At 37.4% G+C, this 57,671-nt stretch carries 66 protein-coding genes, 2 tRNA genes and 1 riboswitch (2 of these 69 running past the window's edge); of the genes, 7 read left to right on the plus strand and 61 right to left on the minus strand.

Annotation, left to right across the window (positions count from 1 at the left end; genetic code table 11):
• The 15 genes from CIB29_RS08520 to CIB29_RS08585 form a co-directional block, all read right to left on the minus strand.
• A protein-coding gene (locus CIB29_RS08520; RefSeq protein ID WP_094548720.1) for an amino acid ABC transporter ATP-binding protein crosses the window boundary here: on the minus strand, positions 1-442 show its 5' portion. Its footprint begins 281 nt before the window's first position; only the first 442 of its 723 coding nucleotides appear in the window; it begins with the start codon at positions 440-442; its stop codon lies off the left edge, out of view.
• On the minus strand, positions 429-1,124 hold the full coding sequence (locus CIB29_RS08525; protein WP_094549179.1) for an amino acid ABC transporter permease: 696 nt from the start codon (positions 1,122-1,124) through the stop codon (positions 429-431). Before CIB29_RS08525 ends, CIB29_RS08520 begins: the two co-directional genes overlap by 14 nt.
• A gap of 116 nt (positions 1,125-1,240) precedes the next feature.
• Positions 1,241-2,011 (minus strand): basic amino acid ABC transporter substrate-binding protein, encoded by a 771-nt coding sequence (locus tag CIB29_RS08530; protein ID WP_094548722.1) that lies wholly within the window; start codon positions 2,009-2,011, stop codon positions 1,241-1,243.
• A 1,072-nt stretch (positions 2,012-3,083) separates the two neighbouring features.
• Positions 3,084-3,353: a zinc-ribbon domain containing protein gene (locus CIB29_RS08535; RefSeq protein ID WP_094548724.1), complete on the minus strand. Its 270-nt coding sequence runs from the start codon at positions 3,351-3,353 to the stop codon at positions 3,084-3,086.
• A gap of 32 nt (positions 3,354-3,385) precedes the next feature.
• Positions 3,386-3,469: transfer RNA gene (locus tag CIB29_RS18530), tRNA-OTHER, on the minus strand.
• 5 nt (positions 3,470-3,474) lie between these two features.
• Positions 3,475-3,548, minus strand: a tRNA-Gly gene (locus CIB29_RS08540).
• A gap of 23 nt (positions 3,549-3,571) precedes the next feature.
• Positions 3,572-4,222, minus strand: a complete 651-nt coding sequence (sigH, locus tag CIB29_RS08545) for an RNA polymerase sporulation sigma factor SigH (protein WP_242965122.1) — start codon at positions 4,220-4,222, stop codon at positions 3,572-3,574.
• 95 nt (positions 4,223-4,317) lie between these two features.
• Positions 4,318-4,827 carry an NYN domain-containing protein gene (locus CIB29_RS08550; protein ID WP_094548728.1) on the minus strand — a complete coding sequence of 170 codons (510 nt, stop codon included), beginning with the start codon at positions 4,825-4,827 and terminating at the stop codon, positions 4,318-4,320.
• Between the two features lie 352 nt (positions 4,828-5,179).
• Positions 5,180-6,319: a TMEM165/GDT1 family protein gene (locus CIB29_RS08555; RefSeq protein WP_094548730.1), complete on the minus strand. Its 1,140-nt coding sequence runs from the start codon at positions 6,317-6,319 to the stop codon at positions 5,180-5,182.
• 349 nt (positions 6,320-6,668) lie between these two features.
• Positions 6,669-7,526: a 23S rRNA (guanosine(2251)-2'-O)-methyltransferase RlmB gene (gene rlmB, locus CIB29_RS08560; protein ID WP_094548732.1), complete on the minus strand. Its 858-nt coding sequence runs from the start codon at positions 7,524-7,526 to the stop codon at positions 6,669-6,671.
• Positions 7,527-7,755: 229 nt separating this feature from the next.
• Positions 7,756-10,416: a calcium-translocating P-type ATPase, SERCA-type gene (locus CIB29_RS08565; RefSeq protein ID WP_094548734.1), complete on the minus strand. Its 2,661-nt coding sequence runs from the start codon at positions 10,414-10,416 to the stop codon at positions 7,756-7,758.
• Positions 10,417-10,564: 148 nt separating this feature from the next.
• Positions 10,565-11,776, minus strand: a complete 1,212-nt coding sequence (locus CIB29_RS08570; protein ID WP_094548735.1) for an aspartate kinase — start codon at positions 11,774-11,776, stop codon at positions 10,565-10,567.
• Between the two features lie 181 nt (positions 11,777-11,957).
• Complete coding sequence (gene thrB, locus CIB29_RS08575) at positions 11,958-12,860, minus strand: homoserine kinase (protein ID WP_094548737.1); 903 nt, start codon at positions 12,858-12,860, stop codon at positions 11,958-11,960.
• Positions 12,861-12,874: 14 nt separating this feature from the next.
• The gene (locus CIB29_RS08580; protein WP_094548739.1) at positions 12,875-14,125 is read right to left on the minus strand and encodes a homoserine dehydrogenase; all 1,251 of its coding nucleotides are present in this window, start codon (positions 14,123-14,125) and stop codon (positions 12,875-12,877) included.
• 14 nt (positions 14,126-14,139) lie between these two features.
• Complete coding sequence (locus CIB29_RS08585; RefSeq protein WP_198543822.1) at positions 14,140-14,589, minus strand: ACT domain-containing protein; 450 nt, start codon at positions 14,587-14,589, stop codon at positions 14,140-14,142.
• 385 nt (positions 14,590-14,974) lie between these two features.
• Between CIB29_RS08585 and CIB29_RS08590 the strand changes: the two genes are divergently transcribed.
• From CIB29_RS08590 to ytvI, 3 genes are all read left to right on the plus strand, one after another.
• The gene (locus CIB29_RS08590) at positions 14,975-16,255 is read left to right on the plus strand and encodes an aminotransferase class I/II-fold pyridoxal phosphate-dependent enzyme (protein WP_094548741.1); all 1,281 of its coding nucleotides are present in this window, start codon (positions 14,975-14,977) and stop codon (positions 16,253-16,255) included.
• Between the two features lie 248 nt (positions 16,256-16,503).
• Complete coding sequence (locus CIB29_RS08595) at positions 16,504-17,721, plus strand: cofactor-independent phosphoglycerate mutase (RefSeq protein WP_094548743.1); 1,218 nt, start codon at positions 16,504-16,506, stop codon at positions 17,719-17,721.
• 91 nt (positions 17,722-17,812) lie between these two features.
• Positions 17,813-18,892: a sporulation integral membrane protein YtvI gene (gene ytvI, locus CIB29_RS08600; protein WP_094548745.1), complete on the plus strand. Its 1,080-nt coding sequence runs from the start codon at positions 17,813-17,815 to the stop codon at positions 18,890-18,892.
• A gap of 45 nt (positions 18,893-18,937) precedes the next feature.
• Here ytvI and prmC read toward each other — a convergent pair whose 3' ends face one another.
• The 4 genes from prmC to rho all read right to left on the minus strand — a co-directional run bounded on the left by prmC (position 18,938) and on the right by rho (position 23,012).
• Positions 18,938-19,822: a peptide chain release factor N(5)-glutamine methyltransferase gene (gene prmC, locus CIB29_RS08605; RefSeq protein WP_242965123.1), complete on the minus strand. Its 885-nt coding sequence runs from the start codon at positions 19,820-19,822 to the stop codon at positions 18,938-18,940.
• The gene (locus CIB29_RS08610; RefSeq protein WP_479724520.1) at positions 19,819-20,763 is read right to left on the minus strand and encodes a DUF1385 domain-containing protein; all 945 of its coding nucleotides are present in this window, start codon (positions 20,761-20,763) and stop codon (positions 19,819-19,821) included. Before CIB29_RS08610 ends, prmC begins: the two co-directional genes overlap by 4 nt.
• A 200-nt stretch (positions 20,764-20,963) precedes the next feature.
• Positions 20,964-21,170 carry a 50S ribosomal protein L31 gene (gene rpmE, locus CIB29_RS08615; protein ID WP_094548747.1) on the minus strand — a complete coding sequence of 69 codons (207 nt, stop codon included), beginning with the start codon at positions 21,168-21,170 and terminating at the stop codon, positions 20,964-20,966.
• A gap of 123 nt (positions 21,171-21,293) precedes the next feature.
• Positions 21,294-23,012: a transcription termination factor Rho gene (gene rho / locus CIB29_RS08620; RefSeq protein ID WP_094548750.1), complete on the minus strand. Its 1,719-nt coding sequence runs from the start codon at positions 23,010-23,012 to the stop codon at positions 21,294-21,296.
• 389 nt (positions 23,013-23,401) lie between these two features.
• Between rho and CIB29_RS08625 the strand changes: the two genes are divergently transcribed.
• Complete coding sequence (locus CIB29_RS08625; protein ID WP_094546734.1) at positions 23,402-24,688, plus strand: transposase; 1,287 nt, start codon at positions 23,402-23,404, stop codon at positions 24,686-24,688.
• Between the two features lie 191 nt (positions 24,689-24,879).
• Here the strand turns inward: CIB29_RS08625 and CIB29_RS08630 are convergent, their stop codons facing one another.
• The 7 genes from CIB29_RS08630 to CIB29_RS08660 form a co-directional block, all read right to left on the minus strand.
• The gene (locus CIB29_RS08630) at positions 24,880-26,241 is read right to left on the minus strand and encodes an ISKra4 family transposase (RefSeq protein WP_094548752.1); all 1,362 of its coding nucleotides are present in this window, start codon (positions 26,239-26,241) and stop codon (positions 24,880-24,882) included.
• Between the two features lie 323 nt (positions 26,242-26,564).
• Complete coding sequence (locus tag CIB29_RS08635; RefSeq protein WP_094548754.1) at positions 26,565-27,497, minus strand: magnesium transporter CorA family protein; 933 nt, start codon at positions 27,495-27,497, stop codon at positions 26,565-26,567.
• Between the two features lie 413 nt (positions 27,498-27,910).
• Positions 27,911-28,077: riboswitch (M-box (ykoK) riboswitch) on the minus strand.
• Positions 28,078-28,296: 219 nt separating this feature from the next.
• Entirely contained in the window at positions 28,297-29,658 is a 1,362-nt protein-coding gene (locus tag CIB29_RS08640) for an ISKra4 family transposase (RefSeq protein WP_094548756.1), read from the minus strand.
• Positions 29,659-30,058: 400 nt separating this feature from the next.
• A complete protein-coding gene (gene ilvB / locus CIB29_RS08645; protein ID WP_094548758.1) occupies positions 30,059-31,723 on the minus strand; it encodes a biosynthetic-type acetolactate synthase large subunit in 1,665 nt (554 codons plus the stop codon).
• A gap of 43 nt (positions 31,724-31,766) precedes the next feature.
• Entirely contained in the window at positions 31,767-33,428 is a 1,662-nt protein-coding gene (ilvD, locus tag CIB29_RS08650) for a dihydroxy-acid dehydratase (RefSeq protein WP_094548760.1), read from the minus strand.
• A gap of 505 nt (positions 33,429-33,933) precedes the next feature.
• Positions 33,934-34,620, minus strand: a complete 687-nt coding sequence (locus tag CIB29_RS08655; protein WP_094548762.1) for a CvpA family protein — start codon at positions 34,618-34,620, stop codon at positions 33,934-33,936.
• Positions 34,621-34,630: 10 nt separating this feature from the next.
• Positions 34,631-35,824, minus strand: a complete 1,194-nt coding sequence (locus CIB29_RS08660) for a DUF5711 family protein (RefSeq protein WP_094548764.1) — start codon at positions 35,822-35,824, stop codon at positions 34,631-34,633.
• A gap of 224 nt (positions 35,825-36,048) precedes the next feature.
• Here CIB29_RS08660 and CIB29_RS08665 point away from each other — a divergent pair, with 224 nt between their 5' ends.
• A complete protein-coding gene (locus CIB29_RS08665; protein ID WP_094548766.1) occupies positions 36,049-36,510 on the plus strand; it encodes a PilZ domain-containing protein in 462 nt (153 codons plus the stop codon).
• A 73-nt stretch (positions 36,511-36,583) separates the two neighbouring features.
• Here the strand turns inward: CIB29_RS08665 and truA are convergent, their stop codons facing one another.
• The 4 genes from truA to CIB29_RS08685 all read right to left on the minus strand — a co-directional run bounded on the left by truA (position 36,584) and on the right by CIB29_RS08685 (position 40,221).
• Positions 36,584-37,318, minus strand: a complete 735-nt coding sequence (truA, locus tag CIB29_RS08670; protein ID WP_094548768.1) for a tRNA pseudouridine(38-40) synthase TruA — start codon at positions 37,316-37,318, stop codon at positions 36,584-36,586.
• A gap of 218 nt (positions 37,319-37,536) precedes the next feature.
• Positions 37,537-38,340 (minus strand): energy-coupling factor transporter transmembrane component T family protein, encoded by an 804-nt coding sequence (locus CIB29_RS08675; RefSeq protein WP_094548770.1) that lies wholly within the window; start codon positions 38,338-38,340, stop codon positions 37,537-37,539.
• Positions 38,337-39,212, minus strand: coding sequence for an energy-coupling factor transporter ATPase (locus CIB29_RS08680; RefSeq protein WP_094548772.1), 876 nt, complete (start codon positions 39,210-39,212; stop codon positions 38,337-38,339). Before CIB29_RS08680 ends, CIB29_RS08675 begins: the two co-directional genes overlap by 4 nt.
• 160 nt (positions 39,213-39,372) lie before the next feature.
• Positions 39,373-40,221, minus strand: a complete 849-nt coding sequence (locus tag CIB29_RS08685) for an energy-coupling factor transporter ATPase (RefSeq protein ID WP_094548774.1) — start codon at positions 40,219-40,221, stop codon at positions 39,373-39,375.
• A 338-nt stretch (positions 40,222-40,559) separates the two neighbouring features.
• Between CIB29_RS08685 and CIB29_RS08690 the strand changes: the two genes are divergently transcribed.
• Entirely contained in the window at positions 40,560-41,504 is a 945-nt protein-coding gene (locus CIB29_RS08690) for an RluA family pseudouridine synthase (RefSeq protein ID WP_094548776.1), read from the plus strand.
• Between the two features lie 337 nt (positions 41,505-41,841).
• Positions 41,842-42,033, plus strand: a complete 192-nt coding sequence (locus tag CIB29_RS08695; RefSeq protein WP_094548778.1) for an alpha/beta-type small acid-soluble spore protein — start codon at positions 41,842-41,844, stop codon at positions 42,031-42,033.
• Between the two features lie 71 nt (positions 42,034-42,104).
• Here CIB29_RS08695 and CIB29_RS08700 read toward each other — a convergent pair whose 3' ends face one another.
• From CIB29_RS08700 to rplD, 31 genes are all read right to left on the minus strand, one after another.
• Positions 42,105-42,968 carry a class I SAM-dependent methyltransferase gene (locus CIB29_RS08700; protein ID WP_094548780.1) on the minus strand — a complete coding sequence of 288 codons (864 nt, stop codon included), beginning with the start codon at positions 42,966-42,968 and terminating at the stop codon, positions 42,105-42,107.
• A gap of 213 nt (positions 42,969-43,181) precedes the next feature.
• Positions 43,182-43,523, minus strand: a complete 342-nt coding sequence (rplQ, locus tag CIB29_RS08705) for a 50S ribosomal protein L17 (protein WP_094548782.1) — start codon at positions 43,521-43,523, stop codon at positions 43,182-43,184.
• 160 nt (positions 43,524-43,683) lie between these two features.
• Positions 43,684-44,631 carry a DNA-directed RNA polymerase subunit alpha gene (locus tag CIB29_RS08710; RefSeq protein WP_094548784.1) on the minus strand — a complete coding sequence of 316 codons (948 nt, stop codon included), beginning with the start codon at positions 44,629-44,631 and terminating at the stop codon, positions 43,684-43,686.
• Between the two features lie 177 nt (positions 44,632-44,808).
• The gene (gene rpsD / locus CIB29_RS08715) at positions 44,809-45,435 is read right to left on the minus strand and encodes a 30S ribosomal protein S4 (protein WP_094548786.1); all 627 of its coding nucleotides are present in this window, start codon (positions 45,433-45,435) and stop codon (positions 44,809-44,811) included.
• Between the two features lie 17 nt (positions 45,436-45,452).
• A complete protein-coding gene (gene rpsK, locus CIB29_RS08720) occupies positions 45,453-45,851 on the minus strand; it encodes a 30S ribosomal protein S11 (RefSeq protein ID WP_094548788.1) in 399 nt (132 codons plus the stop codon).
• A 19-nt stretch (positions 45,852-45,870) separates the two neighbouring features.
• Positions 45,871-46,239, minus strand: a complete 369-nt coding sequence (rpsM, locus tag CIB29_RS08725) for a 30S ribosomal protein S13 (RefSeq protein WP_094548790.1) — start codon at positions 46,237-46,239, stop codon at positions 45,871-45,873.
• A gap of 298 nt (positions 46,240-46,537) precedes the next feature.
• A complete protein-coding gene (rpmJ, locus tag CIB29_RS08730) occupies positions 46,538-46,651 on the minus strand; it encodes a 50S ribosomal protein L36 (protein WP_094548792.1) in 114 nt (37 codons plus the stop codon).
• 24 nt (positions 46,652-46,675) lie between these two features.
• On the minus strand, positions 46,676-46,894 hold the full coding sequence (gene infA / locus CIB29_RS08735) for a translation initiation factor IF-1 (protein ID WP_094548794.1): 219 nt from the start codon (positions 46,892-46,894) through the stop codon (positions 46,676-46,678).
• Between the two features lie 24 nt (positions 46,895-46,918).
• Positions 46,919-47,209: a KOW domain-containing RNA-binding protein gene (locus CIB29_RS08740; protein ID WP_198543810.1), complete on the minus strand. Its 291-nt coding sequence runs from the start codon at positions 47,207-47,209 to the stop codon at positions 46,919-46,921.
• 26 nt (positions 47,210-47,235) lie between these two features.
• The gene (gene map / locus CIB29_RS08745; protein WP_094548796.1) at positions 47,236-47,982 is read right to left on the minus strand and encodes a type I methionyl aminopeptidase; all 747 of its coding nucleotides are present in this window, start codon (positions 47,980-47,982) and stop codon (positions 47,236-47,238) included.
• Position 47,983: 1 nt separating this feature from the next.
• The gene (locus CIB29_RS08750; protein WP_094548798.1) at positions 47,984-48,619 is read right to left on the minus strand and encodes an adenylate kinase; all 636 of its coding nucleotides are present in this window, start codon (positions 48,617-48,619) and stop codon (positions 47,984-47,986) included.
• A gap of 26 nt (positions 48,620-48,645) precedes the next feature.
• Complete coding sequence (gene secY, locus CIB29_RS08755) at positions 48,646-49,917, minus strand: preprotein translocase subunit SecY (protein ID WP_094548800.1); 1,272 nt, start codon at positions 49,915-49,917, stop codon at positions 48,646-48,648.
• A gap of 1 nt (position 49,918) precedes the next feature.
• Positions 49,919-50,359 (minus strand): 50S ribosomal protein L15, encoded by a 441-nt coding sequence (rplO, locus tag CIB29_RS08760; RefSeq protein WP_094548802.1) that lies wholly within the window; start codon positions 50,357-50,359, stop codon positions 49,919-49,921.
• A gap of 20 nt (positions 50,360-50,379) precedes the next feature.
• Positions 50,380-50,559, minus strand: coding sequence for a 50S ribosomal protein L30 (gene rpmD, locus CIB29_RS08765; protein WP_094548804.1), 180 nt, complete (start codon positions 50,557-50,559; stop codon positions 50,380-50,382).
• A 12-nt stretch (positions 50,560-50,571) separates the two neighbouring features.
• A complete protein-coding gene (rpsE, locus tag CIB29_RS08770) occupies positions 50,572-51,075 on the minus strand; it encodes a 30S ribosomal protein S5 (RefSeq protein ID WP_094548806.1) in 504 nt (167 codons plus the stop codon).
• 15 nt (positions 51,076-51,090) lie between these two features.
• Positions 51,091-51,456: a 50S ribosomal protein L18 gene (rplR, locus tag CIB29_RS08775; RefSeq protein ID WP_094548808.1), complete on the minus strand. Its 366-nt coding sequence runs from the start codon at positions 51,454-51,456 to the stop codon at positions 51,091-51,093.
• Positions 51,457-51,473: 17 nt separating this feature from the next.
• Positions 51,474-52,025, minus strand: coding sequence for a 50S ribosomal protein L6 (gene rplF, locus CIB29_RS08780; protein WP_094548809.1), 552 nt, complete (start codon positions 52,023-52,025; stop codon positions 51,474-51,476).
• A 32-nt stretch (positions 52,026-52,057) separates the two neighbouring features.
• A complete protein-coding gene (rpsH, locus tag CIB29_RS08785) occupies positions 52,058-52,456 on the minus strand; it encodes a 30S ribosomal protein S8 (RefSeq protein ID WP_094548811.1) in 399 nt (132 codons plus the stop codon).
• A 29-nt stretch (positions 52,457-52,485) separates the two neighbouring features.
• Positions 52,486-52,671: a type Z 30S ribosomal protein S14 gene (locus CIB29_RS08790; protein WP_094548813.1), complete on the minus strand. Its 186-nt coding sequence runs from the start codon at positions 52,669-52,671 to the stop codon at positions 52,486-52,488.
• Positions 52,672-52,685: 14 nt separating this feature from the next.
• Positions 52,686-53,228: a 50S ribosomal protein L5 gene (gene rplE, locus CIB29_RS08795; protein ID WP_094548815.1), complete on the minus strand. Its 543-nt coding sequence runs from the start codon at positions 53,226-53,228 to the stop codon at positions 52,686-52,688.
• 27 nt (positions 53,229-53,255) lie between these two features.
• Positions 53,256-53,579 (minus strand): 50S ribosomal protein L24, encoded by a 324-nt coding sequence (gene rplX / locus CIB29_RS08800; RefSeq protein ID WP_198543823.1) that lies wholly within the window; start codon positions 53,577-53,579, stop codon positions 53,256-53,258.
• Positions 53,580-53,602: 23 nt separating this feature from the next.
• Complete coding sequence (gene rplN / locus CIB29_RS08805; RefSeq protein WP_094548819.1) at positions 53,603-53,971, minus strand: 50S ribosomal protein L14; 369 nt, start codon at positions 53,969-53,971, stop codon at positions 53,603-53,605.
• Positions 53,972-53,997: 26 nt separating this feature from the next.
• A complete protein-coding gene (gene rpsQ, locus CIB29_RS08810; protein WP_094548821.1) occupies positions 53,998-54,255 on the minus strand; it encodes a 30S ribosomal protein S17 in 258 nt (85 codons plus the stop codon).
• Between the two features lie 25 nt (positions 54,256-54,280).
• On the minus strand, positions 54,281-54,481 hold the full coding sequence (rpmC, locus tag CIB29_RS08815; protein ID WP_094548823.1) for a 50S ribosomal protein L29: 201 nt from the start codon (positions 54,479-54,481) through the stop codon (positions 54,281-54,283).
• Positions 54,471-54,911: a 50S ribosomal protein L16 gene (gene rplP, locus CIB29_RS08820; RefSeq protein ID WP_094548825.1), complete on the minus strand. Its 441-nt coding sequence runs from the start codon at positions 54,909-54,911 to the stop codon at positions 54,471-54,473. The genes rpmC and rplP overlap by 11 nt, the downstream gene beginning before the upstream one ends.
• A gap of 2 nt (positions 54,912-54,913) precedes the next feature.
• Positions 54,914-55,579: a 30S ribosomal protein S3 gene (gene rpsC, locus CIB29_RS08825; protein WP_094548827.1), complete on the minus strand. Its 666-nt coding sequence runs from the start codon at positions 55,577-55,579 to the stop codon at positions 54,914-54,916.
• Positions 55,580-55,598: 19 nt separating this feature from the next.
• Positions 55,599-55,934 (minus strand): 50S ribosomal protein L22, encoded by a 336-nt coding sequence (gene rplV, locus CIB29_RS08830; RefSeq protein ID WP_094548829.1) that lies wholly within the window; start codon positions 55,932-55,934, stop codon positions 55,599-55,601.
• Between the two features lie 41 nt (positions 55,935-55,975).
• Entirely contained in the window at positions 55,976-56,254 is a 279-nt protein-coding gene (gene rpsS, locus CIB29_RS08835; protein ID WP_094548831.1) for a 30S ribosomal protein S19, read from the minus strand.
• Positions 56,255-56,343: 89 nt separating this feature from the next.
• Entirely contained in the window at positions 56,344-57,177 is an 834-nt protein-coding gene (gene rplB, locus CIB29_RS08840; protein ID WP_094548833.1) for a 50S ribosomal protein L2, read from the minus strand.
• A gap of 119 nt (positions 57,178-57,296) precedes the next feature.
• Positions 57,297-57,590 carry a 50S ribosomal protein L23 gene (rplW, locus tag CIB29_RS08845; protein ID WP_094548835.1) on the minus strand — a complete coding sequence of 98 codons (294 nt, stop codon included), beginning with the start codon at positions 57,588-57,590 and terminating at the stop codon, positions 57,297-57,299.
• On the minus strand, positions 57,590-57,671 hold the 3' portion of the coding sequence (rplD, locus tag CIB29_RS08850) for a 50S ribosomal protein L4 (protein WP_094548837.1). It continues 542 nt past the right edge of the window; the window shows 82 of its 624 coding nt (coding positions 543-624); its start codon lies beyond the right edge, outside the window; its stop codon occupies positions 57,590-57,592. The genes rplW and rplD overlap by 1 nt, the downstream gene beginning before the upstream one ends.

Here is a 57,671-nt window from a genome sequence, read left to right on the forward strand (position 1 = left end):
CAATTGCAGCACGCTGTTTTTGTCCTCCGGACAACTGGTTGGGGTATGCATTTGCTTTTTCAGCCAAGCCCACCCGTTTAAGCAGGTTGCTTGCTATCTCTTCTGCTTGCTCTTTTGCCATCTTTTTGAGCTTGACAGGAGCAAGGGTAATATTATCCATTACAGTCAAATGAGGAAACAAATTAAACTGCTGAAATACCATCCCTACTTTTTGTCTAAGCTTATTAATATCATTGTGCTTATCAGTAATGGATACTCCTTCAATCAATATTTCACCTCTTGTAGGCTGCTCCAGAAGATTGAGACATCTTAAAAACGTACTTTTTCCTGATCCACTTGGCCCTATAACTACTACTACTTCTCCCTTGCGTATATATTCATCAATTCCTCTTAATACCTCAAGCTTACCAAAGTATTTATGCAGATCTTTAATGACTATCACCCTGTCTCATCCTCCTTTCCAATTTACCCAGCAGCTTTGAAAGTACTGTCGTAAGTATCAAATAGATAACTGCCACCGTTAAAAGCGGCATATATGGGTCAAAGGTCCTGCTTCGTATAATGTCTCCGCCTTTTGTTAAATCTTCTAATGCTATATATCCTACAATAGCCGTTTCTTTTAATAATACAATGAACTCATTGACCAATGCAGGCAATATATTTTTTATAGCTTGCGGCATAATAATATACCTCATTGTAGCGCCATAAGAAAATCCTAAAGACCTTCCTGCTTCCATTTGGCCTTTGTCAACCGCTAAAATCCCTGCCCTGACAATTTCAGCTACATAAGCACCGCTGTTAATCCCAAATGCAATAACAGCAACAGTTACCTTAGGAATATCGATGCTGCCAAAAATAATATAATATATAATTAATAATTGAACAACTGCCGGTGTACCTCTAATAACATCAATATATGTCGATGCGAGTACACTTAAAATTTTTATCTTGCCAATTTTAAAATTTGATAATTTTGCAAGTGCTAATATAAACCCAATGATAATACCTAAAATAATTGCAAAAAATGTTACTTCAATGGTTACAAAAAGGCCTTTTACTATGAACATATATCTATTTTCTTTAACAAAATTCAATATAAAAGCCTCTTTAAACCCATCCATCATTAGTAAATTATTCAAATAACTATACATCTCGCCCTCACCCTTACATAAAATAAGGCTAGCAATTGGTATGGTACATCTGCCAACTACTAGCCGTCACCTCGCAAATTATAAACAAATTATTCTTCAATATATTTCTTTACCAATTCATCGTACTTACCACTATCTTTCATATTCTTAATTACCTTATTAATCACATCAAGAAATTCTTTATCCCCTTTTCTAACAGCAATTGCATAATCTTCATCAGTAAGCTGCTCATCAAGTACTTTTAAATCATCGTTTTTACTTACAAAAACTTTTGCAGGATTTGAATCAATAACTACAGCATCAACTTTCCCATTTTTTAAATCCATAACCGCATCAATACCTTTTTTGAATCGGCTTATTTGAGCCCCTTCAATTTCTGATGCTTCAAAATCACCTGTGGTACCTTCCTGTACACCAATTTTTTTGCCCTTTAAATCATCTTTCCCTTTTATCGTATTGTTATCCTTTTTTACGATAATAAGCTGAGTTGCTTTATAATATGGAGTCGAAAAATCAGCATTTTCCAATCTATCCGGCTTTACAGTCATACCTGCAGCAACAAAATCAATTTTTCCCGATTTTAATGCATTTAATAATGAATCAAAAGCCATATCTTCAATCTTCAATTCAACTCCCAATTCCTTTGCAATTTCTTTTGCCATTGCAGCATCAAAGCCATCTACTTCGCCTTTGTCGTTTCTGAATTCAAAAGGCGGAAACTCCGCATTTGTACCCATAATAACTACCTTGTTTTTCTTTATTCTTGACATGGTATTAATTTTTCCACAACCTGCAAAGGCTACAGTAATAAAAAGCATTAGCAACACGATTGCTATTCTGCTAAAAAAGCTCTTTCTCATTTTTAACTTCCCCACTCCCCAAATATTATGTTGAATTTATTTGAACTTATCCTTGTGCTATTATATATTATATTTATTTAAATTTCAATAACCTTGTATTAAATAATTATACAAACTTGGAATATCGGGTCTTTGACAGTTGCAACTTTTCAAACAGTGCTCAAAGCCTTGAAAATAGCACATTTTTGTGTCAAATTTGATTTTCTAAAAGTGCGTATTTTCTAGTGATTTTATTATTTTAATCTTAATTTTCAAATCATATCTGCCGATTTGTTAAATGACAGCAAATGCAGCATTAGCAAGAATTTTAAAAAACTACGCAAATTTTTTATTTAATCAAAAGCCTGAAACCCTTTAATATCAAGCCTTATCAGGCTTTTTGTATTCGTCAAGTGTCAAATATGGGATTATATATTATATTTATTTAAATTTCAATAACCTTGTATTAAATAATTATACAAACTTGGAATATCTATTATGGTAAATTATATAAAAAATAAAATATTATCCACAAGTAATATTCTTAAACCCAGCTTTAAAAGTAGATTTAAAATTTTGTGCTACTATTGGCAATAATATGCTAATATGCCGTTGATTGCATAAAAATTAAACCCACATATTCACAATGTTATCCACAATCAATTAAATTAAATCCACAAAACACTTGTTTTGTGGATTTAATTTCTGTGGATAATGTGGATAAAACTGTGCATAACTTGTTTTCAGCGTTTTTTGTGGTGTGGACAACCTATAGGTAAGAGGTTACCCCCACAAAGTTATGTAATATTAATCTTAATCTCAGTCTCAATCTAAAACACCATCTATTTGTACTGACCTGTTCAGAAATGATACATGGGGACACACCGCTCGTACCTCACGGAATGTCCCCAAGTCTCATTTCTTCTACATTCTAATTATATACTTTCCTAGGCAATAAAAAATGCACCTCAGGTTAGTCTACCTAAAGTGCATTGATCTTACGAGATATATGTCGAGTGAGTATACATACTGATTTCACTACCCACAACCCACTTCCCGCGATTATTCACTTCAAATCCTCAAAGTCCGGGGATTATCTGTGGTTTGCAAAACATACACTGCAATAAATTGGTCTATCATTTCTTGGCTTGAAAGGAACCTTTGCTTCCTGTCCACACTCTGCACATATTGCAATATGCATTTCTTTTGACTGCTTAATATTATTCTTTCTTGTCAATCTGCAATCTTTACAACGAGCCGGTTCATTCTGGAACCCTTTCTCTGCATAAAATTCCTGCTCGCCTGCTGTGAACACGAATTCTTGCCCACAATCTTTACACACTAAAGTTTTGTCCGTAAACATTGAAAATCCCCTCACTTTGAATAGATATCTAATCGCCCAGGCCGGATTTGAACCGACTCCCCTGTCATACCTTTTAAAACAGCAAACAGCGCTCTTCCCTGTAAGCTACATGGGCAAATAATGGAGCGGGCAACGGGAATCGAACCCGCACAGCCAGCTTGGGAAGCTGGAACTCTGCCATTGAGCTATGCCCGCACATATTTAATTATTAATATATTTTATACCTTTTGCTTCATTTCTTCAAGATATTTTTCTAATTTTCTTTTTACTCTTTGAAGAGCATTGTCTATAGATTTTACATGTCTGTCCAGATCCTCCGCGATTTCCTGATAAGATTTCCCCTGCAAGTAGGAGGAAAGAACCTCCCATTCCAAACCACTCAGGATTTCCCCCATTTTTGACTCTATTCCAGTAAATTCTTCCCTGTTTATAATCATCTCCTCAGGATCATATATCTTTTCTTCACATAGAATATCTAACAAGGTCCTGTCCGACTCCTCATCAAAAATAGGTCTATTCAAAGATACATAAGAATTTAAGGGAATATGCTTCTGACGAGTAGCTGTTTTAATGGCAGTGATAATTTGCCGAGTTATGCATAGCTCCGCAAATGCGCGAAATGAAGAAAGCTTGTCCTCCCGAAAATCACGAATTGCTTTATAAAGTCCAATCATTCCCTCCTGAACAATGTCTTCTCTGTCTGCACCTATAAGAAAATATGTTCTTGCCTTTGCACGAACAAAGTTCTTATATTTATCAATTATGTATTCAAGGGCTTTATCATTACCTTTTCTGGCATCTTCAACTATTTCTTCGTCTAACATATTGCTAAAGCAATTCATAGAATTAAGCTTAGCATTTGACTTCACGATAACGCCCCCCAATAAAAAGTAAAGTTGTCCACCAGCCTGTCTTACACGGTGATACATATTTTATTATAGTGTAACCTTCCTATACTGTCAAGCTAAAACTTCTGCCTTCTCAGTTTTTCCAATGCTTTTAAGGTATCCCCTCCCAGCCTCGAACCAATTGTATGATCTTTTATTGTTGGCTGTAAATATTTTTCTCCTATGCTTTTATTAACCAATTGTATTTCTTCTCTCAACTCTTTGGCTGATAATCGTGTAGCTCCTTTGCTTAATACTATAGTTTGTTCTAAAAAATCGGAAGTTGCCACCCGTACCTGTTCACTCTTGCCAATCTGATGTACAAGCTTTTCAATATAGTTGTCAGCAGTTTCATTTTCTTTTGTATATATTACATCAACTCCGGCATATGCTTCTTTTTTCTCGGTATTTCCTTTTACCAGGTGTGCATCAAATACTACTACTACTTTATTCTTCTTATAGCCCTGGTAGTTTGCCATGGTCTCTAAAAGCTTCCATCTTGCATTTTCCAAGCTTTCCTTTGCAATACTTGATAGTTCCGGCCATGCGTTTATTATATTGTAGCCGTCTATAATTAAATACTCCATTTATTGCACCTCAAACAGTTCATAGTTTGTTATCACTTTTCATATTAACTGCCACGCCGGGCGCACCCGGCACAAATAATGATGAAAATATGCTTGATTGCTCAGGGCTTCGACATGGGGACCATGTCGACATGGGGACGGTTCCTCAGTCGCATGAAAAGCGCATTCGACAGACGAACCGTCCCCAAGTCGCATCCCTTCTTCCTGCTAAAATGGACTTTTTTTGTGGTTTCGATTTTACTCCCCACTCCCCACTGTTCACTCCCCATTATTTTCATATTATACAATAAATATTGCCATATAAAAAGAGGACAAATTTATGTCCCCTTCACTATTTATCTAAAACCAATAATCAGCAAAATCCCATCTCACAAAATTGGTTAAATTTATTTATAACTTTTTCCCCCAACTGTTTATCTTTTTTAGTCAATAAAGAAAAATACTCTTTAATATCGCCGTTAAAAGGAAGTTTTTGTTTAAAACATATCAATTCAAAAGTTTCTCTTGCTTTATTCGCTATAAAATTTTCATCTTCTGCTTTATTAAACTTATCAGAAATAATCACTGACATTGCAAGCCCTTCTATGACCTTATCAAGATCATATTTTTTTTCCACAGTATTGGTGATGGCATTCCAATCTTCCGGAAACACATATATCCCCTTCTCATTTACTACTTTCATTGCATTTTTTAACAAACCAATCATACAATTTTTGCCCAAACACTTTCCACATTGATGTTCTCCCAGGCATATATCCTCTACCGTCTCACTCATTTTTCGCATATGTTCATATAACTCAGATGCGGTTCTTTTGAAAGCAGATATTTCTCCACACCTCATCGCATATATGGAAGGTCTTAAAAGAATAAATATTATAGCTGCTAAAATTATAAAAAATACTGTTATGTTAAAAGAGGTAACATACTGCTTTGGAGTCGTCTCGAACAGTCCGAGAATTCCAAAGAATATAAAAATCCCGCCAGAAATCAACTTCATCGTCAGTTCAGGAATCCTTTTTCCAAGTTTGCTACCCACAAAAATACCTACACTGCTGGTAACAACCATCCCCAATACAGTACCCCCTAGTATAAATAGAGGATATTGAGCAGTAGTAGATAAGGTAATGGCAGCCAGCTGTGTTTTATCTCCCAGTTCACCAATAAAAAATGCCAATGCAACAGTGACTACAGGGCCGAACTTTTCTTGTGCTGATTCTTCCCCCTCATCATCTTCAGCTTTTAATGTCCATAACCCAAAAAGAATAAAAGCACATGCGGCAATAAAACGTACGGCATTGATAGGAATAATACTGGACATATATACTCCCAGTAGTACTGCCACCCCATGGTTTAGAAAAGACCCAATCAAAACCCCCAGCAATACTTTTTGCACTTTGTATTTGGTCGCGAAAGCCATTGCCAGAATTTGAGTCTTATCTCCCATTTCTGCCATAAAGATAAAGAAAAAAGCCTTAATCAGTTCTTGAACCATTGGTTTCCTCCTTCGTATTTCTTAAATAGTATTTGTATACAAACGACATTTGTATGTATTAATGTGATGCAAATAAAAAGCGAAACTTTTGGCTTAATGAAATTATACAAAACGCATAACTCCATTAAGCTAAAAGTCTCGCTCCTTTAATTTAAAGTGACAGGACCAGGCTTTCGCCATTATGTTGATCCTGATCATGGCAGCATCATGCACTGCCATAGCTACTCCCTCTTAGCTTTTTAATTCAGCAAGATTATACCACAGGTTTTAACATAACTCAATAGTTTATTTCTATAAAGGTATATTTTTTAGTTGGTGAATATATTGATTAAGAAAATAATACCAAAAATTAGTGTTCCCTCTGTCTAAACACCTCATACATCAAAACAGCTCCTGCCACTGAGGCGTTAAGGGATGAGATTTCTCCCTTCATGGGAATCCTCACAAGAAAATCACATTTTTCTTTTACAAGGCGCCCCATGCCTTCTCCTTCACTGCCGATCACAAGACCTATAGGTCCTTTGAGGTCTGCTTCATAAAGGGTTTGTTCCCCATCCATATCCGCACCTACAACCCAGATTCCCTGTTCCTTGAGCTTATCAATCGTTTGAGATAGATTGGATACTCTCGCTACCGGAACATATTCTATTGCTCCGGCTGAAGCCTTTGCAACTACTGCCGTCAATCCTACCGACCGTCTTTTGGGAATAATAACTCCGTGGGCCCCAACTGCATCAGCTGTTCGTAATATTGAGCCAAGATTATGAGGGTCAGTAATCTCATCAACCAATATAATAAACGGATGCTCACCTTTTTCAGCAGCCTTTGCCAATATATCCTCAACTTCTACATATTGATGCATGGCAACAAAGGCAATTATTCCCTGATGCACTCCCGTAGAAGAAAGAATATCAAGCTTTTGCCTTTCCACCTCCTGCACTACTATCCTTTTTTCTTTGGCTAAGGCGATAATTCTTACGATAGACCCTTCCCTTTCACCTTTTTGTACCAGTATTTTATCGATCTCCCGTCCTGCCTTTAAAGCTTCCATAACGGGATTTCTACCTTCAAGCCTATCTTGCCCAAATTCTTCTGTACCTTTTAAATCTCTTTCTAAATCTCTTTCAAGTGCTTTTCTTTTTTTATCCGTATCTTTTTTTATTGCATCAGTCTTTTTTGCTTCTTTTCTGTATGGTGGTCTTTTCATAAGTATCGTCCTCTCTTATTTTCCAAATGATATGTAAATTACACTTAATACGTTACATTGGGATAAATAGCATCATGTATTCCATGTTTTGCCGTCGGCTTATACCGGCATCCGTGCCAGGATAAGCCTAAAATCACCATTCATAGTGATTTTCCGGCTGCAACATTCCATACATGATGTTGCTTATCCGTCACATTGTATGTAATATATTTAGTGTTATTTAGATAGTTTATTCATTTTTCCTAATGGCTTTTCCAGCCTCGACAAATATTAACGGTGCAACAGACAACCCGATTACAACGAGCCATTGGCTGCCATTTAGCATGGTTACTTTAAAAATGCTACTTAAAACCGGAACTGTAATTACCGATAGCTGTAAAAGGAAGGATAGTACAAATGCACCTACCATAAACCTGTTGGTAAACAATCCAACTTTAAACAAGGAATTATGGGAACGCACATTAAATGCATGAACCAACTGTGAAATAGCAAGCGTGGCAAAAGCCATTGTCCTACCTATAACGAGGCTTTCTTCAGCACCTGCCCCTGCGGAGAGCACCCGCTGCCCAATTGCAAACGCTGCCAGAGTCAGACCGCCAATCATAATACCCTGCAACCCGATTATAGTTGCCAGCCCGTTAGCAAAAATCCCCTTATCAGGGTCTCTCGGAGGCCTGTTCATAATATCTTTTTCTACAGGTTCTATTCCTAAAGCCAGTGCAGGAAGACTATCCGTCACCAGGTTCACCCATAGTATATGTATGGGTAGAAGAGGCGAATCCCAGTTCAATAACATTGCAATGAATAATGTAATGATCTCCCCGATATTACAGGAAAGCAAAAACTGTATGGATTTTTGAATATTTTCAAATATTCCTCTACCTTCTCTAACAGCTTCTACGATAGTTGCAAAGTTATCGTCCGTCAATACCATGTGTGCAGCACCTTTTGCCACATCTGTCCCAGTAATACCCATGGCACATCCGATATTGGCACTTTTTAAAGCAGGAGCATCATTTACACCATCACCGGTCATGGCAACGATTTGTCCCTTGCTCTGCCATGCCTTTACAATTTTCACTTTGTGTTCCGGTGATACCCTGGCATAAACGGAATATCTATCTACGTGTTGATTAAGAAATTCCTGGTCCAGCTCATCCAATTCCGCACCTGTTATTGCTTCCGAATCATTTTGCAATATTCCAAGCTTTTTAGCAATGGCTACTGCAGTTGCTTTATGGTCCCCGGTTATCATCACCGGTTTTATACCGGCTTTTTTACACAAGTGCACTGCTTCTGTGGCTTCTTCCCTGGGTGGGTCTATCATTCCTATAAGCCCGACAAAAGTAAGATTGTTTTCAACCGTATCAGTGTTTATTTCACCAGGAAGAGTCTTGATATCTTTGAAGGCAACCCCCAAAACTCTTAGAGCTTTGTCAGCCATACTGCTATTAGCCTTTTCAATACTTCTAATCTGCTGCTCATCCTTATTGACAATATCCTCGCTAATCCATACACTGGTACAGCGGTCAAGCAGCACATCCGGTGCTCCTTTGGTAATAACCCTGTATCCTTCTTCAATTTTATGTATAGTCGTCATAAGTTTTCTGTCTGAATCAAAAGGTACTTCTTTTACACGCGGCATTGCTTCTTCCAGTTGATGTTTATTTTTACCCTGTTTGGCAGCAGCGATAACAAGAGCAGTTTCAGTTGGGTCACCTACAGCGTCCCATTCATCATCTACTCTTTCTAATTTTGAATCGTTACACAGGGCTGCCATCTCCAAAATAATAGATACAACGGCTTTATCCTCTGCATTTATCTCACTGTTTAAATCCCATGTTTTATAAGCTGCAGCCAGTTCTACCACCGTCATTTTATTCTGGGTCAGCGTTCCTGTCTTATCAGAGCATATTACCGAAGCACTCCCCAGCGTTTCAACGGCAGGAAGCTTTCTAATAATCGCATGTTTTTTAACCATCCGCTGCACACCTACGGCCAGCACAATTGTAACAATTGCCGGTAATCCCTCCGGAATCGCCGCAACAGCTAAGCTGACAGCAGTTAAAAACATATCAAAAATATCCCTACCCTGTACTACGCCCAAACCAAAGATGACTGCACATATTGCTAGGGCAATAATTCCCAGTACTTTCCCCAGACGTGCCAGCTTCTGCTGCAGAGGCGTTGCCGCTTCTTCTCCGGCAAGGATCATCCCTGCAATCTTACCAACTTCGGTATCCATCCCCGTAGCTACAACGATGGCACTTCCTCTTCCATAGGTTACAACACTGCCGGAAGCAACCATGTTCTTCCGGTCACCTAGAGGAATATTTTTCTCATTTATTTTCTCTGCATTTTTTTCTACAGGCACAGATTCTCCTGTTAATGCAGACTCTTCTATCTTTAAATTTGCCGCTTCGATGAGCCGCGCATCAGCAGGAACAAAGTCTCCGGCTTCGAGGTATATGATATCACCCGGTACCAGCTCCTTTGCCGGAACCACTGCTACCCTTGCATTTCTGCGTACCTTTGCATTAGGTGCGGAAAGCTTCTTTAATGCTTCAAGAGATTTTTCAGCTCTGCTCTCCTGAACAACTCCTAAAATGGCATTTAAAACAACAATAGCTAAAATAATGATTGCATCAGCTCTTTCATGAGATATAAAGGAAATAACTGCTGCTATTAGCAAAATGATTACCATAAAGTCCTTAAATTGCTCAAAGAACATTTCTGCCAGGGTTTTTCTCTTTTTCTCCTGTATCTCATTGTAACCGAATTTTTCCAGTCTTTCCTCTACCTTTGTATCATTAAGTCCCTGATGAATATCACTGTCCAGTTCAGCGACAATATCTTTAATATCCCTGTTATACCAGAATTTTTCGTCCATATCTCTGTTGCACTCCTTTAAATTTGTTTATACCACAGCTGAATTTATTATATGCTAATTATAGTATTTTAATATAAACAAAAAAAAGCCTTTATTACACTATCATACAAAATGCATAAAGGCTTCGTGTATTACCGAAAAAGTAATTTTATAGACTTAATTCAAACTTGTCATGTATTGCAACTACTGCTTTTTCTGCATCTTTTTCATCAATAAGTACCGAAACTTTAATCTCGGATGTAGAAATCATATGGATGTTGATGCCGGCATCATACAACGCTTCAAACATACGGGATGCTACCCCAGGATTATTTACCATTCCCGCTCCTACAATAGATACCTTTGAAACTTTATCGGAATATTTTACTTCTTTCGCTCCAATAATACCGAGATTTTCATTAATTACATCCAAAGCTGCCTGCAGATGGCTTTTGGAAACTGTAAAACTGATATCTTTTGTATTTTCTCTTCCTATAGATTGAAGAATGATATCCACGTTTATATTCTTCTTGGCTAGTAATGAAAATATTTGAAATGCCTTTCCCGGCTTATCTTCAATACCTATAACAGCTATCCTTGCAACATCGTTATCTCGAGCTACCCCTCTGACAAGCATCTTTTCCACATTACCGACCTCCTTAACAATTGTACCTGGAACTCTTTTGAAACTAGATTTTACTTCAAGGTTCACGTTGTATTTTTTGGCCAATTCTACCGATCTATTATGAAGAACATTTGCTCCAAGGCTTGCTAGTTCAAGCATTTCATCATAAGAAATATCATCGAGTTTTTTTGCGTTTTTTACAATTCTCGGATCTGCCGTGTACACCCCGTCAACATCAGTATATATTTCACACAAATCAGCTTTTAGTGCAGCCGCCAAGGCAACTGCAGTCGTATCGGATCCACCTCTGCCCAGAGTGGTTATATCATCATATTTATTGATACCCTGGAAGCCAGCAACAATGACAATATTCTTTTTATCTAATTCCCTGGTGATTCTCTCAGTATCAACGGTCTTAATTCTGGCATTTGAATGATTACTATTGGTTAACATCCCAATCTGCCATCCTGTAAGTGAAATTACGGGATAGCCCAGCTTTTCAATTGCCATTGCCAAAAGAGCTATCGATATTTGTTCTCCTGTAGATAACAATACATCCATTTCTCGTTTTGATGGATTTTCGTTTATTTCCTTTGCTTTTTCCAGCAGTTCATCGGTAGTATCACCCTGTGCTGAAACTACAACTACTACGGAATGGCCTTCTTTGTAGGTGTCAATAACTCTATTTGCAACATTAAAAATCCTTTCAGCATTAGCAACAGAGCTTCCACCAAATTTCTGAACAATTAAACTCAAGCCCAAAAACCCCCTATCCTCAGTTCTCCTTATTTCGTATTAACTGCCACGCCGGGCGCACCCGGCACAAATAATGATGAAAATATGCTTGATTGCTCAGGGCTTCGACATGGGGACGGTTCGTCTGTCGCATGTGTCTTTCATGCGACAAACGAACCGTCCCCATGTCGCATATCTTTATCTATACCTCTATCTCTATCTTTATCCCCTCATTATCAGGGCTCACAATATCCACTGTCCAATCTTGCATATGCTGCTGTAAATGCATACCCATTTTGCTTCTAAAATGTTCATAATCCTGGTCTAATATTGCAATAAGCGTAGGCCCGGCGCCGCTTAAGAATACCCCTTTTGCACCATATTGCCTGCTGAGCTGGAAGATCTCTTTCATACCCGGAATAAGGCCTTCCCTGTATGGCTGGTGTAATCTATCCTCTATAGCAAAAGTAATATTGTCATAGTTTCCGGTTATAAGCGATGCAGCCATTAGAGCCGCCCTCCCTGTATTATATACTCCATCCTTATGCGGAATATATCCGGGAAGAATATCTCTTGCTTTTTTTGTAGGCAGTGGGAAATTAGGTACAAAGACTGCAAATTTTAGATGATCAGGTAATTCAATCCTTACGTAACGAATATCACTTTTATCCAGTACCGCTACTACCATCCCTCCCAGAATTGCAGGAGTAGAATTATCGGGATGCCCCTCTATCTGTGCTGCCATAAGTATGATTTCTTCTTTGGTCAGCTTATTACCTGTTAATGCATTTGCAGCAAAAAGACCACCTGCAACACAAGCGGAACTGCTTCCCAGGCCTCGGGTAACAGGAATATTATTCTTAAGGTTGATTTTTAAACCTTTAGGATAATACCCGGTTTTATCAAAGACCGCAAGCATAGATTGATATACAAGGTTTTTTTCATTTTTAGGTAAAAAATCTCCCGTAGCATCAAGAATATTTATTTCTAAACCCGAGGGAATTTCCTCTACATCAATAGTATTGTATATTTGCAAGGCCACTCCCATGCAATCAAAGCCTGGACCTATATTTGCACTGGTAGCAGGAACTTTTACAGAAATCATCAAAATCCTCCGGCCTATTCTTTTTCTACCCGAATTACACTGCATACAGCATTTACAAAAGGAACATTATTAATATTATTCAATGCCGCCTGTAATTCTTTTTCTTTCCTTTCCGGTGTTACAAAAGCCACTTCATCTTGAGTTTTCGGATTGTCTATTGAAATAAAATTACAATTTCCAAAAGCCTTGCTTACTGTATTTATAACAGCAGGCTTATCGTCAGTTTTTACCCTGACAAAATAACTGCTAGTGGTTTCTCCAATATCTATCAGAATATCATTGGTGCTCTTAGACCATATAAACCTATTGTTTCTGTCAATATTCTTTACAATATCAATGATGTCTGCTACTACTGCACTGGCTGTAGGAAGCTTCCCTGCTCCCCTGCCGTAGAACATAACATCACCAATTGCATCCCCTTTGACAAGTATCCCATTAAACACATCTTCCACTCCCGCTAAAGGATGGGTTTTTGGAATAATTACCGGGCTTACCCGGGCAAAGATTTTTTCTCCAATTTTTTTACTAACTGCCAGTAATTTTATTACACTGCCCATTTGTTCTGCATACTTTACATCTTCTATACTTATTTTCGTGATCCCTTCAGTATAGATTCTTGTAGAATCTACATGATACCCGAAAGTAAGGGATGAAAGAATTGCTATTTTTCTACAAGCATCATGTCCTTCTACATCAGCTGCAGGATTCCGCTCTGCATAACCTTTTTCCTGGGCATCTTGCAATGCATCCTCAAAACTACGGCCTTCTTTTATCATCTGTGTTAAAATGTAATTTGTTGTTCCGTTTAAAATTCCTACAATTTCAGATATTTGATTGGCTGCAAGGCACTGGTTTAAAGGCCTTATAATAGGTATTCCCCCGCCTACACTTGCTTCAAACAAGTAATTTATGTTTTTTTCTTTGGCAATGTGAAGAAGTTCTGCTCCGTGAGTCGCAACCAGTTCTTTATTTGAAGTAACAACATGTTTTCCGGACAATAAGGCTCTTTTAGTATAGGTATACGCCGGTTCAATTCCCCCCATTACTTCTACCACAATACTCACTTCATCATCATTTAAAATGTCTTCTACATTTTTAGTCAACAAATGCTTTTCCGGACTATCAGGAAAGTCCCGAATATCCAGTATATACTTGACATCTATCTTCTTACCTGCTTTCCGGCTTATACTTTCTGAATTCTTTCGAATTACCTCAACAACCCCTGAACCCACGATTCCAAAACCCATTACAGCAATTTTAACCATATAGAAAATCCCCCTTATTCTCTCGCCAATATATCAATTTTTCTGACACCCTCAATTACTTCCATCTGTGAAACGAGTTCTTCAATGTTCCCTTCCATATTACCTGTCTGAATAGAAATAGTAATATTAGCCACTCCATTTATAGGAATGTTCTGGTTAATTGTTAGAATATTTGCCCTGGCCCTGGCTATAACATTTAAGATATTTGATAAAATGCCTGGTACATCCTCCAGTATGAAAAATAAGGTAATAATCTTACCTTGAGATATTTCATAAAAAGGAAATACACAATCCTTGTACTTGTAATAGGCGCTGCGGCTTATTCCTACTAATTGTACTGCATCATTAATTGTTTTTACCTTCCCGGTCTGCAGAAGCCTTTTAGCCTCAATTACTTTTGCAAAAACCTCTGGCAGCACTGAAGAATCTACCAAAAAATATACAGGTTGTTTATCTATTCTCATATTTGTCCTTCGCTCACGCACAATTGTTTTTAATATGTAGAACATATTAACACAATAATTATTCCCCTTCAACGTTGATTATTAGGTTTTTGAGTAAAATAAAGCACTATTTCTTATTATATCTCTGTATTTTATAAAAATACACCCTTAATCAAAATTAGGGTGTATATTTTTAAAGGAATGCGGCTTTTCTTCCGCTGCGTTAACAGGCTCTAATCCTTTCCGCAACGTTCTTTCCATAATATTCATCAACCAAATTAAATGTACCCCAAAATTATACAATTTTTATCTATCTGCTAGCTATTCAATTTATAATTATGTAATAACTTTTACATTTTTGGAAATAATATTATAATCAATAATATATATGAGGTGATTTACTAAAATGGATTCTACCAAATACAGTCTTGCAGATTTTTATGATATATCTGATATGGATATGGTAGATAGGGCCAGATATTTTTATGAATATCATCAGGATATTCATAAGAAACATCACAACCAGTACCGCAGGGTATCACTCAACGGCTCCGGACCAACCATGAAAATATTGGACCCTTACTCTGGTATTGAGAAGGAAATGATATATATGGCATCTAACGATTATCTTAACCTCACCCGCCATCCAAGAACAATAAAAGCCGGCAGAGCGGCGCTTGAAAAATACGGTACTGGTGCTGGCAGCGTACCTTTGTTAGGTGGAACACTCGATATCCATATTGAACTGGAAAAGCGGGTAGCAGCGTTTAAAGGCTGTGAAGCAGCAATTGTTTACACTAGCGGTTTTGGCTCCAACTGTGGTTCTATTGCAGCATTGTTGCGTGAAAATGACGTAGCGATACTGGACATGCTGGTACATGCCAGCATTATAGATGGATGTAAAGGTACACATGTCGAATATTTCAGGCATAACAATATGGATTCTTTAGAAAAAGTATTACGAAAATGTAAAGATAAATTTAGAACAAAACTGGTAATTGTGGATGGAGTATATTCGATGGATGGAGATATCTCCAAGCTGGACACCATTGTTGAGCTTGCCCATAGCCATGGGGCCTATGTCATGGTAGATGAAGCCCACGCTACTGGTGTAATTGGCAAAAACGGCCGGGGTACTCCTGAGCATTTTAATATTGAAGGTAAAGTAGATATTGTTGCAGGAACCTTCAGTAAAGCCCTGGGTGTAGTAGGAGGATTTATAGCCAGCAGCAAAGAGATTGTTGAATATCTCCATTATTATTCCCGTCCATATATGTTCTCTACGGCCCAAACTCCACAAACTGCTGCTTCTTTAATTGAAGCAATGAATGTAATTGAGGATGAACCTCAGCTAAAGGAAAACCTTTGGAAGAACATTAATTACTTTAAGAAAAGCCTTATTGAGTTAGGATTCAATATCGGCAATAGCGAAACCGCAATCTTTCCGGTCATTGTAGGCCATGATGTAAAAGTTCGCGAAATGTGCAGGGAAATGCATGAGGCAGGGATATATGTAAATGCTGTACAGTACCCTGCAGTATCCCGAAAACTTTCCAGGATACGTATGAGTCTTATGTGTAATCATACTAAACAACACCTGGATAGAGTGCTGGAAGTACTGGAGCATCTTGGAAGAAAGTATGAAATTATCAATAAACCAGCCGCTGAAGAGGTAGAAATAGCGTAACACATGTATTAAGTTCACGGTTCACAGTTCACGGTTCACAGTTTACGGTTCACAGATTTAGGTTTTGCCTTAGTTCCTGTGAGCTATGAACCGTTAGCTGTGAACTTCTTTATCTTTATCTAAATGTGAATTCCCTCTTCCCCAATTTAATATCTTCTGCTATAATACAAGAGAACTTATTGTGTTTGTATGTAGTACGTATGTCCTTATATCAAAAACAAATTATATCATAGTAGGGAGAATTTATTATGAAATATGTTGTAATTTTAGGAGATGGCATGGCTGACAACCCTGTCGTACAGTTGGGTGATAAAACCCCTCTTCAATTTGCTAATATTCCGACGATTGACTATCTAACCAGACATGGAGAGATAGGGCTTGTAAAAACTGTCCCGGATGGAATCCCTCCCGGAAGCGACGCGGCAAACCTTTCTGTAATGGGATACAACCCTTATGAATATTATACCGGTCGCTCACCCCTTGAAGCAGCTAGTATGGGAATAGAATTAACCAATTCTGATATTACCTTTAGATGCAACCTGGTTACTCTTTCCAATGATGAGCCTTATTCAGAAAAAACTATGATTGATTATAGTGCTGATGAAATATCCACTGCTGAAGCCAGAGAAATCATCCTGGAAGTAAACAGGCATCTAAGGACAGATAATATTGAATTTTATCCGGGTGTAAGCTACCGTCATTTGATGGTATGGCATAATGGCCCTTATGAATTTGATTTTACTCCTCCCCATGACATTTTGGAGAAAAAAATAGCTGACTACCTTCCTAAAGGGCCTAATAAAAATATCATTTTACGAATGATGGAAGCAAGCAGCGAATTCCTCAAGAATCATCCTGTTAATCTAAGACGTATAGAAAAAGGTTTACGCCCTGCTAATTCCATCTGGATTTGGGGTGAAGGCAAAAAACCCGCTTTAACCAGCTTCTATGAGAAATATGGTTTAAAAGGTTCTGTGATCTCAGCTGTTGACCTTATCAAAGGTATTGGAATATGCGCCGGATTAAGATCGGTAGAGGTTGAAGGCGCTACAGGAAATATTCATACAAATTTTATTGGAAAAGCTCAAGCTGCTGTTGAAGAGTTAAAAAAAGGGCAGGATTTTGTATATGTGCATATTGAAGCGCCTGATGAATGCGGCCATCGGTATGAAATTGATAATAAAGTCAGGTCTATTGAAATTATCGACCAGCAAGTAGTTAGGTTCATAAAAGAAGAACTGGACCGGATGGGGGAAGATTATAAAATAATGGTACTACCTGATCATCCTACTCCTTTGAATCTTAGAACACATACCTCTGAACCTGTCCCATTCGTGATTTACCAAAACAATGGGAAAGAGGAAAATCCTTTGCTTTCCTATGATGAATTAACCGCACAAAAAACAGGAGTTTATTTTGCAGAAGGTTATAAATTGATGGATTACTTTTTAAACGGAGAAAAATAAAAATGTTTGCACCCATAAAGTATATACTATATAATAAGTATATACTTTATAATTAAATCAATAAGTTATTACAATTTTAGGAGATAAGCATATGAACATACTGCCTAGAACATACATCAATTTTATCTTAATCATTATTACTATTGTCCTTGGAATTTTATTGGGGTATTTTATTTTAACCACGGCATTTAAATGGTTTCTTCCATTTATTATCGCCTATGCCATCGCACATATATCCGACCCGGTGGTTACATTTTTGGAGAAAAAAATTAAAATTCCGCGCAGAATAGCCAGTGCAATCACCATACTTTCTGTGTTATTAATGATAGGTTCCCTGATTACTTTCATTATTTACAGGATTATATATGAAATTAAGCGGCTGGCTGAGCAGCTGCCCACGTTTTTTAACCTAATAACGGAGCAGGTTAGCAATTTATTCAATAAAGGAGTAAGCATATATGTAAATTTGCCTCCTGAAATCTCTTTGTTTGTAGATCAAGTATTTGAGACTATGAAAAATAATTTAAGCAGGTTGCTGGAACCTGCAACGAAAGCTACAACAAGCTTTGCAATTAATTTTGCCACATCGCTGCCATCTATTTTGATATTTATTATCGTACTTTTTATTTCTGCTTATTTTATAAGCAGCGATAAAGAAAAAATTTCCAGGTTTGTAGTAAAACAATTACCTGCTGAGTGGATTTCAAGAATTGTCAGCATCAAAAATGATCTGCTATTTGCCTTATTGGGCTATGTAAAAGCTCAACTTATTCTTATGAGCATCACTTTTGTAGAAGTTTCAATTGGTTTTCTAATTATCGGTGTGGATTATGCAATATTGCTTGCACTGGTAATTAGCTTTATTGACGCGCTGCCTATTCTTGGTACCGGAACAGTTCTGATTCCCTGGGCTATTTTCTCATTAGCCACCGGCAAATATCCTATGGCGCTTTCTCTGGTGATATTGTACGGTATTGTATTACTGGTCAGACAGCTATTGGAACCTAAAATAGTAGGAGGCCAAATAGGCTTATATCCACTGGTAACATTAATGTCCATGTATGTAGGTCTTCAGATTTTCGGAATACTGGGAATGATTTTAGGACCTATCACTATACTGATCATTAGAAATTTGCAAAAAGCAGGATTATTTACATTATGGAAAGACTAGAAAAACAAAAGCAAAATTGCGCTTTTGTTTTTTTGATGTGCTTTTCTAAATTCTTTTCGCTGTTACCACCCTGTTAATTCCAGCCAGGTCCCTTATTATTTCAATACTATTATAACTCCCATTCTGCTCCATTATTTTTGCTACACTGCTGCTTTGATCATGACCTACTTCAAAAGCCAGCAATCCTTCAGGCTTAAGATATTTATATGCCTCAGCTATGATTTTGCGATAGAATTTTAAACCATCTTCTCCCCCATCCAGGGCAAGATGCGGCTCATAGTCTTTCACTTCTTTCTGCAAACTGTCTATTACTTTGCTAGGGATATAAGGCGGATTAGAAACAACTATATCGAGAAGTCCTTCTATCTTATCCTCTGGAAATCCTTCTAAAATATCATGCTGTATAAAAGATATCTTATTGTCCACACCATTTAACCGGGCATTATACCGGGATATTTTCAGCGCTTTTGAAGACACATCTACAGCCCAAAGACGGCTGTTTTTGATGTAGTAGGCCAGGCTCACAGTAATACACCCGGACCCTGCGCCGATATCCATGATATAAACATGCTTTTTATCTTCAATGTCTTTGCACTGATCTACGATGTACTCTACCAGAATTTCCGTATCTCCACGAGGTATCAATACATCAGGGGTAACTTTAAAAGGCAAAGACATAAATTCTTGAGTTTCTGTAATATATTGTAACGGCATTCCTTCTGCTCTTAGCTTCAAAAGCTTGTTATATTGGTTTATAGTATCTTCTTCTAACCTTTTATCTCTGTGTAGCGTTAAATACAATCTATCTACATTTAAAATATGGGATAAAATCAATTGGGCGTCAAGAACAGCATTGTTCTCGACGCCGTGATTTTTTAAATACCGTATTGATTGGTTTAATAGTTCCCTTATGGTTAATTCCATTATCATTTGTCGTCCTCTCTATTTTCTGGTAAAACATTTTTAAGTGCTTCAATTGCTACCTCTATCTGGCTGTCATCAGGTTCACGAGTGGTAAATTTTTGCAGCATCATTCCAGGTTTGCTTATTAAGCAAGTCACCGGATGTTCACTTCTACCGGCAAACTTAATAACCTCATAGGATATTCCTGCAACCAGCGGTAAAAGCAGCAATCTTGATATTAGCCTAATCCATATGTTCTGCCAGGAAATAAACGAAAACATTACGATACTTACCACCATCACGATGAGCAGGAAGCTTGTACCGCAGCGCGGGTGTAAAGTAGTATACTTCCTTACGTTTTCAATAGTAAGTTCTTCATTACGTTCATAACAGTGAATAGTTTTATGCTCTGCCCCATGATACTGGAATACTCTTTGTATATCCTTCATCCTGGAAATTAAAATAATATAGGTTAAAAATATTGATATTCTCAATACTCCTTCAGCAATATTGGCAACAATATGATTTTCCACCAATTTCCTGATAAATCCAACAACAACAGTCGGCAACAGTATGAAAAGCCCTATCCCAAACAAAAGTGCAGTAATTACTGAAAAATAAATAAGTACATCTTGAAGTTTGTCACCAAATAATTTCTCTAAAAATTTATCAAACTTGGATGGCTGCTCTTCCTCTTCCCCCTCCAGTTCATAAAATTCCGCCGAGAACATTAAGGATTTTACCCCTACAATCATTGACTCAAAAAAGGCAACAATTCCCCGCAAGATAGGAGCTTTTAATATTTTGTACTTCATACTTAGAGATTGCACAGGTTTCTTATCTATAGTGATTGAACCGTCAGGTGTTCTTACAGCAATCGCTATACCTTTTGGTCCTCGCATCATAACTCCTTCTATTACAGCTTGACCACCTATGCTTGTACGATGAATTTTTTTATTTTTATCCAATTTGAATACTTCCTCTCCTATTCGTTGTATTTTTATTTTAACAGAATAGGGATATAACTGCAATGATAATATTGCCATTTTCAATGGAAGTGTATATAAATATAAGGTTTCAAACCGAAGTGAAAGTTAAAAACCAAGGTCAGAGAAAAATTCTCTGACCTTTGACTTTTCTTTACCGCAATATTACTGTTATTACTAAATTATTCAGCTTTTAAACCAAATTTCTTTCTGAATTTTTCTACACGTCCTCCAGTATCAACAAGCTTCTGTTTTCCGGTATAGAAAGGATGACACTTTGAACATATTTCAACGTGTATATTCTTTTTTGTAGAACCTGTAGGAATGGTTTCACCACATGCACACTTAATTACAGTTTCCTCGTATTTGGGATGGATTCCTTCTTTCATTTATTTCACCTCTTTCTCAACAAAAGTTCAATAACACTTTTATGTGAAAATGCACTCTTTTTTTGACAACAAAAAGTATTTTACCACAAAACCTCTTTTTTTGCAACTAATATTTTTCCAGTATTACCTATCAAAAGCACTCATAATATTATTTACAAATTCTTCATTTGATTTAGTTGCCATCAAACGATTGATTAGTGTTTCAGTAACCTCAGCAGTTCCCTGGTTGCTCATAGCCTTTCTAATCATCCAGATAGTTTCCAGCTCTTTTTGTGAAAGCAGAAGTTCTTCTTTTCTTGTCCCCGACTTATTAATATCAATTGCCGGGAAGATCCTCTTCTCAGAAAGACGTCTGTCCAAATGTAGTTCCATGTTGCCTGTGCCTTTAAATTCCTCAAAAATAACATCATCCATTCTGCTTCCTGTTTCAATAAGAGCTGTAGCAAGTATTGTAAGACTTCCACCATGCTCAATATTTCTTGCTGCACCAAAAAATCTCTTAGGTTTGTGTAATGCACCAGGGTCCAGACCACCCGACAGCGTCCTTCCTGTTGGAGGGATGGTTAAATTGTATGCTCTTGCCAACCTCGTGATACTATCAAGCAGTATTACTACATCCTTTTTGTGCTCTACTAACCTTTGCGCCCGTTCCAGAACCATTTCAGCAACCTTTATATGATGTTCCGGCACTTCATCAAAAGTGGAGTATATTACTTCACCTTTAATTGACCGCTGCATATCGGTTACTTCTTCTGGACGTTCATCTATTAATAAGACAATCAATTCAATATCGGGATAATTGATAGAGATACTATTGGCTATCTTTTTCAAAAGAATTGTTTTTCCTGCTTTTGGTGGAGCCACAATCATTCCTCTTTGACCTTTACCGATAGGTGCAATTAGGTCAATAAGCCTCATGGCTAACTCTCTAGGACCGGTTTCCAGTGTAATCCTTTGATCAGGATATATCGGTGTCAAGTTTTCAAAGGGTACTCTCTTAGCTGCAACTTCAGGAGAATCACCATTTACTGTTTGTACATATAAGAGTGCCTGAAATTTTTCGCCTTCTTTTGGAATTCTGCCTTTACCAATAATTTTATCTCCTGTTTTCAGGTTGAATCTGCGAATTTGTGATGGAGATACGTAAATATCTTTTGTTCCAGATAGATAGTTATCACTTCTTAAAAATCCATATCCATCGGGAAGTACTTCCAACACTCCTCCCACAGGATCATCACTCTCTATTTTTTCGAAGGCTGCAGGATAATTACTAGGTCTTCTCTGTTCTCTTTGATTTACCTCTGGTTTTTCTTGAGGCCCTGTCTGTTCTACTTCCTCTGTTTCTTCCTTTTCTCCTTGTATTTCTCCTTCTATCTCTTCTTGTTTTTCTTCAGCCCCTACTACTGTGACATCAGCTGCAATTTGTGGTTGCTCAGCAGTTTCTTCATTACCAGGAGCTTCCACAATGGATACTTCATTTGTTTTATCCTGGTCTGCATCTTCTTTTGCAATCTCCACTTTCTTATCTTCTTTTACAACCTCAGTTTTTTTCTCATCCTCAACCGGTTTATCGGTTAAAATTTCTTCTTTTTTCTTACGGCCCCTTCTTGTTGTCTTTCTCATCTCTTGTTCACCAACATCAGCTTCTTTACCGGTCTCTTCTATTGTCGGATCTATAAGAGGTTTTTCATCTTTAACTTGTTCGCTATTTTCAGCATGCTGTAATATCATTTCTATAAGTTCATCTTTTTTAGCTCTGGAAGTTCCCTTTATACCCATCATTTTAGCAATATATCGTAAATCTTCCAAAGTTTTCTTTTTCAAGTCAACAGCCTTATCCATAATTCACCACCTTATTCTACTATACTGTTATAGTTATAACCAACAAAAGGGAAATCCATACTAAGGAGAGTATAAAATAAGTAAAACCTTCCAGATTGAAGGTTTAAAACTATTGATTGCACATACTCAGAGAGGATTATAGGTTATACTTTCGAATGAATTATATCATGTATATAAAGAGGTGTCAATACTCTATTGAGATGGACATACCCCATTTTTTTCTTTTAATAAAATTATCCACAAAAAGAAGCTGAAAATGAGAAGTTATCAGGAGATTTGAGAAATTTGTCCACAGATTTGTAAAAACACGAGAAAAGCCCCCAAATTTATGGTATTGTTAAGATATCGAAAAAAAAACACATAAACCACATAGAAAGGGGCTTTCCTACATGTTTGATTATAGCAAAACAGCATATGATTTGAAAAGAAGTATTTGTAATTTTTGTTCCAGATTGGCTCAGGGTCTCCCTGTTCCCTTTAAGAAATTCTTATCCTGCATGGTCTTTGGCATACTCGCATCCAAGACAGTAATACTGGCTGAAATATCCCGTTCTTTAAATGAGGATATAAAGTTAAAAAAGACTATAGAACGCCTTTCCCGTAACCTTGAAAAATTCTCCTATACTGATGATGTACTTAAGAACCTCTCTTCTGAAGTTAAAAGGTATATTCACCATGATACGCCTATCATTATCGACTTAAGTGATATTGTTAAAAAGTACGGCGTAGTCTTTGAAAATATGGGCAAGATCAGGGATGGAAGCACAAAAGAAACCAATATGGACGGGTACTATCTACTTGAAGCACTTATATATAACCACGGAGACAAGCTTCTTGTCCCAATATATTCAGATTTATTCTCTCCAAGTGAACCGGGATTTAAAAGTGAAAATGAAGAAATCATAAAGTGTTTGGACAAGCTCAGAAGCTTATACGGGACCAAGGGCATTTACACCATGGATAGAGGTATGGACAATGTACTGTTCTTTAATTATTTTGAAAACAACTCTCAAAAGTTTGTCATAAGGCTTAAGAAAAACCGCAATGTCATTTTCAAAGGTAAGGAAATAAATATTGTCGACCTTGTTAAAAAATATAAGGGTAAATATTCAACAATCATAAAGAAAAAGAACGGTAAGCAAAGAAAAATTCAGTTCGGTTTTCTGCCTATAGAGTTGCCTGAGATTACTGGCAAAGTATTTAACCTTGTCTTTGTAAGAGGGTATGCCAGAAAAGGGCTTATGCTTTTAACTAACCTTGATATAAAAGATGGTAAAGACTGTTTAAGACCTATACTTTGCTACATATCCAGATGGAATGTAGAAGAGTTCATAAGATTTAAGAAAAATCAATACAAGCTTGAAGATGTAAGAGTCCAGTCCTATCAAAGGCTTAAAAACATAAACTTTTTATTAACCATGGCAATGAGCTATATTTCTCTTACTTCAAAATCCATAAGTAGCAGGAAGATGATTTTTATTTTGCAGGAGATATCCAAAAGAGTACATGGCATACCACCTTTCCCTTACTACAGTACCGCGGATGGAATTTATGAAGTGCTTAAGAAACACAAAACTGGTATTGCTGAATTTTTGAACTATACAAAAAAGAAGCCCAAATCGCAGCAGCTGAGTCTCTTCGAACTCAGATACTGCAAGAGCTTGCTGGTTTCTTAAATTAAATTTTGGGGTATGTCCATTCTATTGAGAGCTAGGGTGCATAAATTATATATGACCCATTATCTGAAAAATTACCGTCTAGTTTACAGTAGAAGATACTTTTTCACATATGTGATAAATCTTCCAGTAAAAATGGGTATAGTTACCCGATTGTTATATACATTTTTTTACATGGATATTATTTCATACTATTCGTTCACTACTTTTACAACGTCATCCCATTTGTGACTTTCATACTTTGCACGTAATGCAGCTATATACTGTCCACCATTGATACTCCAACGCATTCCCGCCTGTTTCATCCTTTGTCCAATCACCATTTTGTTACCACTTTCTATCGCTCCGCTGCCTATATAATAGCCTTTTTCTTTAAAAGTTTTATAGCGTATTCGCTCTCGGTTGTTTTCCATATATGTTGGAAGATTTACTACATTGTCTGGTAACTTTTTAATCTTAACCTTGTTTACAATTTTAATTGCTTCTTCAATTTCATCATTGTTTACTCTATCCATTACTTCTTTTACCCACCTTTTACGGTTTATCTCATCTTCAGGATATAGTATTTTTGCATACTGATGAACATTCTCACTTAAGTGATAGTAGTCAAGTATCCTTACTGCATCCGGAAATAATTCGTCGCACATGTTCCATATCCACTGTGCTCCATCTCCTATGACAACTACTTCTTTTAGTTTACCGTAACCTGCTCTGGCGGCTGCTGCAAATATTGCCTTTTTAAATTCTGTGACGCTTCCAAAATATGATACATATTCCTTTTTTACAATTTTGATATTATCTTCTCCGCGCTTAATTACATCCTTATCAGTAAACACCAACCCTAACTTCATTTCACGCCAAGTCGTACCGTTTTGCTCTATCCTTGTATTTAACTGCATTCCATCGGTAAATATATATAGCTTCCCGTCTTTTCGCTTAGCCGGTGGTAGTTCTGGTGCTGCTATTTCCGGTTTTTCATAAGCTTGTTGTGCTTTTTCCATCTCTTTTTCAAATACTTTTTTACCAATTTCTTCAGATACAATCTGTATTTGGGTTGGACTTACCTCTACTTTTAATAGCTTTTTCAAAACTTCCGATGCTCTTTCAAAAGATGGAAGCAGTTGTGCTACATAGGTTATCACTTCTACCATTGCCTTTGTAATCCGATGCTTATCATCAATTTCAATAAGTTTATCAATAACACCATAGCCCTTATGACATCTCCTGCAATGAACAATATCTCGTGTAACTGGGATGTGCCCAAACATTGATAATATATTGGTTTGTGAATTTTTCTTTACTGTCATCAGTTTCTTTCCGCAGCTGCAATATTCATCAACTTTAGTTACTACAATATTGGTAAGTAACGCCCCTGCCATACATAGTATCAATTGCGTTACTGCTTTAATTGTTGCGCCTACCATCTTCTCAATACTATTGATGGTTAGCTGTCCCTCGTGCTCTTTTTTTATTGCTTCCTCAACAAAATTCCTTAAAATACCTTCGACTTTTATGAGATTTTGTGTTAAAATCTCATTGGTATTTTTGATCATAGTCTAAGACACCCCTTTTTAAAATTTAATTTACATGGGTATCTTAGACTATTTTTTTGTCTCTTTTCAAATGAAATTCTTTCCTTGGAATATTATTCATCAACTAAATTAAATGCACCCTGAGAGCTATGTGCATATTTTTTAGTTGATGAATATTATGGAAAGAGCGTTGCGGAAAGGCTTAGGCCTGGAATAATATTCATCAACTAAAATCAAATCACCCTTGAGAGCTTAAAACTAAAAAATTAAAAGTCTATAACTTTTGATAAGTTCACGATTCACACATAATTGATATAACTGTGAACCATAAACTTATTTAAAATTTAAAACATTTTTCTTTTTATTAGCGCATAAGTGGCAGCTGTTGTTACAATAAGCGACAAGACTAATGTAAATATAAACGCATAAGGTGATTCCTGCAGCGGCAGCTTTACATTCATACCATAGAAGCTTGCCACCATCGTCGGCAGTGATAAAACAATGGTTACTGATGTTAAAAATTTCATCACAATATTTAAATTATTGGATATCACTGAAGCAAAAGCATCCATTGTACCACTCAATATACTGCTGTATATATTGGACATCTCTATGGCTTGCTTGTTTTCTATCAATACATCTTCCAACAAATCCTGATCTTCCTCATAAAGCTTTATTGTTCTACCACGTAAAATCTTCTCCATCGTAATTTCATTTGCTTTTAAGGACGTAGAAAAATAAACCAAGCTCTTTTCGAGATCCAACAGTTGAATTAACTCTTTATTCTTCATAGACTGATGAAGCTGTTTTTCAACCTCATTGCTTATTCTGTCAATTTGTTTTAAGTATTGCAAAAATCGTGTTGCAACTTTAAAAAGAATTTGAAGTATAAACCTTGTTTTCATGTGTGTAAATACAGACTTAACATTTCCATCGGAGAACTCCTTTATCACAGAATTCTCTTTTAAACATACTGTAATAAGGTTCTTTTCGGTAATAATAATACCAAGTGGTATTGTCGAAAATATTAGTGCATCCTGATCTTTTTCAGCCAGCGGAACGTCGATAATAATAAGTGTCTGATTATCTTCACTTTCAATACGTGATGTTTCCTCATCGTCAAGTGCAGCTCTTAAAAATCCTGCATCTACATTAAGTGTCTGGATAACCATATCTATTTCATTTTCTGCAGGTGCAATTAAATTAATCCAGCATCCATCTTCAATATTATTTACTTTTTGAATTTTTCCATCAATAGTCTTATATATACATAACATCTTAGCTCCTCCCTTGTCATTTCATAATTGCACTCCAAATGCACATTAAAACGCAAGAGTAGCTTTTGACATTATACTTTATCAGCATAGAAATGTTCCATTAATTTTGAATCATATTTATTGTGTTTGATGTCAAAAGATACTCTACACGTAATATGTTATTGCAAGAAAGCATATTACATATTCCCTTCTTATCCCTAAGAATATTATTAGCTATTAATTTGGAATTCGTATGAGGGTCCGCATCCACTTGACATCACCACCATTCTTTTATTAAGAATTAAGAATGAAGAATATGCAGCTAATCTTAAGATTAATATCCCTAAACTTCTCCATTCAAAATTCCCCACATAATAATTGCATTAAAAAAATCCTTCAACAAACGAAGGATCTTATATTAGCAAGCATAATAAAGTATCTCCCCATTCGTTGAGCTTTGGCACTATATAGCATAGAGTAACAACTCAACTGCATTAAGTAAAACCTTAATTCGGTAGTACCTGTTGACCCATTGGCATCTTTCGATGTTTCCGGGCAGCAGCATATATCTATATAGGAGCCTCACCTAACAAGAGAATATTCATTTTCTAATCCAGAATTATTATATCACATCTATGTAAATTTGCAAGAAGCAAATTTTATACGGGGTGCATAAATTATATATGACCCATTATCTGAAAAATTACCGTCTAGTTTACAGTAGAAGATACTTTTTCACATATGTGATAAATCTTCCAGTAAAAATGGGTATAGTTACCCAATTGTTATATACATTTTTTTACATGGATATTATTTCATACTATTCGTTCACTACTTTTACAACGTCATCCCATTTGTGACTTTCATACTTTGCACGTAATGCAGCTATATACTGTCCACCATTGATACTCCAACGCATTCCCGCCTGTTTCATCCTTTGTCCAATCACCATTTTGTTACCACTTTCTATCGCTCCGCTGCCTATATAATAGCCTTTTTCTTTAAAAGTTTTATAGCGTATTCGCTCTCGGTTGTTTTCCATATATGTTGGAAGATTTACTACATTGTCTGGTAACTTTTTAATCTTAACCTTGTTTACAATTTTAATTGCTTCTTCAATTTCATCATTATTTACTCTATCCATTACTTCTTTTACCCACCTTTTACGGTTTATCTCATCTTCAGGATATAGTATTTTTGCATACTGATGAACATTCTCACTTAAGTGATAGTAGTCAAGTATCCTTACTGCATCCGGAAATAATTCGTCGCACATGTTCCATATCCACTGTGCTCCATCTCCTATGACAACTACTTCTTTTAGTTTACCGTAACCTGCTCTGGCGGCTGCTGCAAATATTGCCTTTTTAAATTCTGTGACGCTTCCAAAATATGATACATATTCCTTTTTTACAATTTTGATATTATCTTCTCCGCGCTTAATTACATCCTTATCAGTAAACACCAACCCTAACTTCATTTCACGCCAAGTCGTACCGTTTTGCTCTATCCTTGTATTTAACTGCATTCCATCGGTAAATATATATAGCTTCCCGTCTTTTCGCTTAGCCGGTGGTAGTTCTGGTGCTGCTATTTCCGGTTTTTCATAAGCTTGTTGTGCTTTTTCCATCTCTTTTTCAAATACTTTTTTACCAATTTCTTCAGATACAATCTGTATTTGGGTTGGACTTACCTCTACTTTTAATAGCTTTTTCAAAACTTCCGATGCTCTTTCAAAAGATGGAAGCAGTTGTGCTACATAGGTTATCACTTCTACCATTGCCTTTGTAATCCGATGCTTATCATCAATTTCAATAAGTTTATCAATAACACCATAGCCCTTATGACATCTCCTGCAATGAACAATATCTCGTGTAACTGGGATGTGCCCAAACATTGATAATATATTGGTTTGTGAATTTTTCTTTACTGTGATCAGTTTCTTTCCGCAGCTGCAATATTCATCAACTTTAGTTACTACAATATTGGTAAGTAACGCCCCTGCCATACATAGTATCAATTGCGTTACTGCTTTAATTGTTGCGCCTACCATCTTCTCAATACTATTGATGGTTAGCTGTCCCTCGTGCTCTTTTTTTATTGCTTCCTCAACAAAATTCCTTAAAATACCTTCGACTTTTATGAGATTTTGTGTTAAAATCTCATTGGTATTTTTGATCATAGTCTAAGACACCCCTTTTTAAAATTTAATTTACATGGGTATCTTAGACTATTTTTTTGTCTCTTTTCAAATGAAATTCTTTCCTTGGAATATTATTCATCAACTAAATTAAATGCACCCTTTTATACGGCATTTAATATTTTTTGAAGAATATTATGGGAAGAACGTTGCGGAAAGGATTAGAGCCTGTTAACGCAGCGGAGGAAAAGCCGCATCACTTGCTTGAGCGACAGCGAGTTTGATGCCTTTATTGGGGACATTCCTCGACGAAGGAGAGGTGTGTCCCCTGACCTTAGACGCAAGTTTACAGGCTCTTAGCCTTGTAGCTTAAGTGTAGGAATAATATTCTTCAAAAATAAAATATATACCCATTTTATATTTGATATCTTTTATTTGTATCTTATTCTTCTATAATTTCATCTATCGGTGCTCCAGGCGGTACGATTGGGAATACCTTTTCATCCCTGTCAATCTCACAATTGATTACCACAGGAATATCTGACGCCAGCGCTTCTTTAATTGCATCTTCAACCTCATCATTCCTGGTAATATTAAGCCCTTTCGCTCCATAAGCCTGTGCAAGCTTTACGAAGTCAGTGCCTCTGTCAATGGTTGTAGATGAAAACCGGCTGTCATAGAACAACTCCTGCCATTGTCTTACCATTCCTAAAACATGATTATTGAGTATCACTATAATAATAGGCAGTTTATATTCAACCGCTGTAGCAAGTTCATTACAGTTCATTCTAAAACTTCCGTCTCCTGCAATATTAAAGACTCTTTTAGTTGGCTGGCCGATTTGCGCCCCGATACAAGCACCCAAACCATATCCCATCGTGCCTAAACCTCCCGAAGATATATAAGTCCGGGGCCGGGTATACTTATAATACTGGGCGGCCCATAACTGGTTTTGTCCCACTTCTGTAGTGATAATAGCTTCTCCATTGGTAAGTTCGTCTATCTTCTGCATGATATATTGCGGTTTTAAAGTGCCATTCTTTTGATATGCGAGAGGATATTCTTTTTTCCATCTCTGTATCTTATCGAGCCATTCTGTACGTTCTTTAATTTCAACTTTTCTGCATAATTCCTGCAATATTAATTTCACATTTCCAACCAGAGGATAGTGAACGTTAATATTCTTTCCGATTTCAGCAGGATCTATATCTATATGCATAATCTGCGCATTGGGTGCAAATCTTTTTACATTGCTGATTACCCTATCACTAAATCTTGCACCAATTGCTATAAATAAATCACAATTTGATACTGCAAGGTTAGAGGTTTTTGTCCCGTGCATACCGACCAGACCGGTATATAAGGGATGTGTTGCCGGAAATCCTCCCAAACCCATTAAAGTTGTTGCAACCGGAATATTAGCTTTGCTTACCAGCTCCAGCAGCTCTTCACAGGCATCTGCAATCCCAATACCGCCACCGGCAAGAATAATAGGTTGTTGTGCTCTATTGATGACATCTGCAGCCTGTTGAAGCTCTAGCTGATTGACTCCAATAGGTACTGCCCTGGGTTGTGCTGCCTTTACCGGTTCATATTCGGTTACGGCAGCCGTTACATCCTTGCATATATCTACCAGCACCGGCCCCGGTCTTCCCTCTTTTGCAATAACGAATGCTTTCCTTATTATCGGTGCCAGGTCATTTACATCTTTTACAATGTAATTATGTTTTGTAATGGGCGCAGTAATCCCTGTTATATCTACTTCCTGAAAAGAATCTTTACCTAGCAAGGATGTAGGTACCTGTCCTGTAAATGCTACAATCGGGACAGAGTCCATGTATGCTGTGGCAATACCTGTCACAAGGTTTGTCGCTCCCGGACCCGATGTAGCCAGGCATACACCTACTTTGCCGGTAGCCCTTGCATACCCATCCGCAGCGTGAGCTGCTCCCTGTTCATGGGAGGTAAGAATATGTCTGATCTTATCCCTATGTTTATATAAAGCATCATATATATTAAGAACAGCCCCTCCCGGATACCCGAAAATAGTATCCACGCCCTGTTCCTTAAGACACTCTACAAAAATTTCTGCACCTGTTAATTTCAATAGTTAACACCTCCAACTTTTTGAATTGAGAAAGACTCGATTCTTAATTCTTTAATACTGCTCCCGTAGAAGCAGAAGTTACCAATTTTGCATATCTTGCTAAATATCCTTTCTTAACTTTTGGTTCCGGCGCTTTCCATTCGGCAAGTCTGCGGTTAATTTCTTCCTGGGAAAGTTCAACCTCTAATTTGCCTTTCGGAATATTGATGTTAATGATATCTCCTTCTCTAATGACAGCAATAGGTCCGCCTTCCATCGCCTCGGGGGATACATGTCCTATCGATGCACCTCTGGTAGCTCCGGAGAAACGGCCGTCCGTAATAAGAGCTACATCTTTATCCAAGCCCATTCCACATATTGCCGATGTCGGAGATAACATTTCCCTCATGCCCGGACCACCTTTCGGTCCCTCATACCGAATCACTACAACATCACCTTTTTTGATTTCTCCGCCGTGAATTGCCTTGATAACTGATTCTTCCGATTCAAAAACTCTGGCAGGCCCTCTATGGACAAGCATTTCCTGCGCCACTGCGGAGCGTTTTACCACTGCACCATCCGGAGCCAAATTCCCTCGCAGAACAGCTATTCCTCCTGTTGTGCTGTATGGTTTGTCAATAGGCTTTATAATATTATAATCTCTGACTTTCGCATTCTTTATATTCTCTCCTACGGTCTTTCCTGTAACTGTAGGCAAATCAAGATGTAATAAATCTTTTTTACTTAGCTCATTCATGACTGCCTGCACTCCTCCGGCTTGATAGAGATCCTGTATATGATGAGGACCAGCCGGTGCCAGTTTGCATAAATTAGGAGTTTTACTGCTGATTTCATTTGCAATATCAAGATTTATTTCTACCCCGGCCTCATGAGCTATTGCCGGCAGATGAAGCATGGAATTGGTCGAACATCCCAGAGCCATATCTACTGTAAGAGCATTTTCAAAGGCTTTTGGAGTAAGTATATCACTCGACTTAATTCCTTTATTAAGAAGCTCCATAATCTTCATTCCCGCCATCTTTGCCAGTCGTATTCTTTCAGCATACACTGCCGGGATAGTACCATTACCAGGTAAAGCCAAGCCTAGAACCTCACTCAAACAGTTCATAGAATTCGCAGTAAACATTCCTGAACAGGAACCACATCCCGGACATGCATTATCTTCAACCTCCAATAGTTCTTCATCACTCATCCTGCCTACTTTAACCGCGCCAACAGCTTCAAATACACTATTTAAATCCAAATCCCTGTCGCCTTTTCTTAATGACAACATTGGCCCTCCACTAATAACAATGGCAGGAATATCCAGTCTCGCTGCCGCCATCAACATACCCGGTACGATTTTATCACAGTTTGGTATAAGTACCAGGGCATCCAAGCCGTGAGCAATTGTCATAGCTTCTATGGAATCTGCAATAAGCTCCCGGGAAGCCAATGAGTATTTCATTCCGATATGTCCCATTGCAATACCGTCACACACCCCGATAGCCGGGAACTCTAACGGTGTCCCGCCAGCCATTCTAATACCAGCTTTAACAGCCTCTGCTATTTTATCAAGGTGAATATGACCTGGAATAACCTCATTCTGTGCATTTACTACACCAATCAGTGGACGGTTAATCTCTTCATCTGTTAATCCCATTGCTTTAAAAAGCGATCTATGCGGTGCTTTTTCCAATCCTTTTTTTACACTATCACTTCTCAAAATCTTCAACCCCTTTGCTTTAAGCATACATTAATAACTATATAAGTATTACTAAGTACTTTACATTGTCTATTTTAGTTCACAGTTCACGGTTCACAGGATTTTCTTGGCTAATTTCTGTGAACTGAGAACTGTGAACCGTGAACAAAATAACAATAATGTAACATACTTAGTGTTATTTATATATTTTTAATTATTAACATAGCCGAACCTATAGGTTCGGCTACAAAATATCAAGTTTTGCAGTTTGATCGAGTTACAGATATAATTGAAGCAAACCAAAATAATAAATTTCTACGAACTCCAAACTCCGAACTCCTAACTATTTTATTAAATATAATTTTACTCATTTTACTCTTATATGTCCAGCTTTATCGCTCAAATACTTGAAAAAAGCATTTTTCAGATATTGGTGGAAAACAAAAAACATTCATTTGTATAATAGTGGATAGCAGAAGTAAAAAGTGGAAAGAGACAAATTTTTATTGCTGCTTTCCACTTTTCACTATAGTATCCATTTCAACAATATATTATTATTATAAAATACTTTTGCTAATACCGATTCATTTATGAGATCAATCAATGGAATAAATAATCTTACAGGTATAAACAGGATGAAAATTGCGAAAATTATATATATTGCTATTATACCACTGGCAGCTCCAAAAATCCCTCCTGCTAATTTATTAACGCGATTGAGCACAGAAAATTTGGTAAACTGATCAATAATAGCCGCCAAAAGAGAAAGAGCAAATTTAATGACACAAAATAAAATAATCATGCTGAGTATGTTTATAATAAATTTTGATATGCCAGCACTTAAATTATCGACCATACTGTGCACACCTGTAAAACCATATTTTCCCTGCCGCATGATAGTTGCCTTAACTACATTCGGAAGTGAAAGTGCATCCATTACTGTTTTGGCTGTTGGTGGATTGATACCGGTACTGGCTGCCTGTACTGCTGCTGGATTGGTTTTAATTATACTTTCATATATTCCCTTTTGAATCCATTCATATATTCTAGTGTGCATAAGTATGGCGGAAAAAACAGGGTAAAACCTGGCAGTAAAATAAGCTGCAACAGAGAAAGATATTACATCGAAAAAGGAAAGTACAAATCCCCTTGTGATCCCTTTTATACAACTATAGAGTATAATTATAAATACTCCAAAATCCAATATGGTCATGCGCTCACCCCTAATATCTCTTTAATTCAAGCACATCCAATGCATTTCTCGATACCATCAGTATTTCCCTCTTATTGCCAAATAAAACAATATCTTTTATATCTTTGCTGGAAGTCGCTTTGGCAATTTCAACACCTTTTGGGGTAATAACACAAACATCCCTCTTTTTATTTAAAGCAATTAAATCATCTTCTACATCTAAAAACTTTATTTCTCCATCCACTTTATATGTACCTTGTTTTTGCCCATCCCGGTTGAATATTTCTATTACCGAATCACTATTTATAAAATTTCCACCTTTTCTTTCACTTAAAGCCAGGACGATTATATCATTTGAATCTATATTGAATGCCTGCAGACTTCTGTCATTATAGCTTATATTCCACTTTTGAATACCCTGTGGTGAAAAACCTACCATCTGATTGTCCCCTATAACAATAAGGCTATTGTCTTTATAAAATCTTATATTTGAAATTAATGTGTCATTTATTACAATCCCTGCATAAGGTTTCTCTTCGTTAAGGTTAAAAAACACCACGCCCCCCGATACTTTACCTTTGCTGGTATCAACAGTGCATACTGCCATTCTTTTACCGTCTAAAGAAATATCCAAATCGATGATATAGTTTTCAACAGAATGCCACTTATATAGTTCCTGTCCATTTGGATTAAATACGGTTATTTTTCCTTTATAGCCTTTTTCCTCAGTAACAACAGCAAAATAACCCGATTCGTTTATTTTTGCCATGATAATAGGCTCTTCGGTTCTTTTTGAACATACTACAGAATAATTTGTAACAACATTTACTTCCCTTCCGCCCTTATCCGCTACAAGAATATATTTATTGGTTGTTAAAATATAAGGGTTAGTGAGTGTCATCGCTATGCTCCATTCCTCTTCCCCTTTTTTATTGACAGCCTTTATGCCATCTTTATTGGAAAAAATGATGTTATCTTTATAAACCTTGAATTGATATTCGGAACTTGAGTCCAGAGATAAGGTAGAAGGCTTTCGAAACGCACTTCCTTTTAACTTTCCTCCCAATAAGTTATCAATAGCTGGATGGTACCTGTTCAAATATATGAAATAGCCTCCAATTATCACAATCAAAATAACTAAAAAGACCCTAACAGCAATAGAAGGCTTTTTTCCCGCTTGTTTATTTGCGCTGTTATGAATATTTATAACCTCTTGTGTTTTCAAACTTTTTTCCCCCTGGATATATTTGCTTTGAGTTCATTGTAACACAAACAGCCGATATTGAGAAGATATTATAAATATTTAATGTATAAACCATTGATGAAAATATTATGGGAACCATAAAATATTTTTGATATAATATGAAATATTGGTATGTTATAATTGAAAAATAATACGCATATTCTTATACCATTATATTTAGTAATCATCGGAGGACAGTATTAAAGATGGGGCAATCTGCTTCAAAACCATTTATTAATCAGCGCGAATATTTCCGCATAAAGATGGAAAAATCACTATGCGCTCAAATGCAAATTATCCAATTTAAAGGGAAAAAAATAAGTACCAAAAGTACATTAGTATGCATTAAAGATATTAGCGCAGGTGGGCTGCGTTTTCTATCTAATTTAAAGCTGCCCATAAATTCGGATATTGTGCTGGCATTTAAGACAGAGATACTTCAAAAATCTATTGAACTGCCGGGACATATTGTGCGCATAAATGAATTACATGGGAATGTGTATGAGTATGGTGTTCAATTCCTCTTTTTAGATGAATCAGCCCGGCCAAAAATAACGGCATTATTAGACCATTTTTCAATTCTTCTTCACAAGCATATTCCTTTAGACACAGCTTGCAGCTTTTGTAAAAAGGAAGAAATTGAATGTCCCCTTAAGAACATAGAGTAAATTCCTCTCTCTTCCTATAAATTAACCTGTTGCAAGTATTGCTTTTATCAAAACCGCCTGCAATGCTCTACCGTTAATAGTAAACTTCCACCAGGAATAAACCTTGAGGCGGAGCAGTAATTCCCGCTTTTCGTCTATCACCTGCTTTGATTATATCTGAAATTTGTTCAACACTAATCTTTCCATTGCCCACGTACAAAAGCGTTCCTGATATAATTCTTACCATATTATAGAGAAATCCATTCCCTGATATCTCAATAATAACCTCATTGTCCTTCTGTTCGACTGTCAGGCTGTATATATTTCTTACCGTATCCTTTATCGAGCTTCCAGAAGCCATAAACGCCTTAAAGTCGTGCTCTCCGATAAAAAATTGAGCCGCTGCTTTCATTAAATTAATATCTAAAGGATATGGCCAATGGCAAGCATAATTTCTCTCGAACGCCGAGGGGAAAGCTCTATTAATAACTCTGTACCTGTATTTTTTCCCTTTCGCCCAGTAGCGGGCGTGAAATTCCTGCGGAACTTCTTTACATTCCAGCGCAACAATATCATCCGGAAGAATGCTGTTTAATGCATAGGGCAGCTTGTCCACCGGAATATTACTTTGCGTATAGAAGTTACATACAAACGCTAGTGCATGAACCCCTGTATCAGTCCGGCTGCAGCCGGTAACAGTAATATCTTCTTTGGTGATTTTTTTTAGTGACTTTTCCAGCATTTCCTGTACCGTCACAGCATTATCCTGCCGCTGCCAGCCGTGATAGTTGGTTCCGTCATATTCTATTGTAAGCATCAAATTTCTCAAACCATATCCACCTTTCAGAGGAACAAATCTAAAACCACTGAAAAAATCCGGTTCAGCAGGAAGAAGGGCTGCGACTTATGCGACATGGGAACGGTTCGTCTGTCGAATGCGCTTTCATGCGACTGAAGAACCGTCCCCATGTCGCACACTGACCAAGCAAGCACTTTTTTAGTGGTTTCGGTTTTACTCCCCACTGTCCACTCCCCACTATTTTCACATTAATATCTCAATCCCCTCACAAAAAACAATACTATCATCAGCCCAATCACAATCGCCAGTGCAATATAATCTCTATTGTGTAGTTCAAGCTGTTTCATCCTTGTTCTCTGGTCTCCGCCGCGGTAGCAACGGGATTCCATTGCGATTGCCAGTTCATCGGCTCTCCTGAAAGCGCTGATAAATAGTGGCACCAGTAAAGGAACCAGACCTTTTGCCCGTTTTAACAAATTTCCGCTCTCAAAGTCTGCTCCTCTGGCCATCTGGGCCTTCATGATTTTATCCGTTTCTTCTAAAAGCGTGGGAATAAATCGCAGTGCGATGGTCATCATCATTGCCAGCTCATGGGCCGGTACTCCTATCTTTTTAAAGGGGTTTAGCAGCTTTTCTATACCATCAGTAAGTAATATCGGAGATGTAGTAAAAGTAAGCAAGGACGTACCGATAATTAAAAAAAGTAATCTTAGTGTCATCAATACTGCCATTTCCAATCCCTGATGGGTTGCCCTCAAAGGGCCAATAATAAATAGTGTCGTTCCACCGGTCATAAACATATTAATAAATGCAGTTAGTATGATAATAAATATGAGAGGCTTCAATCCCCTAAACACATATTTAACTGGAACAGTAGACATATGTATTACCTGAAAAGTAAAAGCCGCAAAAATAATATAGCCGGTAAAATTTTTAATCATGAATAATGCCGCAATGTAAAGTAATGTTAAAATAATTTTTATTCTGGGGTCTAATCTATGTATTACCGACTCCCCCGGAAAATACTGACCTAGTGTTATATCTCTTATCATTTCGCTTCCTCCGTTTTACATCCTGCACTGCCCAATAACCTCAGCAATTCTTTTTTTGCCTGATGAACAGTAAAAATGTCATCTCTGATTTTGATTCCCTCTCTTCTTAACTTGTTTATTACATGAGTGATTTGTGGAATGGATAATCCCATTGTCTCCAATTCCTCTCCTCTTTTAAACACTTCTCCCGGTGTACCAGTCATTGCTACACAGCCTTTATGCATTACTATTATTCTATCCACCAGACGTGCTATATCTTCCATACTGTGGGAAACCAATATTACTGTCATTCCCAGTTTTGTATGAAGTGCTTTTATCTGAAACAATATTTCATCCCTTCCTGCAGGATCCAATCCTGCTGTAGGTTCATCCAACACCAGTATTTCAGGTTTCATCGCCAGCACACCGGCTATGGCAACCCTTCGTTTTTGTCCTCCTGACAATTCAAAGGGCGATTTGTCCAATATACTACTGCTTAATCCAACAATGTTTAGTGCTTCATGTACTCTTTTTTGTATCTCATCTTCTGTAAGGTCCATATTGGCAGGTCCAAAGGCAATATCTTTATATACTGTTTCTTCAAACAGTTGATGCTCAGGGTATTGAAAAACAAGACCAACCTTACTTCTTATTTCTTTAAGGTTTACTTTTTTTTTCGTAATCTCTATGTCATTAATATAGATTTTGCCACCTGTAGGTCTAAGAAGCCCGTTCAGATGCTGTACAAGTGTAGACTTTCCCGAACCGGTATGACCTATTAATCCTATAAATTCACCTTTTTTAATTTCGAGACTCACGTTTCTTAACGCCTGCTTCTCAAAAGGACTACCAGGCATATATATATAGTTTAAGTTTTCAATTTTTATTGACATTATAATTCCCCCAATTAATTGAATTGAGAATTGATAATTGAGAATGAAAAATAAAAAATGCAAAGAAAATAGTTAGAATTATAAATTTCGATGGTAAAGTATTTTTTATAGACATTAATAATTTTTTTAAATCTTATTTATAATTCTCAATTCTCCATTCTCAATTTTGAATTAAACGAATAAGTTCATCTACACATTCATCCACTGTCAATACATCTTGATTCATTTCTATCCCGTACTTACGCAGTTCATATGCCAGTTCGGTTACCTGAGGTACGTCCAACCCGACAGTCTTAAGCTTTTCCACCTGACTAAATACTTCTTTTGGCTTCCCATCCATAATTATATTGCCTTTTTCCATCACTACTATTCTGTCCGACTCCACTGCTTCATCCATATAATGCGTAATAAGCACTACCGTGATACCCTCATCCCTGTTTAATTTTTTTATGGTTGTAATTACTTCCCTTCTTCCTATGGGGTCCAACATAGCTGTAGGCTCATCAAGAACAATACACTCCGGCTTCATGGCAATAACCCCTGCAATGGCTATCCTCTGTTTTTGTCCCCCGGAAAGCAGGTGAGGAGCATGTTTTCTATATTCATACATATCCACCACTTTCAATGCATAATCTACTCTTTCTCTAATTTCAGTCGGCGGAATACCCAGATTTTCAGGTCCAAAAGCCACATCTTCTTCAACAACAGTTGCTACAATTTGGTTATCCGGATTTTGAAATACCATTCCTACTGTTTGTCTTATATCCCACCTATGGCTTATTTCCGAAGTATCCATATGCTTGACAAAAACTGTCCCTCCAGCCGGCAGCAAAAGTGCATTAAAATGTTTGGCCAGTGTTGATTTACCTGACCCGTTATGCCCAAGAATAGTAACAAATTCTCCTTTATCTATTTTCAAATTAACATGATTGAGCACCAGCTCTATTTTTTGATCTTCCTCATGACTATATGAATAATCCACGTTAATGGTGTTAATCATTTCTTCCATTATAAAACCTCTCTTGATATTTAATTTATTAATACACTAATTATATATTATACTGCATTTTGCGCAATATAAAAATAGTTTTTTTAAAACCTCTTTTTCATCATACGCTTTATTCGAAGTTTTAATCTTTTTATTGAGACTGGTGATCTATTCATAATTTTGCACTCTAAGTGACAATGATAATTTTTTTGTAAACAAATTGTATTAGTAATTAAAATTAATATATAATATTGCCAGAATAATTTGACCAAACTAAAATCGGATTTTAGTGAGCAAGCTTGATAACAACTTCGCGCTCCAAACTCCGAACCCCGAACTTTTTAAAAAGGAGCTACAGCATGATAACTATTACCGTACCTCAGGATTATCATCAAAAAAAATTAGATAGATTTCTTAAGGATAAATTCCCTAACCTGCCCATGAGTGCGATATATAAAGCCCTTCGTAAAAAGGATATACGCATCAATGGTGTAAAAATTAATGAAAATATTTTGCTGCAAACAGGTGATCAGCTCACTATATACATAAAAGATGAGATTTTGTATGGATCTTTTGCGGGTGAAGATAGAAGCAAAGATCCTATTCCTATACAAATTGTATACGAAGATCAACACTTGTTGTTAGTTAACAAGCAGCCAGGGATTTCCGTACACCCTGATAAGAATGAGGGTGAAGATACTCTTATTGATGTTGCTACCCGTTACCTGCAGCAAAAGGGTGAATATAAACCTGAAAAACCGGGTAGTTTTGCTCCTGCCCTTTGTCATAGATTAGATCATTATACAGGTGGTATTGTCATTATAGCCAAAACACCAGAAGCCTTGAAAATTATGCTGGAGAAGATTAAAAACAGGGAAATTAAAAAATATTACCAGTGCATCGTTAAGGGCTGTCCTTCACCAAGGCAGGGAGAATTAAGACATTTTCTTGTAAAAAATGAACATAAAAGCCAGGTATATATCACAGATATTCCAATAAAAGGATCTCTAACTATTATTACCCGGTATAAAGTTTTGTCTGCTGGACAAGATATAAGTCGTGTGGAAGTTGAACTGGTCACCGGAAGAACACACCAAATTCGTGCCCATATGGCCTATATTGGACATCCTATACTTGGAGATGACAAATATGGAGACAGGCAGTTTAATCGTCAATTTAAAGCAAAATATCAAGCCTTATGGGCGTATAAGATTGTATTTGCCTTTGAAGATGGAGGAATATTAAATTATTTGAAAGGCAGAACTTTTGAAACAAACGATATAAAATTTAATTATAAAATATAATATATATATATAACACTAAGTATGTTACATTATTGTTATTTAGTTCACGGTTCACAGTTCTCAGTTCACAGAAATTAGCCAAGAAAATCCTGTGAACCGTGAACCGTGAACTAAAATAGACAATGTAAAGTATTTAGTAATACTTATATATAATTAGGGACTCAGAGCTAATTAGCTCTACTTATTTTGTCTTATTATTGTCGTTTCATTGATTTTCTGTAAGCACCTGGCATCATACGCTAGCATTTCCAGCATATTAATTTTAGAACGGTACAAAATAATAACAGTATCACCTTAATAATTAAAATTAATATATACAATAAGGAGATGAAAGATAATGGCAAGAAACAGACATTTAGTCCCACAGGCTGGAGCTGCATTGGAAAGATTTAAGATGGAAGCAGCTAGTGAAGTTGGTGTTACTTTAAAACAAGGTTATAACGGTGACATCACTGCAAGACAAGCCGGTTCTGTTGGTGGACAAATGGTTAAGAAAATGATTGCTCAATACGAGAATTCTATCAAATAATTAATGATAATAAAAGAGGATTAGGTCTTCTAATCCTCTTTTTATTGTTTACCCAAATTTTAATTTTGTTTTTATGCTTCCCATCGTCCTGAAGCACCACATGGAAGTATAAGTCCTGATTGCGAGATTGGTAGGCCTATCTCATCAGAAGTTATTTTCCCTCCGTATTTTTCACCTACTGATAAAGTAAGTATGTTTTTAAGAACTGTTGGGGCAAGTCCTGTTGTATAGGAATTTATAAGGAAAAATAATGGTTTTGAAGACAGCACCTTCATGCATTCTTGCACAAGGCTAAATAATTCATCTTCAATTTTCCATACCTCTCCATTAGGTCCCCGCCCATAAGACGGTGGGTCCATGATGATTGCTTCATATTGACGTCCTCTTCGTATCTCCCTTTGTACAAATTTTAGAACATCATCTACAATAAACCGCACCGGACGGTCAGCAAGATTGGAAAGGGCTAAGTTTTCCTTTGCCCATCCCACCATCCCTTTTGCTGCATCTACATGGCAGACTTCTGCTCCTGCATAAGCTGCTGCTACAGTGGCACCGCCGGTATAAGCAAATAAATTTAAAACCCGGACAGGTTTTGGGCTTGATTGGATTTTATTCATAAACCATTTCCAATTTACTGCCTGTTCTGGAAATAACCCTGTATGTTTAAACCCCATTGGCTTAATATAAAAGGATAAATCCCCATAAGTTATACTCCACCTTTCAGGCAGCTTGCTAAAGAATTCCCATTTACCTCCTCCGCTGCTGCTCCTGTGATAATGCCCGTGTACTTTATTCCATGCACCTTTTTCTAACTTTAACGGCCAAATTACCTGAGGGTCAGGACGCCGCAATATGTATGCCCCCCACCGCTCCAGCTTTTCACCATCCCCGGTATCTATTAATTCATAATCTTTCCAGTCATCTGCAATCCACATGTATAGTCCTCCTTAATAGCTCGGACTAATTTTATCATTATCATTATTTTACGTCAATATATTGAAATAATTCTAAAACGAAAGCAGGGTATTAAACAAAATTAATTATATGTTCAATACCCTGCTTATCATTATAGTTAGTCTACAATCAAAAGTTCAGAGTTTGAAGATAATTTCTTGTTAAAGATTTTATTAACTCCGAACTCCGAACTATTATACTAACTCAATTATCGCCATTTCGGCTGCGTCCCCTCTTCTGGGACCCATTTTAATTACTCTGGTGTAACCACCCTGTCTGTCTGCATACTTCGGCGCGATTTCATCAAACAGTTTTTTTACTACGTCTTCTTTAGTAATATATGCAAGTGCCTGTCTTCTAGCATGAAGTGAGCCTTCTTTACCTAGTGTTATCATTTTTTCAGTCATGCTTCTCACTTCTTTTGCCCTGGCTTCTGTGGTTTCTATTCTGCCATGCTCTAAAACAGAAGTAACAAGATTTCTTAACATTGCTATCCTATGGTCAGTTGGACGACCTAACTTTCTTGTACCAGGCATAATCTATATACCTCCTTTGCCGTTTTCTTATAAACCTAATAGTAAATCATTGATAATTCAAAATTAACATAATAAGAGGTCACGGTTCACAGTTCACGGTTCACTTACTTTTTTAGAACAAAGTCTGTGAACTGTGAACAGTTAACTATGAACTATGATACTATTCTTCATTTGGCGCAAGGCTCAATCCTAGTGCTTCCAACTTCTGAATTACCTCTTCAAGGGATTTTCTACCCAGATTTCTTACCTTCATCATATCTTCTTCGCTTCTATTGATAAGATCCTCTACAGTGTTAATACCGGCACGCTTTAGACAGTTGTAGGATCTTACTGATAGGTCAAGTTCCTCGATAGTCATTTCCAGAACTTTTTCTTTCTTTGTTTCTTCCTTTTCAACCATTATTTCTGTATTTCTTGCATGGTCAGAAAGATCAATAAACAAGTTCAGATGCTCGCTTAAAATTTTAGCCCCAAGGCTTATTGCTTCATCCGGCTTAATTGTTCCATTAGTCCAAACCTCTAAGGTTAACTTATCATAATCTGTAACCTGCCCTACGCGTGTATTTTCTACAGTGTAGTTAACCTTATGCACAGGAGTATATATTGAATCAACAGGTATTAATCCTATCGGCTGGCCGGGAAATTTGTTCTTCTCAGCTGAAACATACCCTCTGCCTCTATTTAGGGTTATTTCCATATATAGCTTTGCATCTTCGTTTAAAGTTGCAATATGAAGGTCAGGATTCAAAATTTCAACATCTGCATCAACTTTAATATCTCCTGCCTTGACTTCTCCCTCGCCTTCATGTTCAATGTACACTACCTTTGGACCATCAGAATGAAGCTTTGCTGCAAGATTTTTAACATTAAGAATAATTTCCGTCACATCTTCCTTCACACCTGGAATTGTTGAAAATTCATGCAATACTCCATCAATTTTTACTGATGTTGCTGCTACCCCAGGCAAAGATGATAAAAGAATCCTTCTTAATGAATTTCCAAGTGTTGTGCCGTATCCCCTCTCAAGAGGTTCAATGACGTATTTCCCATATGTGCCGTTTTCACTGATTTCGACACACTCTATCTTTGGCTTTTCAATTTCTATCATTTTTAACCCTCCCCAGACTGCCAGTTTGATATTCCTATGATTTTCCGAGGGCAACTGATCTATTTTGGCTAAATGGCATATGATTCTTTGCCATCTGCGTTCTATATTTTTACATGTTTCTAAGTATGAGGGAAGGATTTTGGGAAATATTACCCACTATCCACTACCCACTACTTATTACTTAGAATACAACTCAACAATTAAGTGCTCTTCTATTGGCAGGTCAATATCTTCTCTGGTAGCAAGATTTACAACCTTTGCTTCAAGAGCATCCCTGTTCATATCCAGCCACTTAGGAACAACTTTTCCCTCAGTTGTTTCTAGTATTGACTTAAACCTTTCAGAGTTTCTGCTCTTTTCTCTTACAGAGATGACATCTCCTTCTTTCACAAGGTAGGAAGGGATGTTTACTCTTGCACCGTTAACATTGAAATGACCATGTCTAACCAATTGTCTTGCTTCTGCTCTGGATGTAGCAAGACCTAATCTATAAACAACGTTATCCAATCTGCTTTCAAGAATTTGTAACAGATTTTCACCGGTAATACCTTTTTTCTTGCTAGCCATTTCAAAATATTTTTCAAACTGGCTTTCCAATACTCCATAGTATCTTCTAGCCTTTTGTTTTTCTCTTAACTGAATACCGTATTCAGAAAGCTTCTTCCTGTTTTGGCCGTGTTGTCCTGGCGCATAGGATCTCCTTGCAACCGCACACTTATCAGTATAACATCTTTCACCTTTGAGAAATAATTTTTGGCCTTCTCTACGGCAAAGTCTGCATACTGCTCCAGTATATCTTGCCATCTATATTCACACCTCCATTAAACTCTTCTTCTCTTTGGTGGTCTGCAACCATTGTGAGGAATTGGGGTAACATCTTTTATTAAGTTAACTTCCAGCCCCGCAGCCTGCAGTGCTCTTATTGCAGCTTCTCTTCCAGCACCAGGACCTTTTACATAAACTTCAACTGTCTTTAGTCCATGCTCCATAGCAGATTTAGCTGCTGCTTCTGCTGCCATCTGTGCAGCAAAAGGTGTGCTTTTTCTTGATCCTTTAAAACCCAATCCACCGGCACTAGCCCAAGAAATTGCATTGCCCGCAATATCAGTAATAGTCACAATAGTATTATTGAATGTTGACCGAATATGTGCAGCACCACGTTCAATATTCTTACGCTCACGACGTTTACGTGTAGCTCTTTTAGTAGTCGCTTTAGCCATTCTTTTCTATTCCCTCCTTTTACTTCTTCTTACCTGCAACTGTTCTCTTTGGACCCTTTCGTGTTCTGGCATTTGTCTTTGTCCTTTGCCCTCTTACCGGAAGTCCTCTTCTATGTCTGTAACCTCTATAACATCCAATTTCAATAAGTCTCTTAATGTCAAGCGCAATTTGCCGTCTCAAGTCACCTTCAACCTTATAGTTTTTATCAATTTCTTCTCTCAGTTTTGCAATCTCATCGTCAGTAAGGTCTCTTACTCTTGTATCCGGATTAATACCTGTTTTTGCAAGAATTTCATTTGATCTTTTTCGACCAATGCCAAATATATAAGTTAATCCAATTTCAACTCGCTTTTCTCTTGGTAAATCAACACCAGCGATTCTCGCCATTCTATTTTACACCTCCCAAATTATAATGAACAATTAACAATTAATAATGAATAATAATTAAAATATTATCCACTATTACCTAATAATCTAATGGTAACCAAATTACATTTCTAAATTGTATATTATATAATTGTTAAGTCATAATTCTTGTTACAGAACCATGCAGCCGCACTTAACAAATTATATACAGTAAAATAACTATTAGAGTATATCATATATAAGGACATACAATATACTCTTATATTATTACAGCACTAATTGACAATTGTCAATTCTCAATTGTCAATTCCCAATTTGCTCAGCCCTGTTTTTGTTTATGCTTAGGGTTTTCACAAATTACCATTATTCTTCCTTTTCGTTTTATAATCTTACATTTTTCACATATTGGTTTAACAGATGGTCTTACTTTCACCGCAATCCCTCCTTTGAACACCTGCTACTTCGCTCTCCATGTAATCCTTCCACGGGTTAAGTCGTAAGGAGAAAGTTCAACAGTAACCTTGTCTCCCGGAAGAATTCTGATAAAATTCATTCTCAGTTTACCGGATATATGAGCAAGTATCCTGTGTCCGTTTTCTAACTCCACCTGAAACATTGCATTGGGCAACGCTTCAATTACTTTTCCTTCTACTTCTATGACATCTTCTTTTGCCAAGGAAAAAACCTCCTTTAACCGCGACTATACGATTCCGTTTTCACTTTCCGATTCCTCCAAAAAAGCTTTTAAGCTTTTTCTTATCTCAGAATTGCTAACTTTTTGCATTTTGTCGAGTTTATCTTTAATGTATTGCGCATCTTTTCCAGTAAACCGCAAATGCTTAACCTTTTTTTTCTTTGGTTTTTCAAACCGTCTGATATCTCCATCGCATATATAGACGTAATTTTCATCTATCTGCTCTATAACGATAAAATATCTCCCTTTGTCCCTTCCAGCCGTTGAATATACTATTTGTCCAGGACATATATCCACTTATATCACCTCTGCCGATTTTATCATCAGGTACCGGTCAGTATCTCTGGATACCCTTTCGTAATAGCAACGGTATGTTCATAATGAGCAGATAGACTTCCGTCGACTGTAACAACTGTCCAACGGTTAGGTAAAATTTTCACATGATGTTTACCCATATTTACCATTGGTTCAATCGCCAGGGTCATTCCAGCAAGTAATCTCGGCCCCCTTCCGGGAGGGCCATAGTTTGGGATTTGCGGCTCTTCATGCATATTTTGTCCAATCCCATGTCCTACAAAATCCCGTACTACTGAATACCCATGCTGTTCCACATATTTTTGAATAGCTGATGAAATATCAGATAATCTATTTCCTTCTACTGCGTATTTAACGCCTTTGTAAAAGCTTTCCCGTGTTACCTTTATTAATCTCTTAGCTTCTTCAGAGATATTACCTACCGGATGAGTTCGTGCTGCATCACCATGATATCCTTTGTACATTACACCGATATCTATACTAATAATATCGCCATCTTTTAACTTGTTTAAACTTGGAATACCATGAACTACTTCTGCATTAACAGAGGCACATATACTCGCCGGAAATCCATTATAGCCTTTAAAGGATGGAATAGCACCTTGACTCCTAATATATTCCTCTGCGATACTATCCAGCTCTTCAGTTGTAATGCCAGGTCGAATAGCCTTCTCCAAAAGATCATGGGTTTCAGCTACAATTCGCCCGGCTTTCCTCATGTATTCAATTTCCTGAGCGGCTTTAACAGTTATCATCTTACACTACTCCAAGTGCCTTAAGTACTTCTTTGGTTGTATCTGCTACTTCTTCTTGTCCATATGCTACAACAAGTAACCCTTTGCTTTGATAGTAGTCTTTAAGAGGTTCAGTCTGTTCATGGTAAACTTTCAGCCTGTTTTTAACTGTTTCAGGCGCATCGTCCTGCCGCATAATAAGTTCGCCACCACACAAGTCGCATATATTTTCCTCTTTTGAAGGCTTATAGACAATATGGTAGGTTGCCCCACACTTACTACACTGCCTTCTTCCAGAAATTCTTTCAACTATCTTTTCTTCGGCTACTTCTATACTTAAGACTTTATCAATCGTTACACCCATTTTAGTTAATGCATCGGCTTGAGGAACGGTTCGAGGAAATCCGTCCAGAATAAAGCCGTTTTTGCAATCATCTTGAGTTAATCTGTCCTTTACGATTTCTATGACTACATCGTCAGGAACAAGCAACCCTCTATCAATATATTGCTTTGCTTCTTTTCCCAAATCCGTCCCCTGACGTATGGCATTCCGGATAATCTCACCGGTAGAAATCGTGGGAATATCTAACTTCTTTGAAAGTACCTCGGCTTGCGTTCCTTTTCCAGCCCCTGGTGCACCTAATATAATCAGCCTCATTTCCTTTCCCCCATTTCTACCTTATATTATTCAAGGAAACCTTTATAGTGTCTCATTAACATTTGAGATTCCATTTGCTTCACAGTTTCCAGAGCAACGCTAACAACGATCAGTAAGCTGGTACCACCGATTGCTAACCCGCCTAACTTTACTCCGTAGTTAATAAATATCGGAAGCACGGCAATTAAGCCTAAAAAGATTGCTCCGGTCAGAGTTATTCTTGAAAGAACTTTGTTAATATAGTCGGAAGTTGGCTTTCCCGGCCTGATACCTGGGATAAAGCCTCCGTTTTTCTTCATATTATTTGCTATTTCTATCGGATTAAAATAGATAGCTGTATAGAAATAAGTAAAGAAAATAATTAATATAAAGTAAAATGTACCATAGAACCATGAACTTGGAGAGATAAAATCCAAAAATCCCCGCCAGAAGGTTCCTGGTGCCGGTTGAGCAAAAAATTGTGCAATGGTGGAAGGGAATGTCATAATGGACATCGCAAAGATAATTGGAATAACCCCTGCCATACTTACCTTAATAGGTATGTGTGTACTTTGTCCACCGTACATTTTTCTTCCAACTACTCTCTTCGCATACTGTACCGGAATTCTTCTTTCAGCCTGGTTCATAATGACAACCACTGCTACTACAGCTAGAGCGAATACTATAAATAGAATTAATGTAAATATATTCAAATTCTTATTAATATAGTTAGCATATAACGCTCTAACCATTGCAGGGCCTCTTGAAACGATACCTGCAAAAATAAGCAGTGATATACCGTTTCCTATGCCCTTTTCAGTAATTTGTTCACCCAGCCACATTAAAAAAGCAGTACCTGCAGTAAACGTAAGTGTAATTGTAATATAAGAAAGAATTCCCGGTTTTACTATCGCCCCGCTTAGACCAAAATATAAGCCGGTAGCCTGAATAAATCCAAGGATGACAGTACCATATCTTGTGAACTGTGCAATTTTCTTTCTTCCTTCTTCGCCTTCCTTAGCCAACTGCTCAAGGGCAGGTATTGCAACTGTTAATAGCTGCATAATGATTGATGCGTTGATGTAAGGTGTTATGCTCATGGCAAATATGGTTGCATTACCAAAAGCACCGCCTGTGAGTGTATCCAAAAATCCAAATAGGGAATTGTTGTTACCTATTAACTGCTGTAATGCTGTTTTGTCCATTCCTGGTACAGGAATAAATGATCCGAGACGAAATACTACCAACAGCATTATAGTGTATAATATCCTTTTCCTCAAATCAGGTATTTTCCAGGCATTTCTCAAGATGTCAAACACATTACATCACCTCAACCTTTCCTCCTGCCGCTTCTATTTTTTCGGCAGCTGACTTGCTGAACCTGCTTGCTTTTACAGTGAGGTTTTTCGTCAATTCTCCTCTGCCGAGAACTACTACGCCGTCTTTTATCTTCCTAATTACCCCTGACTCTTTAAGCAGCTCAGGAGTTACCACAGTTCCGTTATCAAATCTGTCAAGATCTGAAACGTTTATTTCAACGAATTCTTTAGCAAATATATTGGTAAACCCTCTTTTAGGAATACGTCTGTGCAATGGCATTTGTCCACCTTCAAATCCAGGTCTTACTCCTCCGCCGGCACGAGCCTTTTGGCCTTTATGACCTCTTCCGGCAGTTTTACCATTTCCTGAACCATGACCTCTTCCTTTTCTCATGGGTTTTTTCTTTGAGCCTGGTGCAGGCTGTAACTCAAACAATTTCATTTGCTACACCTCCCTCTGGTTTATATTTCTTCTACATTCACCAAATGTGAAACTTTATTTACCATACCTCTGACTTGCGGGGTATCTTCATGCTCTACTACATCTCTAATCTTTTTAAGGCCTAAAGCTCTCACCGTTGCAATTTGATCTTCCTTACGACCAATAATGCTTTTGGTTAATGTGATCTTAAGTTTAGCCAATTAAGTCCCCTCCTAACCTAACAGTTCTTCTACGGTTTTACCTCTGAGTCTTGCAACTTCTTCAGCTCTTTTAAGCTGACTCAAACCGTTGATGGTTGCATTTACCATGTTTCTTGGGTTATTGGAACCTAAAGATTTTGTTCTGATATCTCTAATACCTGCGAGCTCCAACACTGCTCTGACCGGTCCGCCGGCAATAACTCCAGTACCTGGGCCAGCCGGCTTTAGTAAGACACTACCGGCTCCAAACTCACCAATAATTTCGTGGGGGATTGTAGTATCAACCAATGGAACATTAATAAGATTTTTCTTGGCATCTTCAATTCCTTTTCTAATAGCATCCGGAATTTCAGCTGCCTTCCCCATGCCGCAGCCTACATGACCATTTTCATCTCCCACTACTACCAGTGCACTGAATCTAAAGGTTCTACCACCTTTAACAACTTTCGCTACACGGCTTATATTTACAACCTTTTCTTTTAAATCCAATGTGCTTGCGTCTATGCGCTGTGCCATAATGTCCCTCCTTTATTAAAATTCTAGTCCGCCTTCTCTGGCTCCTTCAGCCAGTTCTGCCACTCTTCCATGATAAAGGTATCCGCCTCTGTCAAAAACAACTTTTGTGATACCTTTTTCCAAAGCTTTTTTAGCAACCAGCTTGCCAACCTCTCTTGCAGCTTCTTTATTACCGCCGTATGGTAAATCCTTCAAAGCCTCATCTAACGTAGAAGCAGCTACCAGAGTAGTCCCCGCTTCATCATCAATAATTTGCGCATATATATTTTTAAGACTTCTGTAAACATTCAATCTTGGGCGCTCCGCAGTTCCAAATACTCTCTTCCGTACCCTTTCATGACGTCTAAGCCTTGCAATATTACTGTTTGGCTTATTTATCACTGCTAATCACTCCTCTCCTACTTCTTGCCTTTACCGCCAGTCTTACCTTCTTTACGTCTGATTACTTCTGTTTCATACTTGATACCTTTGCCCTTATATGGTTCAGGTTCTCGCTTGGTTCTGATTTTTGCAGCAAATTCGCCTACCGCCTGTTTGTCTGCACCTTTTACGACAATCTTGTTAGGCGCAGGAACTTCTATGGTAATTCCAGCCGGTTCTTCCATTTCCACAGGATGTGAATATCCTAAGGACAGTACCAGTTTTTTACCTTGTTTTTGTGCCCTGTAACCAACGCCGTTGATTTCAAGTGCTTTTTCAAATCCCTTGGTGACACCTTCCACCATATTAGCGATCAGTGTCCTTGTCAATCCGTGCAGTGCCTTATGTCCTTTTTCATCGGATGGTCTTTGCACCACTACATTTCCATTTTCAAGTTTTATAATCATATCTTTATGAAGTTGTTTGTTAAGTGTACCCTTAGGTCCCTTAACAGTAACAACGTTATTGCCGTCAACTTTAACATCTACACCGTTAGGTATGGCAATTGGCATTCTTCCTATTCTTGACACTTTTCACACCTCCTTAAACTTCTTACTGCAGCCTACCAAATGAACGCCAGTACTTCTCCGCCTACTCCTTCTTTCCTGGCTTTCTTGTCGGTCATTACGCCTTTAGATGTAGAGATAATTGCTATCCCTAATCCGCCAAGAACTTTAGGGAGTTCATCTTTGCCGGCATAAACTCTTAAACCGGGTTTACTGATTCTTCTAAGGCCGGTAATAACCTTTTCCTTATTAGCTCCATATTTCAGATTTATTCTGAGTATACCCTGTTTGCCATCTTCAATAAGCTCGTAATTTTTAATATATCCTTCTTCAAGCAATATATCTGCAACAGCCTTCTTTAAGTTAGAAGCTGGAACATCTACTGATTCATGTTTCGCAGAATTCGCATTTCTGATACGGGTTAACATATCTGCAATTGGATCGGTTATCTGCATTTGTCCTACCTCCTTCCATAGTCTCCCTTTTACCAACTAGCCTTCTTAACTCCAGGAATTTGCCCCTTATAGGCTAATTCTCTAAAGCAAATACGGCAGATACCAAATTTTCTAAGATAAGCGTGGGGTCTTCCACAAATTCTGCACCTGTTGTACGCTCTTGTGCTGAATTTAGGTTTTCTTTGTTGCTTTAAAATCATCGCTTTTTTTGCCACACATTTCCCTCCTCTCAGCTACGTTGGAATGGCGCACCCATAAGAGTAAGCAATTCTTTTGCTTCTTCATCGGTTTTTGCTGTAGTAACAAATATAATATCCATACCTCTTACTTTATCAACTTTATCATATTCAATTTCCGGGAAAATAAGCTGTTCTTTAATTCCCAAAGCATAGTTTCCTCTTCCATCAAATGCATTCGGATTTATGCCTCTGAAGTCTCTAACTCTTGGTAACGCTACATTAAATAATCTGTCAAGGAATTCATACATCTTGTCATTTCTTAATGTTACCTTACAACCTATATTCATCCCTTGTCTCACTTTAAAGGACGCTACTGATTTTTTTGCTTTGGTAATAGCAGGTTTTTGACCTGTAATTGCTGCCAGTTCATTAACAGCTGCATCCAATGCTTTTGGATTTTCCCTTGCTTCCCCTACACCCATATTAATAACAATTTTTTCTAACTTAGGAATCTGCATAGGGCTTTTATAGTTGAACTTCTTCATAAGTGCAGGTGCAACTTCGTTTATATATTTATCTTTTAATCTTGCCATCTGAATTTACCTCCTTTCGAGAAAAGCTTAGTCGTTAAATACCTCACCGCAGTGTTTGCAATATCTTACCTTGTCACCGTTGTCTAAAATTTTCTTTGCAAGACGGGTAGGCTTATGACATTTATTGCATACATGCATAACTTTTGCTGCATAGATTGGAGCTTCCTGATGGACAATACCACCAGTCTGACCTTGTCTTCTAGGTTTAGTATGCTTGGTAGCCATATTTACGCCTTCAACAATAACCTTACCCTCTTTAGGAAAAACAGTTAATACCTTGCCTTTTTTACCTTTATCCTTACCGGAAAGGACCAGTACAGTATCACCTTTTTTTACATGTACTTTATTAATAGCCAATTGTGCCACCTCCTTAACTACAGTACTTCTGGGGCTAATGATAATATCTTCATATATTCCTGGTCTCTTAATTCTCTTGCAACAGGACCAAAGATACGGGTACCTCTTGGGTTCTTATCATCCCTGATAATTACTGCTGCATTTTCGTCAAATCTTATATATGAACCGTCAGGTCTTCTTAAACCTTTTACAGATCTAACAACAACTGCTTTAACAACATCACCTTTTTTAACAACTCCACCGGGTGTTGCTTTTTTAACAGAAGCAATGATTACATCACCAATATTGGCATATCTTCTCTTAGATCCGCCTAATACTCTAATACACATAAGTTCCTTTGCCCCTGTGTTGTCAGCTACCTTTAAAAGTGTTTGCTGTTGAATCATCGGTATATCCTCCTTTCGAGCAAATCTTACTTCGCTTTTTCAACGATTTCAACCAATCTCCATCTTTTATCTTTACTTAACGGTCTTGTCTCCATTACTTTAACCCTATCTCCAATACCGCACTCATTATTTTCATCATGAGCTTTCAGCTTATAAGTTCTTTTAACAATTTTACCGTAAAGCGGGTGCTTCACATTACCTTCAATAGCAACAACAATTGTTTTATCCATTTTATCGCTAACGACCCTGCCGATTCTAACTTTTCTGTTGCCTCTTTCGCTCACAGAAACTACCTCCTTTCAAGCCTTCTTAAACGGATTCCTTCAATTCTCTTTCACGAAGGATGGTTTTAACTCTAGCAATAGACCTTTTGACCTCTTTAATTCTCATGGGGTTTTCCAGCTGATTTGTTGCGTGCTGAAACCTCAAGTTGAATAGCTCAGCTTTTAGTTCTGACAACTTTTGCTGTAATTCAGCTGATGTTAATTCCCGCACTTTATTAGCCTTCATTGTCTTCACCACCCATTTCTTCCTTCTCACGAGCAACAAACTTGCATTTGATAGGAAGTTTGTGCATCGCTAATCTCATTGCCTCTCTGGCAATTTCTTCTGAAACTCCGCCTATTTCGAACATAATCCTTCCTGGCTTAACAACAGCTACCCAATATTCCGGAGATCCTTTACCGCTACCCATACGAGTTTCAGCAGGTTTTTCAGTAACCGGCTTATCAGGGAATATTTTAATCCAAACTTTACCGCCTCTTTTAATATAACGGGTCATTGCTATTCTGGCAGCCTCTATTTGGTTGCTTGTAATCCAAGCTGGTTCCAATGCTTGTAATCCGAAATCACCATAAGAAATTGTATTACCTCTGGTCGCTTTACCTTTCATTCGACCTCTTTGTACTCTTCTATATTTTACTCTCTTAGGCAATAACATTATTATTTTCCTCCTTCCTCGCGATTTGCCTTTTTGCTTTCAGGAAGGACCTCCCCTTTATATATCCAGACTTTTACGCCCAGTTTTCCGTAGGTGGTATCTGCTTCCCAGAAACCATAGTCTATATCTGCTCTTAAAGTCTGTAAAGGAATAGTACCTTCATGGTAATGTTCTGTTCTTGCTATTTCAGCACCGCCTAAACGGCCTGCAACAGATGTCTTAATACCTTTAGCTCCTAACTTCATTGCTCTGGCCATTACCTGCTTCATAGCTTTTCTAAAAGAAATTCTTCTTTCCAGTTGTGCAGCAATATTTTCTGCTACTAACTGTGCATCCAATTCAGGAACTTTTATTTCGATAATATTTACAGAAACACTTTTTCCTATCATGTTTTCGAGCTGCTGCTTAAGTTTGTCTATTTCAGCGCCACCTCTACCGATAATAATTCCAGGTTTTGCAGCATGGATATTTACTTTAACTCTGTTTGCTGCTCTCTCAATTTCAATTTTTGAAACACCGGCTGCAAAAAGTGCTTTCTTGATGAACTTTCTCACTTTAAAGTCTTCTACCAGGTTATCAGCAAAAACATTATCGTTTGCATACCATTTGGAATCCCAGTCTTTAATGATACCGACTCTTAAGCCATGTGGATTTACCTTCTGACCCATTACCTAACCTCCTTTTCGATTATTCCTTTTCCTTCAACACTAAAGTAATATGACTTGTTCTTTTCCTGATTCTGTATGCTCTTCCCTGAGCCCTCGGCATAATCCTCTTGAGCGTTGGTCCCTGGTTTGCATAAGCTTCAGCAATATATAATTTGTCAACATCCATCTCATGGTTATTTTCTGCATTTGCAATGGCAGATTTTAATAATTTTTCAAGTAATTCTGAAGCTGCTTTCGGAGTGTGCTTTAAAATTGCCAAAGCTACTCCTACAGGCTTATTTCGAATTAAATCTATTACAATCTTAGCTTTTCTTGGTGATATTCTTGCATATCTAAGTACTGCCCTAGCTTCCACGAGTGATTCCTCCTTTCATAAAATCCATTGCTTACTATAAATTAGCGTACTCCTGACGCTTTTTCTCCTGCATGTCCTTTGAAGGTCCTGGTTGGAGCAAACTCCCCTAACTTATGTCCAACCATATCCTCAGTAATATATACAGGAACATGTTTTCTACCGTCATGTACTGCAATTGTATGTCCAACCATTTCAGGAAATATTGTAGAACTTCTGGACCAGGTTTTCAAAACCTTCTTTTCTCCAGCCTTATTCATGTCTTCTATTCTCGCTAACAGCTTCTCATCAACATAAGGTCCTTTTTTTAGCGATCTACCCATTCCAATGCCTCCTTCCACAAATAGTTCGTGGTTCATGGATCGTGGTTGATAGTAATTTAGCCACTACCCACCACACATTACCCACTATATTATTTCGCATTTCTTCTCTTAATAATAAACTTATCGGACTTGTTCTTTTTCTTTCTGGTCTTATATCCAAGAGCAGGTTTACCCCAAGGAGTAACCGGGCTTGGTCTCCCTATAGGTGACTTGCCTTCTCCACCACCATGAGGATGATCAACAGGATTCATTACAACGCCTCGGACGGTTGGCCTCCAGCCCATGTGTCTTTTTCTTCCTGCTTTACCGATAGAGATATTTTCATGATCAAGATTTCCTACTTGGCCGATTGTAGCCTTGCAGTTCAATCTAATCATTCTCACTTCACCGGAAGGTAATCTAACCTGTGCATAATCTCCTTCTTTTGCCATTAACTGTGCTGCATTACCGGCGGCTCTAACTAATTGAGCTCCTTTTCCGGGCTTCAATTCGATATTGTGTATTAATGTACCCACCGGGATATCACTTAATAATAAGGTATTTCCAGGTTTAATATCTGCACCCTGTCCGGATAGTACGGTGTCACCAACATTTAATCCCAAAGGAGCAATAATATATCTCTTTTCACCATCTTCATATTGTACAAGAGCAATATTTGCGGTCCTGTTCGGATCGTACTCAATTGTTAATACTGTTGCTGGAACACCATCTTTATCTCTCTTAAAATCAATAATTCTATATTTTCTCTTAACCCCGCCACCTCTGTGACGTACCGTGATCCTACCATATGCGTTTCTGCCGGCTGTCTTTTTTAGAGGTTCAAGCAAAGATTTTTCTGGCTCTACCTTTGATAACTCTTCAAATGTAGAAACAGTCATAAACCTTCTTGCCGGAGAGGTAGGATTATATTTCTTCGTTGGCATCCTTCTCAACTCCTTACTTAATTCTGCATAACATCAATTTTTCACGACTTTTAACCTTTAGGAGTTTTTAGTTTGTGGTGTGCTCACTCCCCCACCACCCACTAACCACTACCCACTAATTAAGCCATTCCTTCAAAGATTTCTATTGCCTTGCTATCTTCAGTCAGCTTAACAATAGCCTTTTTCCAGTCAGGTCTTTTACCGGAATGCATACCCATTCTTTTTATTTTGCCTAAAACTCTTAAAGTATTTACACTTTCTACTTTTACACCAAATAGTTCTTCAACTGCTTTTTTGATTTCAATCTTATTAGCATTTAATGCTACCGCGAAGGTGTATTTTCTATCAGCAACCTGATCCATACTGCGCTCAGAAATGATCGGTCTTATAATGATATCATGTGCATCTCTCATTATGCGTACACCTCCTCAATTTTAGCAACCGCATCTTTAGTAACAATAAACTTGTCATGGTTTAGTATGTCATAAACATTT

The organism is Petroclostridium xylanilyticum (assembly GCF_002252565.1).
Taxonomy (GTDB): Bacteria; Bacillota; Clostridia; order SK-Y3; family SK-Y3; genus Petroclostridium; species Petroclostridium xylanilyticum.

Coding starts and splice junctions, on each gene's coding strand:
- map (WP_094548796.1), bottom strand. CDS start 47,982: ATGATAACTGTTAAAGCCGCTCAGGAAATTGAATACATGAGGAAAGCC.
- rpsM (WP_094548790.1), bottom strand. CDS start 46,239: ATGGCGAGAATCGCTGGTGTTGATTTACCAAGAGAAAAGCGAGTTGAA.
- CIB29_RS08535 (WP_094548724.1), bottom strand. CDS start 3,353: ATGTTTACGGACAAAACTTTAGTGTGTAAAGATTGTGGGCAAGAATTC.
- CIB29_RS08665 (WP_094548766.1), top strand. CDS start 36,049: ATGGGGCAATCTGCTTCAAAACCATTTATTAATCAGCGCGAATATTTC.
- CIB29_RS08750 (WP_094548798.1), bottom strand. CDS start 48,619: ATGAGGCTGATTATATTAGGTGCACCAGGGGCTGGAAAAGGAACGCAA.
- CIB29_RS08680 (WP_094548772.1), bottom strand. CDS start 39,212: ATGTCAATAAAAATTGAAAACTTAAACTATATATATATGCCTGGTAGT.
- CIB29_RS08565 (WP_094548734.1), bottom strand. CDS start 10,416: ATGGACGAAAAATTCTGGTATAACAGGGATATTAAAGATATTGTCGCT.
- CIB29_RS08640 (WP_094548756.1), bottom strand. CDS start 29,658: ATGATCAAAAATACCAATGAGATTTTAACACAAAATCTCATAAAAGTC.
- thrB (WP_094548737.1), bottom strand. CDS start 12,860: ATGATTTCTGTAAAAGTTCCTGCTACCAGTGCAAATATAGGTCCAGGC.
- rplE (WP_094548815.1), bottom strand. CDS start 53,228: ATGGCAAGATTAAAAGATAAATATATAAACGAAGTTGCACCTGCACTT.
- CIB29_RS08585 (WP_198543822.1), bottom strand. CDS start 14,589: ATGAGAATAGATAAACAACCTGTATATTTTTTGGTAGATTCTTCAGTG.
- rplN (WP_094548819.1), bottom strand. CDS start 53,971: ATGATTCAACAGCAAACACTTTTAAAGGTAGCTGACAACACAGGGGCA.
- rpsS (WP_094548831.1), bottom strand. CDS start 56,254: ATGGGTAGATCGCTAAAAAAAGGACCTTATGTTGATGAGAAGCTGTTA.
- rplB (WP_094548833.1), bottom strand. CDS start 57,177: ATGCCAACGAAGAAATATAATCCTACCTCTCCGGCAAGAAGGTTTATG.
- CIB29_RS08685 (WP_094548774.1), bottom strand. CDS start 40,221: ATGGAAGAAATGATTAACACCATTAACGTGGATTATTCATATAGTCAT.
- rpsC (WP_094548827.1), bottom strand. CDS start 55,579: ATGGGTCAGAAGGTAAATCCACATGGCTTAAGAGTCGGTATCATTAAA.
- CIB29_RS08710 (WP_094548784.1), bottom strand. CDS start 44,631: ATGATAGAAATTGAAAAGCCAAAGATAGAGTGTGTCGAAATCAGTGAA.
- CIB29_RS08525 (WP_094549179.1), bottom strand. CDS start 1,124: ATGATGGATGGGTTTAAAGAGGCTTTTATATTGAATTTTGTTAAAGAA.
- rpsK (WP_094548788.1), bottom strand. CDS start 45,851: ATGGCTAAAGCGACTACTAAAAGAGCTACACGTAAACGTCGTGAGCGT.
- CIB29_RS08690 (WP_094548776.1), top strand. CDS start 40,560: ATGATAACTATTACCGTACCTCAGGATTATCATCAAAAAAAATTAGAT.
- rpsD (WP_094548786.1), bottom strand. CDS start 45,435: ATGGCAAGATATACTGGAGCAGTATGCAGACTTTGCCGTAGAGAAGGC.
- CIB29_RS08555 (WP_094548730.1), bottom strand. CDS start 6,319: ATGGTTCAAGAACTGATTAAGGCTTTTTTCTTTATCTTTATGGCAGAA.
- CIB29_RS08695 (WP_094548778.1), top strand. CDS start 41,842: ATGGCAAGAAACAGACATTTAGTCCCACAGGCTGGAGCTGCATTGGAA.
- rplO (WP_094548802.1), bottom strand. CDS start 50,359: ATGAAATTGTTTGAGTTACAGCCTGCACCAGGCTCAAAGAAAAAACCC.
- CIB29_RS08655 (WP_094548762.1), bottom strand. CDS start 34,620: ATGACCATATTGGATTTTGGAGTATTTATAATTATACTCTATAGTTGT.
- rpsE (WP_094548806.1), bottom strand. CDS start 51,075: ATGGCACAGCGCATAGACGCAAGCACATTGGATTTAAAAGAAAAGGTT.
- CIB29_RS08595 (WP_094548743.1), top strand. CDS start 16,504: ATGAAATATGTTGTAATTTTAGGAGATGGCATGGCTGACAACCCTGTC.
- rplP (WP_094548825.1), bottom strand. CDS start 54,911: ATGTTATTGCCTAAGAGAGTAAAATATAGAAGAGTACAAAGAGGTCGA.
- CIB29_RS08580 (WP_094548739.1), bottom strand. CDS start 14,125: ATGGTTAAAATTGCTGTAATGGGTTTTGGAATCGTGGGTTCAGGGGTT.
- CIB29_RS08675 (WP_094548770.1), bottom strand. CDS start 38,340: ATGATAAGAGATATAACACTAGGTCAGTATTTTCCGGGGGAGTCGGTA.
- rpmC (WP_094548823.1), bottom strand. CDS start 54,481: ATGAAGGCTAATAAAGTGCGGGAATTAACATCAGCTGAATTACAGCAA.
- CIB29_RS08635 (WP_094548754.1), bottom strand. CDS start 27,497: ATGTTATGTATATATAAGACTATTGATGGAAAAATTCAAAAAGTAAAT.
- CIB29_RS08550 (WP_094548728.1), bottom strand. CDS start 4,827: ATGGAGTATTTAATTATAGACGGCTACAATATAATAAACGCATGGCCG.
- rlmB (WP_094548732.1), bottom strand. CDS start 7,526: ATGAAAAGACCACCATACAGAAAAGAAGCAAAAAAGACTGATGCAATA.
- CIB29_RS08590 (WP_094548741.1), top strand. CDS start 14,975: ATGGATTCTACCAAATACAGTCTTGCAGATTTTTATGATATATCTGAT.
- rpsH (WP_094548811.1), bottom strand. CDS start 52,456: ATGCAGATAACCGATCCAATTGCAGATATGTTAACCCGTATCAGAAAT.
- CIB29_RS08625 (WP_094546734.1), top strand. CDS start 23,402: ATGTTTGATTATAGCAAAACAGCATATGATTTGAAAAGAAGTATTTGT.
- rplW (WP_094548835.1), bottom strand. CDS start 57,590: ATGAGAGATGCACATGATATCATTATAAGACCGATCATTTCTGAGCGC.
- rplQ (WP_094548782.1), bottom strand. CDS start 43,523: ATGCCTGGTACAAGAAAGTTAGGTCGTCCAACTGACCATAGGATAGCA.
- rho (WP_094548750.1), bottom strand. CDS start 23,012: ATGGATAAGGCTGTTGACTTGAAAAAGAAAACTTTGGAAGATTTACGA.
- CIB29_RS08630 (WP_094548752.1), bottom strand. CDS start 26,241: ATGATCAAAAATACCAATGAGATTTTAACACAAAATCTCATAAAAGTC.
- ytvI (WP_094548745.1), top strand. CDS start 17,813: ATGAACATACTGCCTAGAACATACATCAATTTTATCTTAATCATTATT.
- prmC (WP_242965123.1), bottom strand. CDS start 19,822: ATGATAATGGAATTAACCATAAGGGAACTATTAAACCAATCAATACGG.
- CIB29_RS08530 (WP_094548722.1), bottom strand. CDS start 2,011: ATGAGAAAGAGCTTTTTTAGCAGAATAGCAATCGTGTTGCTAATGCTT.
- rpmE (WP_094548747.1), bottom strand. CDS start 21,170: ATGAAAGAAGGAATCCATCCCAAATACGAGGAAACTGTAATTAAGTGT.
- CIB29_RS08700 (WP_094548780.1), bottom strand. CDS start 42,968: ATGTGGATTGCAGATGACTGGAAAGATTATGAATTAATAGATACCGGG.